Source organism: Kitasatospora sp. NPDC001119, from assembly GCF_053598475.1.
The window spans coordinates 225,182-281,506 of sequence record NZ_JBSFKI010000005.1; the positions used below are offsets into that span (position 1 = coordinate 225,182).

Annotated in this window: 51 protein-coding genes and 3 riboswitches (1 of these 54 running past the window's edge); of the genes, 19 read left to right on the plus strand and 32 right to left on the minus strand. The window is 74.4% G+C overall.

The annotated features are described in order from the left end of the window. The 3 genes from ACWDD9_RS08410 to rsmH all read right to left on the minus strand — a co-directional run. Positions 1-2,098 carry the 5' portion of a penicillin-binding transpeptidase domain-containing protein gene (locus ACWDD9_RS08410; RefSeq protein WP_449811149.1) on the minus strand. It extends 149 nt beyond the left edge of the window, so 2,098 of the gene's 2,247 nt are visible here — the first part of the coding sequence; the start codon lies at positions 2,096-2,098; its stop codon lies beyond the left edge, outside the window. A 64-nt stretch (positions 2,099-2,162) separates the two neighbouring features. Next, the gene (locus ACWDD9_RS08415) at positions 2,163-2,690 is read right to left on the minus strand and encodes an FtsB/FtsL family cell division protein (RefSeq protein WP_380741661.1); all 528 of its coding nucleotides are present in this window, start codon (positions 2,688-2,690) and stop codon (positions 2,163-2,165) included. Between the two features lie 156 nt (positions 2,691-2,846). Continuing rightward, positions 2,847-3,821 (minus strand): 16S rRNA (cytosine(1402)-N(4))-methyltransferase RsmH, encoded by a 975-nt coding sequence (rsmH, locus tag ACWDD9_RS08420; protein ID WP_117487438.1) that lies wholly within the window; start codon positions 3,819-3,821, stop codon positions 2,847-2,849. A 537-nt stretch (positions 3,822-4,358) separates the two neighbouring features. Here rsmH and ACWDD9_RS08425 point away from each other — a divergent pair. From ACWDD9_RS08425 to ACWDD9_RS08440, 4 genes are all read left to right on the plus strand, one after another. Further along, the gene (locus ACWDD9_RS08425) at positions 4,359-4,901 is read left to right on the plus strand and encodes a beta-class carbonic anhydrase (RefSeq protein WP_049651923.1); all 543 of its coding nucleotides are present in this window, start codon (positions 4,359-4,361) and stop codon (positions 4,899-4,901) included. 360 nt (positions 4,902-5,261) lie between these two features. Further along, positions 5,262-6,206 (plus strand): AAA family ATPase, encoded by a 945-nt coding sequence (locus ACWDD9_RS08430; RefSeq protein WP_107086444.1) that lies wholly within the window; start codon positions 5,262-5,264, stop codon positions 6,204-6,206. 1 nt (position 6,207) lies between these two features. After that, positions 6,208-7,527: a DUF58 domain-containing protein gene (locus ACWDD9_RS08435; protein WP_449811150.1), complete on the plus strand. Its 1,320-nt coding sequence runs from the start codon at positions 6,208-6,210 to the stop codon at positions 7,525-7,527. Beyond that, positions 7,524-9,953: a transglutaminase TgpA family protein gene (locus ACWDD9_RS08440; RefSeq protein WP_079271764.1), complete on the plus strand. Its 2,430-nt coding sequence runs from the start codon at positions 7,524-7,526 to the stop codon at positions 9,951-9,953. Before ACWDD9_RS08435 ends, ACWDD9_RS08440 begins: the two co-directional genes overlap by 4 nt. Before the next feature lie 86 nt (positions 9,954-10,039). Here ACWDD9_RS08440 and ACWDD9_RS08445 read toward each other — a convergent pair whose 3' ends face one another. From ACWDD9_RS08445 to ACWDD9_RS08455, 3 genes are all read right to left on the minus strand, one after another. After that, positions 10,040-10,429 (minus strand): DUF3040 domain-containing protein, encoded by a 390-nt coding sequence (locus tag ACWDD9_RS08445; RefSeq protein ID WP_074000911.1) that lies wholly within the window; start codon positions 10,427-10,429, stop codon positions 10,040-10,042. Between the two features lie 491 nt (positions 10,430-10,920). Continuing rightward, positions 10,921-11,673 carry a methyltransferase domain-containing protein gene (locus ACWDD9_RS08450; RefSeq protein ID WP_049651928.1) on the minus strand — a complete coding sequence of 251 codons (753 nt, stop codon included), beginning with the start codon at positions 11,671-11,673 and terminating at the stop codon, positions 10,921-10,923. Positions 11,674-11,702: 29 nt separating this feature from the next. Further along, positions 11,703-12,293 (minus strand): SAV_6107 family HEPN domain-containing protein, encoded by a 591-nt coding sequence (locus ACWDD9_RS08455; RefSeq protein WP_074000909.1) that lies wholly within the window; start codon positions 12,291-12,293, stop codon positions 11,703-11,705. A gap of 616 nt (positions 12,294-12,909) precedes the next feature. Here ACWDD9_RS08455 and ACWDD9_RS08460 point away from each other — a divergent pair. Together ACWDD9_RS08460 and ACWDD9_RS08465 are read left to right on the plus strand one after the other, a co-directional pair. Further along, positions 12,910-13,512, plus strand: a complete 603-nt coding sequence (locus tag ACWDD9_RS08460; RefSeq protein ID WP_380777779.1) for a DUF4126 domain-containing protein — start codon at positions 12,910-12,912, stop codon at positions 13,510-13,512. Between the two features lie 23 nt (positions 13,513-13,535). Continuing rightward, on the plus strand, positions 13,536-15,053 hold the full coding sequence (locus tag ACWDD9_RS08465) for a phytoene desaturase family protein (protein WP_449811151.1): 1,518 nt from the start codon (positions 13,536-13,538) through the stop codon (positions 15,051-15,053). 18 nt (positions 15,054-15,071) lie between these two features. Here the strand turns inward: ACWDD9_RS08465 and ACWDD9_RS08470 are convergent, their stop codons facing one another. Both ACWDD9_RS08470 and metF read right to left on the minus strand, forming a co-directional pair. Next, positions 15,072-15,968 (minus strand): hypothetical protein, encoded by an 897-nt coding sequence (locus tag ACWDD9_RS08470; protein WP_449811152.1) that lies wholly within the window; start codon positions 15,966-15,968, stop codon positions 15,072-15,074. Positions 15,969-16,173: 205 nt separating this feature from the next. After that, positions 16,174-17,088, minus strand: coding sequence for a methylenetetrahydrofolate reductase [NAD(P)H] (metF, locus tag ACWDD9_RS08475; protein ID WP_049651933.1), 915 nt, complete (start codon positions 17,086-17,088; stop codon positions 16,174-16,176). A gap of 197 nt (positions 17,089-17,285) precedes the next feature. Between metF and ACWDD9_RS08480 the strand changes: the two genes are divergently transcribed. Then, positions 17,286-18,464 carry a polyprenyl synthetase family protein gene (locus tag ACWDD9_RS08480; protein ID WP_449811153.1) on the plus strand — a complete coding sequence of 393 codons (1,179 nt, stop codon included), beginning with the start codon at positions 17,286-17,288 and terminating at the stop codon, positions 18,462-18,464. Positions 18,465-18,531: 67 nt separating this feature from the next. Here ACWDD9_RS08480 and thiE read toward each other — a convergent pair whose 3' ends face one another. Genes thiE through ACWDD9_RS08495 form a run of 3 tightly spaced genes read right to left on the minus strand, consistent with a single transcriptional unit; the run spans position 18,532 to position 20,811 of the window. After that, positions 18,532-19,185 carry a thiamine phosphate synthase gene (gene thiE, locus ACWDD9_RS08485; RefSeq protein ID WP_117487444.1) on the minus strand — a complete coding sequence of 218 codons (654 nt, stop codon included), beginning with the start codon at positions 19,183-19,185 and terminating at the stop codon, positions 18,532-18,534. Then, a complete protein-coding gene (locus ACWDD9_RS08490) occupies positions 19,185-19,550 on the minus strand; it encodes an Rv2175c family DNA-binding protein (protein WP_049651935.1) in 366 nt (121 codons plus the stop codon). The genes thiE and ACWDD9_RS08490 overlap by 1 nt, the downstream gene beginning before the upstream one ends. Before the next feature lie 52 nt (positions 19,551-19,602). Beyond that, on the minus strand, positions 19,603-20,811 hold the full coding sequence (locus ACWDD9_RS08495) for an NAD(P)/FAD-dependent oxidoreductase (protein WP_387819653.1): 1,209 nt from the start codon (positions 20,809-20,811) through the stop codon (positions 19,603-19,605). An 83-nt stretch (positions 20,812-20,894) separates the two neighbouring features. Next, positions 20,895-21,007: riboswitch (TPP riboswitch) on the plus strand. 3 nt (positions 21,008-21,010) lie between these two features. Here ACWDD9_RS08495 and thiO point away from each other — a divergent pair. The 4 genes from thiO to pknB all read left to right on the plus strand — a co-directional run bounded on the left by thiO (position 21,011) and on the right by pknB (position 25,137). Beyond that, complete coding sequence (thiO, locus tag ACWDD9_RS08500; RefSeq protein ID WP_259316557.1) at positions 21,011-22,186, plus strand: glycine oxidase ThiO; 1,176 nt, start codon at positions 21,011-21,013, stop codon at positions 22,184-22,186. After that, complete coding sequence (thiS, locus tag ACWDD9_RS08505) at positions 22,183-22,467, plus strand: sulfur carrier protein ThiS (protein ID WP_449811154.1); 285 nt, start codon at positions 22,183-22,185, stop codon at positions 22,465-22,467. The genes thiO and thiS overlap by 4 nt, the downstream gene beginning before the upstream one ends. A gap of 3 nt (positions 22,468-22,470) precedes the next feature. Continuing rightward, on the plus strand, positions 22,471-23,268 hold the full coding sequence (locus ACWDD9_RS08510) for a thiazole synthase (RefSeq protein ID WP_449811155.1): 798 nt from the start codon (positions 22,471-22,473) through the stop codon (positions 23,266-23,268). 84 nt (positions 23,269-23,352) lie between these two features. Then, complete coding sequence (gene pknB / locus ACWDD9_RS08515) at positions 23,353-25,137, plus strand: Stk1 family PASTA domain-containing Ser/Thr kinase (RefSeq protein ID WP_449811178.1); 1,785 nt, start codon at positions 23,353-23,355, stop codon at positions 25,135-25,137. Between the two features lie 13 nt (positions 25,138-25,150). Here pknB and ACWDD9_RS08520 read toward each other — a convergent pair whose 3' ends face one another. Beyond that, positions 25,151-25,780 carry a molybdopterin-dependent oxidoreductase gene (locus tag ACWDD9_RS08520; RefSeq protein WP_375877453.1) on the minus strand — a complete coding sequence of 210 codons (630 nt, stop codon included), beginning with the start codon at positions 25,778-25,780 and terminating at the stop codon, positions 25,151-25,153. Between the two features lie 277 nt (positions 25,781-26,057). Here ACWDD9_RS08520 and bfr point away from each other — a divergent pair, with 277 nt between their 5' ends. Next, positions 26,058-26,537, plus strand: a complete 480-nt coding sequence (gene bfr / locus ACWDD9_RS08525) for a bacterioferritin (RefSeq protein ID WP_449811156.1) — start codon at positions 26,058-26,060, stop codon at positions 26,535-26,537. A 31-nt stretch (positions 26,538-26,568) separates the two neighbouring features. Here the strand turns inward: bfr and ACWDD9_RS08530 are convergent, their stop codons facing one another. Both ACWDD9_RS08530 and ACWDD9_RS08535 read right to left on the minus strand, forming a co-directional pair. Continuing rightward, positions 26,569-26,868 (minus strand): (2Fe-2S)-binding protein, encoded by a 300-nt coding sequence (locus ACWDD9_RS08530; RefSeq protein WP_117487450.1) that lies wholly within the window; start codon positions 26,866-26,868, stop codon positions 26,569-26,571. Positions 26,869-27,028: 160 nt separating this feature from the next. Next, positions 27,029-28,378: a class II 3-deoxy-7-phosphoheptulonate synthase gene (locus ACWDD9_RS08535; RefSeq protein WP_049655382.1), complete on the minus strand. Its 1,350-nt coding sequence runs from the start codon at positions 28,376-28,378 to the stop codon at positions 27,029-27,031. Between the two features lie 302 nt (positions 28,379-28,680). Here ACWDD9_RS08535 and ACWDD9_RS08540 point away from each other — a divergent pair, with 302 nt between their 5' ends. Then, complete coding sequence (locus ACWDD9_RS08540; RefSeq protein WP_049655384.1) at positions 28,681-30,618, plus strand: anthranilate synthase family protein; 1,938 nt, start codon at positions 28,681-28,683, stop codon at positions 30,616-30,618. Positions 30,619-30,704: 86 nt separating this feature from the next. Here ACWDD9_RS08540 and ACWDD9_RS08545 read toward each other — a convergent pair whose 3' ends face one another. The 3 genes from ACWDD9_RS08545 to ACWDD9_RS08555 are packed head-to-tail and all read right to left on the minus strand — an operon-like array spanning position 30,705 to position 33,554. Then, positions 30,705-31,400: a response regulator gene (locus ACWDD9_RS08545; RefSeq protein ID WP_369808377.1), complete on the minus strand. Its 696-nt coding sequence runs from the start codon at positions 31,398-31,400 to the stop codon at positions 30,705-30,707. Next, complete coding sequence (gene macS, locus ACWDD9_RS08550) at positions 31,397-32,638, minus strand: MacS family sensor histidine kinase (RefSeq protein ID WP_387819661.1); 1,242 nt, start codon at positions 32,636-32,638, stop codon at positions 31,397-31,399. Before macS ends, ACWDD9_RS08545 begins: the two co-directional genes overlap by 4 nt. A gap of 58 nt (positions 32,639-32,696) precedes the next feature. Further along, positions 32,697-33,554, minus strand: coding sequence for a lysophospholipid acyltransferase family protein (locus ACWDD9_RS08555; RefSeq protein ID WP_074000901.1), 858 nt, complete (start codon positions 33,552-33,554; stop codon positions 32,697-32,699). Between the two features lie 200 nt (positions 33,555-33,754). Between ACWDD9_RS08555 and ACWDD9_RS08560 the strand changes: the two genes are divergently transcribed. Together ACWDD9_RS08560 and ACWDD9_RS08565 are read left to right on the plus strand one after the other, a co-directional pair. After that, complete coding sequence (locus ACWDD9_RS08560; protein WP_449811157.1) at positions 33,755-34,549, plus strand: alpha/beta hydrolase; 795 nt, start codon at positions 33,755-33,757, stop codon at positions 34,547-34,549. A gap of 10 nt (positions 34,550-34,559) precedes the next feature. Continuing rightward, on the plus strand, positions 34,560-35,318 hold the full coding sequence (locus ACWDD9_RS08565; protein WP_053112481.1) for a hypothetical protein: 759 nt from the start codon (positions 34,560-34,562) through the stop codon (positions 35,316-35,318). 19 nt (positions 35,319-35,337) lie between these two features. On the opposite strand, the gene ACWDD9_RS08570 is transcribed toward ACWDD9_RS08565, so the two are convergent. The 5 genes from ACWDD9_RS08570 to ACWDD9_RS08590 all read right to left on the minus strand — a co-directional run bounded on the left by ACWDD9_RS08570 (position 35,338) and on the right by ACWDD9_RS08590 (position 39,629). Beyond that, a complete protein-coding gene (locus ACWDD9_RS08570; RefSeq protein WP_449811158.1) occupies positions 35,338-36,153 on the minus strand; it encodes an endonuclease/exonuclease/phosphatase family protein in 816 nt (271 codons plus the stop codon). 134 nt (positions 36,154-36,287) lie between these two features. Next, the gene (locus tag ACWDD9_RS08575) at positions 36,288-37,232 is read right to left on the minus strand and encodes an ROK family glucokinase (protein WP_049660648.1); all 945 of its coding nucleotides are present in this window, start codon (positions 37,230-37,232) and stop codon (positions 36,288-36,290) included. A 191-nt stretch (positions 37,233-37,423) separates the two neighbouring features. Then, positions 37,424-37,846 carry a DUF5304 family protein gene (locus ACWDD9_RS08580; protein WP_049660650.1) on the minus strand — a complete coding sequence of 141 codons (423 nt, stop codon included), beginning with the start codon at positions 37,844-37,846 and terminating at the stop codon, positions 37,424-37,426. Positions 37,847-37,996: 150 nt separating this feature from the next. After that, on the minus strand, positions 37,997-39,169 hold the full coding sequence (locus tag ACWDD9_RS08585) for an ArsA family ATPase (protein ID WP_375877460.1): 1,173 nt from the start codon (positions 39,167-39,169) through the stop codon (positions 37,997-37,999). Positions 39,170-39,194: 25 nt separating this feature from the next. Beyond that, on the minus strand, positions 39,195-39,629 hold the full coding sequence (locus ACWDD9_RS08590) for an SRPBCC family protein (protein ID WP_049657553.1): 435 nt from the start codon (positions 39,627-39,629) through the stop codon (positions 39,195-39,197). A 323-nt stretch (positions 39,630-39,952) separates the two neighbouring features. Between ACWDD9_RS08590 and ACWDD9_RS08595 the strand changes: the two genes are divergently transcribed. Continuing rightward, positions 39,953-41,746 (plus strand): AMP-dependent synthetase/ligase, encoded by a 1,794-nt coding sequence (locus ACWDD9_RS08595; protein ID WP_380745207.1) that lies wholly within the window; start codon positions 39,953-39,955, stop codon positions 41,744-41,746. Positions 41,747-41,806: 60 nt separating this feature from the next. Here ACWDD9_RS08595 and ACWDD9_RS08600 read toward each other — a convergent pair whose 3' ends face one another. Continuing rightward, the gene (locus ACWDD9_RS08600; RefSeq protein WP_049657557.1) at positions 41,807-42,943 is read right to left on the minus strand and encodes a glycosyltransferase family 4 protein; all 1,137 of its coding nucleotides are present in this window, start codon (positions 42,941-42,943) and stop codon (positions 41,807-41,809) included. Positions 42,944-43,159: 216 nt separating this feature from the next. Between ACWDD9_RS08600 and ACWDD9_RS08605 the strand changes: the two genes are divergently transcribed. Next, complete coding sequence (locus ACWDD9_RS08605) at positions 43,160-44,530, plus strand: glycosyltransferase 87 family protein (protein ID WP_079271759.1); 1,371 nt, start codon at positions 43,160-43,162, stop codon at positions 44,528-44,530. 18 nt (positions 44,531-44,548) lie between these two features. On the opposite strand, the gene ACWDD9_RS08610 is transcribed toward ACWDD9_RS08605, so the two are convergent. From ACWDD9_RS08610 to ACWDD9_RS08635, 6 genes are all read right to left on the minus strand, one after another. Beyond that, a complete protein-coding gene (locus ACWDD9_RS08610; RefSeq protein WP_449811159.1) occupies positions 44,549-45,691 on the minus strand; it encodes a hypothetical protein in 1,143 nt (380 codons plus the stop codon). Between the two features lie 53 nt (positions 45,692-45,744). Then, on the minus strand, positions 45,745-46,791 hold the full coding sequence (locus ACWDD9_RS08615) for a C40 family peptidase (protein ID WP_049651827.1): 1,047 nt from the start codon (positions 46,789-46,791) through the stop codon (positions 45,745-45,747). Positions 46,792-47,018: 227 nt separating this feature from the next. Then, the gene (locus tag ACWDD9_RS08620) at positions 47,019-48,134 is read right to left on the minus strand and encodes a C40 family peptidase (protein ID WP_049651828.1); all 1,116 of its coding nucleotides are present in this window, start codon (positions 48,132-48,134) and stop codon (positions 47,019-47,021) included. Positions 48,135-48,144: 10 nt separating this feature from the next. Continuing rightward, positions 48,145-48,298: riboswitch (cyclic di-AMP (ydaO/yuaA leader) on the minus strand. A 338-nt stretch (positions 48,299-48,636) separates the two neighbouring features. Then, a complete protein-coding gene (locus ACWDD9_RS08625; RefSeq protein ID WP_049651829.1) occupies positions 48,637-49,674 on the minus strand; it encodes a C40 family peptidase in 1,038 nt (345 codons plus the stop codon). Between the two features lie 200 nt (positions 49,675-49,874). After that, positions 49,875-51,302, minus strand: a complete 1,428-nt coding sequence (locus tag ACWDD9_RS08630) for an NYN domain-containing protein (protein WP_074001186.1) — start codon at positions 51,300-51,302, stop codon at positions 49,875-49,877. Positions 51,303-51,442: 140 nt separating this feature from the next. Continuing rightward, positions 51,443-51,706, minus strand: a complete 264-nt coding sequence (locus ACWDD9_RS08635; protein ID WP_049651830.1) for a hypothetical protein — start codon at positions 51,704-51,706, stop codon at positions 51,443-51,445. A gap of 201 nt (positions 51,707-51,907) precedes the next feature. On the opposite strand from ACWDD9_RS08635, the gene ACWDD9_RS08640 reads away from it, so the two are divergent. Then, positions 51,908-52,690, plus strand: a complete 783-nt coding sequence (locus tag ACWDD9_RS08640) for a rhomboid family intramembrane serine protease (RefSeq protein WP_049651831.1) — start codon at positions 51,908-51,910, stop codon at positions 52,688-52,690. A 41-nt stretch (positions 52,691-52,731) separates the two neighbouring features. Next, positions 52,732-53,013, plus strand: a complete 282-nt coding sequence (locus ACWDD9_RS08645) for an Lrp/AsnC family transcriptional regulator (RefSeq protein ID WP_049651832.1) — start codon at positions 52,732-52,734, stop codon at positions 53,011-53,013. A gap of 3 nt (positions 53,014-53,016) precedes the next feature. Here the strand turns inward: ACWDD9_RS08645 and ACWDD9_RS08650 are convergent, their stop codons facing one another. The 3 genes from ACWDD9_RS08650 to ACWDD9_RS08660 form a co-directional block, all read right to left on the minus strand. Beyond that, on the minus strand, positions 53,017-54,399 hold the full coding sequence (locus tag ACWDD9_RS08650) for an aminotransferase class V-fold PLP-dependent enzyme (RefSeq protein WP_049651833.1): 1,383 nt from the start codon (positions 54,397-54,399) through the stop codon (positions 53,017-53,019). 51 nt (positions 54,400-54,450) lie between these two features. Next, a riboswitch (SAM riboswitch) is annotated at positions 54,451-54,569 on the minus strand. A 108-nt stretch (positions 54,570-54,677) separates the two neighbouring features. Then, positions 54,678-55,754 carry an anthranilate phosphoribosyltransferase gene (trpD, locus tag ACWDD9_RS08655; protein ID WP_107086441.1) on the minus strand — a complete coding sequence of 359 codons (1,077 nt, stop codon included), beginning with the start codon at positions 55,752-55,754 and terminating at the stop codon, positions 54,678-54,680. A 115-nt stretch (positions 55,755-55,869) separates the two neighbouring features. After that, positions 55,870-56,295 carry a response regulator gene (locus ACWDD9_RS08660; RefSeq protein ID WP_049651834.1) on the minus strand — a complete coding sequence of 142 codons (426 nt, stop codon included), beginning with the start codon at positions 56,293-56,295 and terminating at the stop codon, positions 55,870-55,872. Positions 56,296-56,325 lie beyond the last annotated feature (30 nt).

The following is a 56,325-nucleotide window of genomic DNA, read 5'->3' on the forward strand; positions in this document are numbered from 1 at the left end:
AGGAGACGGTGTAGCGGGGGGCGTCGGCGGGGGCGAAGCCGATGAAGGAGGCGGTGTAGCCGTCGTAGCCCTTGCCGTCGGCGGCGCCCCGGTCGGCGGTGCCGGTCTTGCCCGCGACCCGGTAGCCGGGGATGGCGGCCTTGCCGCCGGTGCCCTGCTCGTCGTCGACGACCGACTCCAGCATCGAGGTGAGGGTCTTGGCCGTCTCCGGGCTGACCACCCGGGTCTGCTCCCCCGGCGCGCTCGGGGCGTACTTGCCGTTCGGGTCGGTGACGCCCTGGACGATGCTGGGCGCGACCCGGACCCCGCCGTTGGCGATGGTCGAGTAGACCGAGGTGGCCTGGAGCGCGTTCATCTGCAGCGGGCCCTGGCCGAAGGAGATGTTGTACTTCTCCGAGGCGACCAGGTCCTCCGGCTTCTTGAGCATCCCGGAGGTCTCCCCGGGGAAGCCCAGACCGGTCGGCTGGGCCACCCCGAACTTGCGCATGTAGCCGTCCAGCACCTGGTTGGTCTTCAGCTGGTCGCCGCCGCCGAGGGTCTCGACCGCCTCGATGGTGCCGATGTTGGAGGACTTGGCGAGCACCCCGGCCAGGGTCAGGTGCCAGTCGCCGTGCTCGACGTCGTCCTTGAACTGCTGCCCGGCCCGGACCAGCCGGTTGGGCACGGTCACCTTGGTGTCCCAGTTGGCCGTGCCGGAGTCCAGCACCGCGGCCAGGCTCATCAGCTTGGCGGTGCTGCCCGGTTCGTACGCGTCGACCAGGGCCGGGTTGCCCATCTGGGACTGCTTGGCCAGGCTCAGGTCGTTCGGGTTGAAGCCGGGCGCGGTGGCCATCGCGAGGACCTGGCCGGTCTTCACGTCCTGGACCACCACGTAGCCCTTCTCCGCGCCGGAGTTGGCCACCTGGTCGGTGATCGCCCGCTGGGCGGCCCACTGGATGTCCCGGTTGATGGTCAGCTTCACGTCGTCGCCCGGCACGGCCGGCTCCATCGAGCCCCCGGCGGTGGGCACCAGCCGCCCGCCCGACTGGGCGTAGCTGCTGTGGCCGTCCTTGCCGGCCAGCAGCTTCTGGTACTGCTGCTCCAGGCCGCCGGCGCCCTCGCCCTCGGCGTTGACGAAGCCGACCAGGTTGGCGGCCAGGCCGTCCGCCGGGTAGATCCGCTTCTGGGTCTCCCGGTTGAACACCCCGGCCAGCGGGTTGGCGCACTCGTTGTCCACCCGGGTGCGCCCGCCCTGGTCGGCGGGCTTGCCGAGCAGCTTCTTCTGGGCCTGGCAGGCCCGCGAGCCGGCCTGCTTCTCCAGGCCCGACTTGAGGTCGCTGATCTGCTTCTTGGCGGCCGGGGTCTGCTGGGCCGCGAGCCGCTTGTAGCGGGTCTTGGGGGTGTGCAGGTCGGTGGCGATCTTCTCCTTGGGCACGCCGAGGATCGGCGACAGCAGCGCGGCCGCCTGCTCCGGCGCGTCCGGGATGCCGGTCGCCTCCGGGGTGAACATCGCCGGGTCGGCGGTGATGTCGTACGCGTCCACGGTGGCCGCCAGCGCGACCCCGTCGGAGGACGTTATCGAGCCGCGTTCGGCGGTGATCGGGATGTTCATGTAGCGGTTGGTGTTGGCGTCGGCGGCCAGCGCGTCGGCGTCCACCAGCTGGAGCTGCACCAGGCGGCCCGCGAAGACGGAGAACACCAGCGACAGCACCACGGAGATCACCCGCAGCCGGCGCTTCGGCTCGGCCAGCTTGAGCGCCTTGGGGCGCAGCGGCGGACGGCTCTTCGGGCGCACCGCCGCCTGGCTGCGGGCCGGCGGGCGCCCCTCGGGGCGGCGCTGCTGCGGCGCCCGCGGGGTACGGCCGGCGGAGGCCGACTTGGCGGGCTGGGCCTTGGCCGACTGGCTGCGCGCGGGCTGGCCCTTCGCGGGCTGGCTGCGCGCGGGCTGGCCCTTCGCGGGCTGGCTCCTGGCCGGCTGCCCCTTGGCGGGCTGGGCCTTGGTGGGCTGACCGCGGCCGGCGGCGGACTGCGCGCGCGGCGCGGTGCCCCGGGGCACCGGACGGCGGCCGTTGCCGCTGCCGGAACCGCCGGTCCCGCCCGGCTGACGTGGAGTGCTCATGCGGCCACCTCGCCGCGCTCGCCGGGCGCCTCGCGCCCGTCGCACCTTCTGACGGTCCACTGGCTCATCGGCCCGCGCCTCCGTTCGGCTTCGCGGCCGCGGCGGGCGAGACCGGGTTGAGCTGGATCACCGAGTCGCCGGCGGACGTCGCCGGGGCCGGTGCGGGCGGCGGCGCGGCCGGCGAGGGGGCACCGCCCGGCTGCGGCGCGGCCGGTGACGGCCCGGCGGCGGGCTGGGCCGCGCTCGGCTGGGCGGCACCGGAGGGGGTCCTGGTCGGCCACGGCTCGGCCGTGGAGCGCTTGACCGGCGGGCTGTCCTGCGCCGGACCGGGGGTGCCGACCACCTTGCCGCCGTTCGGGACGTCCAGGAAGGCCATCCCGCCGGCCGGGACCATGCCCAGCTCGGCGGCGCGCCTGGCCAGCGCGTCCGGGGCCGAGCTCTGGTCGATCTCGTGCTGGAGGCTCTGCTGTTCGTCGGTCGCCACGGTGGTCTGCTTCTGCAGTCGGGACAGCTCGAAGGAGCCCTCGTTGAGTGCGGTGTTCAGCGCGAGCAGGCCGAGCAGCCCGGCCGCCAGCAGCACCACGACGAGCACCGCGAACGGTGTGCGCCTCCGTACCGGACGCCTGCCCGGCCGGACCGTGATCCGCGCCCTGCCCTGCCCGGGGAGTCCTCCCCGCCCCGCCCGGACCTCACCGGCCACCGGCCCCACCGCTTTCCTCCGCCCTTCGGACCCCGCCGGGCCGGTTCGTCAGCCCCGCTTGCTTCGGTCCCTGATCCTCTCCGCCACCCGCAGCCGTACGGGCGCGGCGCGCCGGTTCTCCTCGATCTCCTCCTCGGTGGCCAGCTCGGCACCGCGAGTGATCAGTTTGAGCCAGGGCTGGTGCTCCTCCGGGATGAACGGCAGCCCCGGCGGAGCGGTGTTGGTCGCACCGGCGGCCAGGTACTGCTTGACGAGCCGGTCCTCCAGCGACTGGTAGGACATCACCACGATCCGGCCGCCGATCGCGAGGACGTCCAGCGCCCCCGGGATCGCCCGGTCCAGGACCTCCAGCTCGCCGTTGACCTCGATCCGCAGCGCCTGGAACGTCCGCTTCGCCGGGTTCCCGCCGGTCCGACGGGTCGCCGCCGGAATGGCGTTCCGCACCAACTCGACCAGACGCGCGCTGTTGGTGAACGGTTCCTTCTCCCGCTCCCGCAGGATCGCCGAGGCGATCTTCCCGGCGAACCGCTCCTCGCCGTACACCTTGAGGATGCGGGCCAGGTCGCCGTGGCCGTAGGTGTTCAGCACCTCCGCCGCGCTGATCCCCCGGGTCTGGTCCATCCGCATGTCCAGCGGCGCGTCCTGCGCGTACGCGAAGCCGCGCTCCGCCTCGTCCAGCTGCATCGAGGAGACGCCGAGGTCGAACAGGACGCCGTCGACCCGGTCGATGTCCAGGCGCTCCAGCACCTCGGGGATCTCGTCGTAGACGGCGTGCACCAGGGTCGCCCGGTCGCCGAACGGGGCCAGCCGCTCGCCGGACAGCTTCAGCGCCGCCGGGTCGCGGTCCACCGCGACCAGCCGCACCTCCGGGAACTGGGTCAGCAGCGCCTCGCTGTGCCCGCCGAGGCCGAGGGTGGCGTCCACCACGACGGCCCCGGGGCGCGAGATCGCCGGTGCGAGCGCGTCCATGCACCGCTGGAGCATCACCGGAACGTGCTTGGGGCCCGGTTCGTTGGTGGTCATGCGCGGTGGCGCCCTTCCTCGGTGCGGAGCAGCCCGACGTCCGGGAGCTGCGACCATTCTCGCCCACCGTGCCCCGGCACGACGAAGCGGCCCGTGGTCCCCGCCCGCTCGAGGGGAAGGTCGTGACCGCCCGGCGCCGGGGAAGGTGCGCCAGGTGGGCACGGAGCGGGAGGAGGCCACGGGCCGCTTCGACCGGGCCGCACCGGCCGGGGAAGCCCCGTTGACGGGCCCCGGCGGGTGTGCTCCACTGCGCCGCAAACTCTATCGCGCGGCCCCTGCCAGTCAATGGCCCGCTCCGGCGCACCACCCGGGCGGCGGTACGGATCACCGCAGGTCGCGGCCCTCGGGGCGGACCGGCGGCGGTCCGGATCGGGGGCCTTCGGCGGCGGGCGCGCGCCCCCTGGCCGCCCCGCGTGCGGGGTCGGCGGCGGCCGCTCCGGGAGCAGCTCCCGTTGTGGCGATGCACCCGATCACGGCCCGCCGTTCTGTAGCTCCCGGCCCCACCGCGCGGGCCCGATCCGCACTAACGTCGCCCCCATGACAGTGACACCCGACCGGCCCTCGCCGAACGCCGCTGCCGACCCTGCCAGACCCACCGTCATCGACCGCTTCGTCACGGCCAACCGCGCCTACGCGGTGACCTTCCGGGACGGCGGCATGGACGCCCGCCCGGTGCAGAAGATCGCCGTGGTCGCCTGCATGGACGCCCGACTCGACCTGTTCGCCGCGCTCGGCCTCGAACTCGGCGACGCCCACGTCATCCGCAACGCCGGCGGCGTCGTCACCGACGACACCATCCGGTCCCTGACCATCAGCCAGCGCGCCCTCGGCACCCGCTCGATCGCGCTGATCCACCACACCGGCTGCGGCCTGCTCGGGCTGACCGAGGACTTCCGCCGCGAGCTGGAGCTGGAGGTCGGCCAGCGCCCGCAGTGGGCGGTGGAGGCCTTCGTCGACCTGGACGGCGACGTCCGCCAGTCCATGCAGCGCGTCCGCACCTCTCCCTTCCTGCCGCACACCGACGACGTCCGCGGCTTCGTCTTCGACGTCCACACCGGCCTGCTCCGCGAGATCGACTGAGCGACCCGCCCCGACCCTGCCCGGCCGACGGTGTCCGGGCATTCGGGCACCGCCGAATGGTGACTTCTGGCCATCCCGCGGGGGAGAATGCGCCTGCCGGTCGGACCCCGAACCACCTGGGGCGGCCAGGCCGCAGGCCGCCTTCCCGGCCGCCGGCTCCTCGTTCGGAACCGCCCCCGGGACGGCCGCGTCAAGCATGGGGTGGGGTCCGGCCTCGGGACGGGGCGGGCACAGGGTGCCAGGGAGCGTATACGGGTGACGAGCTACAAGGATCAGGCCGGACTCGGCAGTCCCGCGGGGGGCGAACCGCAGCGGGCGGGCGGGTTCCGGCAGACCGGGCTCCCCGAACTCGCCGCGGTCGTGGACCGCGTGCGCGGCAACGTCGAGAGCGTGATCGAGGGCAAGCCGGAGGCCGTCCGGATCGCCCTGACCGTCCTGCTCGCCGAGGGCCACCTGCTGCTGGAGGACGTGCCCGGCGTCGGCAAGACCATGCTGGCCAAGGCGCTCGCCCGCTCGCTCGACTGCACCGTGCGCCGCATCCAGTTCACGCCCGACCTGCTGCCCTCGGACGTCACCGGCACCAACATCTACGACCAGCAGCGGCACGACTTCGAGTTCCGCCCGGGCGCGATCTTCGCCCAGGTCGTGGTCGGCGACGAGATCAACCGCGCCTCGCCGAAGACCCAGTCGGCGCTGCTGGAGTCCATGGAGGAGCGCCAGGTCACCATCGACGGCACCAGCTACGAACTGCCCTCGCCGTTCATGGTCGTGGCCACCCAGAACCCGGTCGAGATGGAGGGCACGTACCCCCTGCCGGAGGCCCAGCGCGACCGCTTCATGGCCCGGATCTCGATCGGCTACCCCAGCCCCGAGGCCGAGCTCGCGATGCTCGACACCCACGCCGGCGCCAGCCCGCTGGAGGACCTCCAGCCGGTCGCGCACGCCTCCGACATCCTCAAGCTGATCGACCTGGTCCGCACCGTGCACATCGCCGACCCGGTCCGCCGCTACGCCGTCGACCTGGTCGGCGCCACCCGCACCAGCCCCGAGCTGCGCCTGGGCGCCTCGCCCCGCGCGACCCTGCACCTGGTCCGGGCCGCCCGCGCCGCCGCCGCGCTGGACGGGCGCGACTACGTCACCCCCGACGACATCCAGCGCCTCGCCGTCCCGGTCCTGGCGCACCGTCTGATGCCGACCGCCGAGACCCAGCTCAGCCGCCGCACCTCCGAGCAGATCGTGGCCGACCTGGTCGCCCGGCTGCCGCTGCCGCGCCCGCAGGGCGGCCCGGCCGTCCGGAGGGGCTGAGGTGGCCCAGTCCGAATCATCGGGACTGCGGGCCGGGTTCCGCGGTCTCACCACCCGGGGGCGGTCCTTCCTCGCTGCCGGGGTCACCGCGGTGGCCTGCTCCTACCTGCTCGACCAGGACGCCCTGCTGCGCGTCGGCGTCCTGCTCGCCGCGCTGCCGCTGGTCGCCGTGGTGGTCGTCGCCAACACCCGCTACCGGGTGGCCAGCGGACGCCGGCTCAGCCCGCGCCGGGCGGTCGCCGGCCAGGAGGCCCGGGTCCACCTGCGGGTCGACAACGTCTCCCGGGTGCCCACCGGGGTGCTGCTGCTGGAGGACAAGGTCCCGTACGTGCTCGGGCCGCGCCCGCGCTTCGTGCTGGACCGGGTCGAGCCGCGCGGCCACCGCGAGGTCTCCTACCGGGTCCGCTCCGACCTGCGCGGCCGCTACCCGCTCGGGCCGCTCCAGCTGCGGCTGTCCGACCCGTTCGGGATGTGCGAGGTGACCCGTGCCTTCACCGCCTCCGACGTCCTCACCGTCGTCCCCCAGGTCCAGGCGCTGCCGTCGGTACGGCTCAGCGGCGAGTGGATCGGCCAGGGCGAGAGCCACAGCCGCACCCTGGCGCTGGCCGGCGACGACGACGTGATCCTGCGCGAGTACCGGCCCGGCGACGACCTGCGCCGGGTGCACTGGCGCTCCACCGCCCGGTACGGCGAGCTGATGGTGCGCCGCGAGGAGCAGCCGCAGCAGGCCCGGGCCACCGTCGTGCTGGACACCCGGGAGATCGCCCACCGGGGCAGCGGCCCCGCCTCCTCCTTCGAGTGGGCGGTCGGCTGCGCCGCCTCGGTCGCCGTGCACCTGCTGGAGCGCGGCTACCAGACCCGGCTGCTCACCGACACCGGGCTGTCGGTGCCCGGGCCGGGCACGGGCGGCAGCCACAGCGGCGCCGACACCTCCGGGCTGGTCCTGGACGCCCTCGCGGTCGCCGACCTGTCCGACGGCGGCACCCTCTCCCGCGCCGAGGACCCGCTGCGCGCCGGCGGCGAGGGCCTGCTGGTCGCCGTCCTCGGCGAGCTGGACGACGCCCAGGCCACCCGGCTGGGCCGGCTGCGCAGCCGCGCCGGCGGGGCGATCGCCTTCCTGCTGGACACCGGCACCTGGGCCGGCCTGCGGATGCTCGCCCCGGACACCGGCGGCGACGACTTCCGGGCCCGGGTCCAGCAGCTGCGCGAAGCCGGCTGGACGGTGATCCCGGTACGGGCCGGGGACTCCGTACCGGACCTGTGGCGGGCCGCCGACGGCAGCCGGACGACCGCCCCCTACCGAGAAGAGGCCGGCGCGTGACCACCCGGGCCAAACTGACCGCGTACTCGGCGCTGGCCACCGCCCTCGCCGCGCTGTGCATGATGCCGCTGCTCACCACCCGCAGCTGGCTCACCCACGCCCTCCTGGTGATCGCCGTGGTCGCCGCGGCCGGCGCGGGCCTGCGCCGCGCCCCGGTGTACCGCTGGACGGTGCCGCTCGGGCAGCTGCTGGTCCTGCTCCTCCTGCTGCTGCTCGGCTTCGCCGGCGAGGGTGGGATGCTGCCCGGCCCGTCCGCGCTGCGGGTCCTGGACCAGGTCTTCACCGCCGGCCTGGACGACATACAGCAGTACGCCATCCCGGCTCCGCCCACCGCCGGACTGCGGCTGATCCTGGTCTCGGCGATCGGGCTGATCGCCGTCGCGGTGGACACCGTCGCGGTGACCTACCGGCGCTCGGCGCTGGCCGGGCTGCCGCTGCTGGCGCTGTACTCGGTCGGCAACGGCCTGGCCGGGGAGCACGGCAGCTGGGTCTGGTTCGCCGTCGCCGCGGCCGGCTACCTGCTGCTGCTGTTCGCCGAGGGCCAGGACCGGGTCTCCCGCTGGGGCCGGGTGTTCTACGGCGGTGCGCGCGGCTCGGTGGAGTCCGGCCGGGTCAGCCCGGGCGGCCGGCAGGTCGGCGTGCTGGCCCTGGCGGTGGCGCTGCTGCTGCCGGTGGTCCTGCCGCACTGGAGCTTCGGGCTGCTGAACTCCGGCTCCGGCGGATCGGGCGGCAAGGGCGTCGGCGGGAGCCTGTCGACCAGTCTCGACCCGCTGGTCAGCCTGGAGGCCGCGATCTCCAAGCCGACCGACGCGGAGCTGCTCAGCTACACCCTGGACACCCCGCTGGCCGACCAGGTCTACCTGCGGACCGGCTCGCTCGACCAGTTCGACGGCGTCAACTGGCGGCTCGGCAGCACCACCGTCCAGGACCTCCCGGCGGCCCTGCCCGCCCCCGAGGGCCTGCGCGATCCCCAGGTGGCCCGGTTCGACGGCGACTTCAAGGTCGACGAGCGGCTGGGGGGGAGCTGGCTGCCGATGCCCTACCCGGCCGCCTCCGTCCAGCTCCCCGACCGGAGCGCCTGGAAGCTCGACCCGCTGACCCGTACCGTCCTGCCGACCAGCGACAAGGCGATCCGCGGCCTGAGCTACCACGTCACCGCCCTGGACGTGCGGCCCACCGCCAACGAGCTGCGCCTCGCGGGCACCGCGCCGTCGGACATCAGGGAGCGCTACACCGCCCTCCCGACCGACCTGCCGCCGGTCGTCGCCGAGCAGGCCAAGGCCGTCACCGCCGGCGCGAAGAACGACTTCGACCGGGCGACGGCGCTGGTCAACTGGTTCACCGGGCCGGGCTTCACGTACGACACCGCCGTCAGCGGCGGCACCGGCAGCAACGCCATCGCCGTCTTCCTGCGCGACCGCCGGGGCTTCTGCGTGCACTTCGCCTCCACCATGGCGGCGATGGCCCGGGAGCTGAAGATCCCGGCCCGGGTGGCCGTCGGCTTCACCCCCGGCGACAGCAAGGGCGGCAACGTCTACTCGGTGACCGGCCGGATGTACCACGCCTGGCCCGAGCTGTACTTCACGGGCTACGGCTGGCTGCGCTTCGAGCCGACCCCGAGCCGCGGCGTCCCGACCCGCTACACCGAGGCGTCCACCGCCCCGACCACCGCGCCGACCCAGCAGGCGACCGCCGCCCCGCAGACCGCCTCGGCCGCCCCGCTGCCGAGTTCCGGCTCGGACTGCACCGCCAAGCAGCGCCAGCTCGGCGAGTGCGGTTCCAAGGACAAGGCCGTCGCCAAGACCGCCGAGGAGTCCTGGCTGCTCTCCGGCCAGGTGCTCGGCACCCTGGCCGCGGTGCTCGCGCTGATCGCCCTGCTGCTCGTCCCGATGGTCTGGCGCGCGGCCGTACGCCGACGCCGCTTGGGCGGCGGCGGGCGGCGCGGGCCCGGCGGGAGCGGAGCGGCGGAGCTGACCGACGCCCAGGTCCTGGCCGCCTGGGACGAGCTGGTCGACTCCGCCTGGGACCTCGGAATTCCCCCGGACGAGTCACGCACCCCGCGCTCGGCGGCCCACCGGATCACCGAGAAGGCCCACCTGGACGCGGATTCGGCGGCGGCCACCGGCCGACTGGCGCTGGCCACCGAGCGGGTGCTCTACGCCCCGCCCGGGCAGCCCGTCACCGAACCGCTGGCCGCCGACGTCCGCACCGTTCGGCGCGGGCTGCGGGCGGCCGCCGGCCGGGCCGGACGGACCAGGGCGCTGCTGCTGCCGCCGTCCTCGGCGCAGCTGTGGTGGCGGATCTCCGACGCGGCGCGGGCGGCCCGGGCGACGGCCGGCGCCGCGGTCGGCCGGGCGGTCGAGGCCGTCTCCGCGCCGGTGCGGCGGGTCCTCACCCGGGGCAAGCGGTCCACCCCGGAGTCCTGACCCGGGGGTTTCCCTTCCGGACACGAAGCCGGGGCGGGCAGTCGATCGACTGCCCGCCCCGGCTTCGTACGTATCGGCCGAGCGGCTCAGAACCCGCCGGTCTGCTCGTCCCGGCGGCGCTGCCAGCGCTGCTCCACCCGGTCCATCATCCCGGCCTTGCGGCGCGGGGCGGCGGCCGGACGGGCTCCGGCGCCCTGGCCCGCGGGACCGCGGCGCCAGCCGGTCACGGCGAACACCGCGCACCCGAGCATCACCAGGAAGCCCACGACGCTGACCCAGATCTGATCCGGTACGACCATGCCGCCCATCAGCAGGCCGATGCCCACCACGAAGCCGGCGACGGCCAGGTAGACCCGCCGACGGGTGTAGGTGCGCAGCCCGGTTCCCTCAAGCGCAGACGCGAATTTGGGATCTTCGGCATACAGCGCTCGCTCCATCTGGTCGAGCAGTCGCTGCTCGTGCTCCGAGAGCGGCACGGAGTCCTCCTACTCGTCGGTCGCGGGTGCGACCGGTCCGCCCACCCCGGTCGGGGAGGCAAGTCCAATCAGCCTTGGGGCACACGGTCGGACGCCCGTGCGGGGGACCCGGCCCGTGTCGTCCATATGCCCCACGCGTCCGGCTGTCATGCTTTCCGGCTTTACCCAGATCATACGGTCCGTGGGCCCGTTACGGGGTGGTCTGCGCCGCGTGGGACGGGCCACTTCGAGCGGGGACGGCCGCATCGGAGTCAACGCGCCACGCCCCGGACAAGTGCCCGATCGGATGGAATCGTCCCGGACCTGGGGAGGTTTGCCGCCGGGCCGCACCGCCCGGCCGCCGCCGGGCCCGGAAACGGGCGGGCCTCCGAGGGGTCACGGCGCGGGAACGGGCGGGCCTCCAGGGCGCGAACCACCGCCGTACGGCGGGCAAAAAAACCGTACGACGGCGGAGGCGCGCGTGAAGGGGCGCGCGGGCCGGGAGGGGCGCCTCAGGCCAGGGTGGCCAGCAGGTGCAGCTGGGTCGCCACCGCGTGGAAGGCGGGCTGCGCGGCGGCGGCCTCCTCCAGCTTCAGCAGCGCGTCCAGCGCGCCCGGCTCGGTGTCCACCAGCACACCGGGGACGAGGTCGGAGAAGACCCGTACACCGTGCACCGACTGCACCCGCAGGCCCGCAGCCTCGGCCAGCCGGCCCAGCTCCTCGCCGGTGAAGCGGCGCGGCATCGGGTCCTGCTCGCCCCAGCGGCCGTCGGCGGCGGACAGCACGGTGCGGGCCTCGGTGAAGTGGCCGGCCAGTGCGCGGGCCAGCACGGCGCCGTTGCGGTTGGCCGCCAGCAGGCTGACCACGCCGCCCTTGCGCAGGGCGCCCGCCAGGCTGCCGAGCGCCTCGGCCGGGTCGTCCACGACCTCCAGCACGCCGTGGCAGAGCACCGCGTCCACGCTGCCGGGGGCGACCAGCTCGGGCAGGGTCTGGGTGTCACCCTGGACGGCCCGCACCAGGTCCGTCACACCGGCCTCGGCGGCCCGGCGCTCCAGGGCGAACAGGGCGTCCGGGCTCGGGTCGACCACGGTGACGCGGTGGCCGAGCTTGGCGACCGGCACCGCGAAGTTCCCGGTGCCGCCGCCGGTGTCGACCACGTCGAGCACCGGCTGGTCCAGCTCGGCCGACCGCTTCTCCAGGGCCGCCCGGACCACCTCCCACACCACGGCGGTACGCAGGGCACTGCGGGGACGCGTCGGGTACAAGGTGGGACTCCTTGGCACGTGCAGTTCGATCAGGTTGCCTCCACCTTAGAGCCTGTCCCAGGGATCCTTGCCGGGCCCACGACGCCGTCCGACGGGAGCCGGGGCGGGGGCGGCGCGGCGTGCAGGCCGAGCAGGCGCTCGACCAGGCGCAGGAAGAGGGCGGAGTTGCGGACCAGGTCGTCGGCGTCGCGGGCCGAGGCGGCGCCCCTGATCCCGGCCTCGGCGGCGGCCCGGCGGCGGGCGCCGGCACCGTAGTAGACCGCCCACTCGGCGAGCTCCGGGGCCACCTCGGGCAGCACCTCCCAGGCGCTGCGGATGGCCTTGCGCCGGCGCGGGCTCTTCTCCGGGCGGCCGCGCACCGCCAGGACGGCCGCCACCGTGCGCAGCGCGGCCAGGTGGGCGGTGGCGTAGCGCTCCAGCGGGTCCTCCAGGGCGCGGGCCCGGGTGAGGGTGCGGTGGGCGTCGGCGAGCAGGTCGAGGGCGGCCGGCGGCGCGGCGACCCGGCGCAGCACGGGGTGGACGTCGGCTCCGGCGGGGCGCCCGGCGGACGGGCCCGGGAGCTGCGGCGGGGCGGCGGAGTGGAGGCGGGCGGTGACGGGCTCAGGACGGCTGACGGTCATGGTCTCCCCCGTTCCGAGGCAGCGCGCGGACCGGGTGGTCCGTGCCCCTCCATCGTGAACGGCACCACTGACAATCCGGCCGGGCCGGCCGCGCCCCGGGCGGCTCCGGAAGGGCGTCCGGAAAAGGCGTAGCGGCGGCGGGCGCGGTCCTCCCCCGGTTCCGCGCCGCCGCCGTGCCGTCGCTCCGCCGCTCCCCCGTGGTCGGCGGTGGCGAGCTCCCCCCTCGCGGCCGGTCTCCCCCCGGCCCGCTCCGCCGCCCCGTGTCGGCGGTGCGGGGACCGTGACCAGCCCCGTGGCGGTCCGTCCGCCGCCTCCCCGGGCCGGTTCGGCCGGGGGACGGACGGATCCGCCGCCCGGGCGGGCCCGGCGCCCGACGCGCCGCCCTCCCGGGTGCCACCACTCTCCCGTCTCCGCAGGTCGGGGGCCATCCGCTGACGTACTCAACCGCGGATCTGAGTATTTGTACTCAGTGCGCCCCGGCCCGTCCCGGTCCGGCCGGCCGCCGGAACCGGCGGGTGCGTCCACGGCGTCCCGGGTGCCGGGTACGGTACGGCGGGGCCGGGCGGTACCGGCCCGCCGGACGACCAGGGGACGCGATGACGAGGAGGGGGACGAGATGACGGTCCTGCCGCTGATCTTCACCAGCGGACTGGCCAGCGGCATCAACGCCTACGCGGTGGTGCTGCTGCTCGGCCTGCTGGGCAGGTTCGCCGACGCGGACTCGGTGCCGCAGGCGCTGGAGCGCACCGACGTGCTGGTCGTGGCCGCGGTGCTGTTCGCGCTGGAGGCGGTGGCCGACAAGATCCCGTACGTGGACAGCGTCTGGGACGTCGTGCACACGGTGATCCGGCCGGTCGCCGGCGCCACCGTCGGCGTGCTGATCGCGGGCAACGACCCCGGCTCGCTGAGCGAGGTCGCGGCCGGCGCGATGGGCGGCACCTCGGCCCTGGTCAGCCACCTGGTGAAGGCCTCGCTGCGGATGGCCGTCAACACCTCCCCCGAGCCGGCCAGCAACATCGTGGTCAGCATGGCCGAGGACCTCTCGGTGGCCGGCCTGATCACCCTGGCGATCTTCCACCCCTGGCTGGCCGCCTCGGTCGCCGCCGTGGTCCTGGCCGCCGGGCTGCTGCTGGTCTGGCTGGCGGTCAGCCGGATCCGCGCCTTCCGGGCCCGCCGCCGCGAACGCCGGGCCGCCCGGGCGGCGGCGGGGAGCGCCTGAGACTGGTCCTAGGATCAGGTGCCATGGCAAAGATCGTCGTCATCGGCGCAGGAATGAGCGGGCTCGCGGCGGCCTCCCGGCTGGCGACCCTCGGCCACCGGGTGACGGTCTGCGAGGCGGGCGGCACCTACGGGGGCATGGTCGGGCGGTACGAGCGCGAGGGCTTCGCCTTCGACACCGGGCCCGGCCTGCTCACCCTCCCGGCGGTCTACCGCGACCTCGCGCTGAAGACCGGCAAGGAGCCCCTGGAGCAGCTGGTCGAGCTGGCCCCGGTCGACCCGGAGAGCCGGCACCTGTTCCCCGACGGCACCGCCGTCACCCTGCCGAACGCCTCCCGCGGCGGCGTCAGCCAGGCGCTGGACGCCGCCTTCGGGGCCGGCTCCGGCGCCCGCTGGAGCGCGGTGATGAACCACGGCCGGACGGTCTGGGAGGCCACCCGCCGCCCGCTGCTGGAGGAGCCGCTGCCGGCCGAGCGCGGCGTCCTGTCCCCGGCCGACCGGGCCCTGGTGGGCACCGACCCGTACCCCGTCCCGCCGCGCACCGGCCTGGCCCGGCTGCGCCGCGCCCAGCCGTGGTCCCTGGAGCACGTGGCCGCGCGCGAGCTCGACGGCCACCCCGGCCTGACCGCCCTGCTGTGCGAGCCCGCGCTGCGGTACGGCTTCACCTCGGCCATGGCACCCGCCGGGGCCACCGTGCTGCCGTACATGGAGCAGTCCTTCGGCGTCTGGTACGTCCGGGGCGGGCTGCGGGCCCTCGCGGACGCGGTGTACCGGCGCTGCGAGCTGCGCAAGGTCGCGTTCCGCTTCGACACCCCGGTCACCCGGGTGGTCGTCGAGGGCGGCCGGGCGACCGGGGTCGAGACGGCGGACGGCCGGATCGACGCGGACCTGGTGGTCTCCGCGATGGACACCGACGCCTTCTACCGCCACGGCCTGGCCGAGTGGCCGGGGCTGCCGCCCGGGGAGTGGGAGCCGGTGGAGGTGCCCGGCCGCTTCAGCGTGCTGCTCGCCCTGCGCGGCCCCCGGCCCGAGGGCACCCCGCACCGCACGGTCGTCCACGCGGCCGACCCCGCCGCCGAGGCGAACGCCCTGACGCTCTCGGCGCCGCCCTGCGAGCGCCCCACCGTCCAGGTGCTGCGCCCGGACGACCCGGCGCTGCGGCCCGACGACGACCACGAGAGCGTGGTGCTGACCGCGACCGTCCCGGCCCAGGACGAGGTCGACTGGACCGTCCCCGGATTCGCCGACCGCTACGCCGACCGGCTGCTCGCCCACGTGGACGCGGCCGGCCTGGGCCTGCGCGAGCGGATCCTGTGGCGGGTCGTGCGCACCCCGGAGGACACCCGCCGGGAGACCGGCGCGCTGTTCGGCGCGGTCGCCCGCCCGGCCCTGGCCGGCTCCGCGGGCTCCTGGCTGAAGGCCGCCAACGAGTCCCCCGTCCCCGGCCTCTACCTGATCGGCGGCAACGCCCACCCCGGCGGCGGCCTCGCCCGCGTCGGCATGTCGGCCTGCATCACCGCCGGCCTGATCGGCCCGGCGTAACGGCCCGGTCAGGGCGGGTCAGCCCTGCTGGTGCCAGGTGTTCTGCTGCTGGTAGCCGTGGTTCTGGTCGTACATCGGCTGCTGCGGGATGCCCTGGGTGTGCGGGTCGGGCTGGGGCTGCCACTGCTGGGGCTGCTCCTGGGCGGTCTGGTCCCAGGCCTGCTGGTGCTGCGGCTGCTGCTGGTAGCCCGCGTACGGGTCCTGCTGCTGGTGCTGCTGCTGGTAGCCGCCGTACGGGTCGGGCTGCTGCTGGGGGTAGCCGCCGTAGGTCTGCTGCTGGTCGTAGGCGTAGGCGGGCTGCTGCTGGGTCTGCCACTGCTGCTGGTCGTAGCCGGCCTGGTAGGCGGGGGCGTACGGGTCCTGGGGCTGCTGCTGGACCTGCGGCTGCTGCTGCTCGTAGTACCCGGGGGCGTAGACGCCGTCCTGGGCGAGCTCCTGCATCTCGAAGGCGGCGGTCTGCTCGACCTCCGGCACCTCGTCGGGCACCGGGGAGGGCAGCGGGGTGGGCAGCGGCGCGGGGGCCGGGGTCTCCTCGACGGGGCTGACCTCGCCGACCCGCCTGCGGGCGACCGCGGCGGCCGCCACCGCGGCGGCGCCGCCGGTGAGGGCGCCGAGCAGCGGCACCTTGGCGAGCGGGCCGGGCAGGCTGCCATCGGGCTTCCGCAGGGACCAGCCGGTCTGGTGGCCGCGCTTGACCGAGAGGGTGACGAAAGCCTGTCCGACCGCGAACAGCGCGGCGCCGGCCCCGATCACCACGACCGAGCCGAGGACCATCCCGGCGGCCACGCCCAGGAAGCCGGCCAGGGCCAGGACCCGCCAGTGCAGCGGTGCCCGGTTCTGCAGCAGCACCTCCGCGACCAGCCAGAGCGCCACCACCGCCAACGCGACGTACAGCAGCAGGTATCCGATGCCCATCCGCCCCGCTACCTCCAGTCGCGTACCCGCGCGTGTGCGCCGCGCGTGTGCGGCGACTGTACCGGTTCAACGGCCGGGGTACCGCATCGCGTTCCCGCCGCCCGGGCACCGGCCGCACACGACCGAGCCCGCCACCGTCGGTACGGTGACGGGCTCGTGAACACCCGGCGTCGGCGCGGCGGGAGCAGGCCCCCGCAGCGCCCGCTCAGCGCTGGTGCAGCCCCAGGTTCTGGTAGATCTCCAGCGTCGCCGTCGAGTGGTTCAGCGTGATGAAGTGCAGACCCGGCGCGCCCTCGGCGAGCAGGCGCTCGGCCATCGCGGTGGCGTGCTCCATGCCGATGGCCCGCAGCGCCGCCGGGTCGTCGATGGCCGCCCGCAGGCGGGCCTCCAGGTCGACGGGGAAGGCCGAGCCGCTGAGCTGCGGGAAGCGCTCCAGCTGCTTGGCGTTGGTGACCGGCATGATCTCCGGGATGATCGGCGTCTCGCAGCCGGCGGCCGCCACCCGGTCGCGCAGCCGCAGGTAGTCGTCCACCTCGAAGAACATCTGGGTGATCGCGTAGTCGGCCCCGGAGCGGATCTTCGCCACGAAGTGCCTGATGTCCTCGTCCCAGTCGGTCGAGCGCGGGTGCATGTTCGGGGAGGCCGCGACGCCGACGCAGAAGTCGCCGATCCCCTTGATCAGCTCCACCAGCTCGTACGCGTAGGTGACGCCCTCGGGGTGCTTGACCCACTCGCCCATCGGGTCGCCGGGCGGGTCGCCCCGGACCGCGAGGACGTTGCGCACGCCCTGGTCGGCGTACTGGCCGATGATGTTGCGCAGCTCCGCGATCGAGTGGTCCACCGCGGTGAGGTGGGCGACCGGGGTCAGGGTGGTCTCGGTGGCGATCCGGCCGACCATGTTGACGGTGCGCTCGCGCGAGGAGCCGCCGGCGCCGTACGTCATGCAGACGAAGTTGGGGTCGAGCGGTTCGAGCCGGCGGATGGCGTCCCAGAGCTTCTGCTCGCCGGCCTCGGTGCGGGGCGGCATGAATTCGAAGGAGAAGGAGCGCTTGCCGGCCGCCAGGAGTTCGCGCACCGTCAGTGCGCGATCCGTTCTCGTGGAAGCGATTCCGAGTGCCATGCTGGCAGGCTATCCGGCGTTCGAAGGGGCCGGACAACCGTATTCCATCTATTGAGACAACTGATGGAAGACGTTCCGTTTCGCCCCGGAACGGCTCCGCCGCCCCTCCCCCGCACCCCGGGCCGAGCCGCTCGCACAGCCGTTCCCGGCCGCACCGCTACGCTTGCTGCACCCCAGAGAACCAGCGGAGCCCCATCGTGACCTCGTCCAGCACCCGGCCGGCCAGCCCCGGTTCGGCCCTCAGTGCGGCCACCAGTGCGGCCGGCAACGCGGCCGGCAGTGCGGCCAACCCCATGGACGTGGAGGACGTCCGCACCCGTGTCAACGCGGCGCTCGCCGCGTTCATGGACGGCCAGTCCGTGCTCCTCGACAAGATCTCGCCCCAGCTGGCCCCCGCCGCCGACGCGCTGCGCGACTTCCTGCTGGACGGCGGCAAGCGGCTGCGCCCGGGCTTCTGCTACTGGGGCTGGCGCGGCGCCGGCGGCCCGGCCGCGGGCGCGACCGGCGAGGCGATCGCCAACGCGGCCGCCGCCCTGGAGCTGCTCCAGGCCAGCGCCCTCGTCCACGACGACCTGATGGACCGCAGCGACACCCGCCGCGGCCTGCCCTCGGTCCACCGCCGCTTCGAGGCGCTGCACCGCGACAGCGGCTGGCGCGGCGACCGCGAGCAGTACGGCGCCTCGGCCGCGGTGCTGCTCGGCGACCTGCTGCTGATCTGGTGCGACGAGCTGTTCCTGCGCTCCGGCCTGGAGCCCGCCGCCGTGCTGGCCGCCAAGCCGGTGTTCGACCTGATGCGCACCGAGGTCATGCTCGGCCAGTACCTGGACGTGCTGGAGCCGGTGGCCGGCGACTCGACGGACGAGGGCGCGCTGGAGCGGGCGCAGACCGTCCTGCACTACAAGTCCGCGAAGTACACCATCGAGCGGCCGCTCCAGGTGGGCGCGCTGCTGGCCGGCGCCGGGCCGGAGCTGGTCGAGGCGTACGGGGCGTTCGGGCTGCCGCTGGGCGAGGCCTTCCAGCTGCGCGACGACCTGCTCGGCGTCTTCGGGGACCCGGCGGTCACCGGCAAGCCGGCCGGGGACGACCTGCGCGAGGGCAAGCGCACCCTGCTGGTCGCGCACGCGATGCGGGGCCTGCCGGCCGCCGACGCCCGGCACCTGGACGAGCGGCTGGGCGCGCCGGACCTGGCGGCCCCGGAGGTCGCCGAGCTGCGCGGGCTGGTCGCCCGCAGCGGGGCGCCGGAGCTGGTGGAGCGCCGGATCGAGGAGCTGATGCGGCAGTCGCTGGCCGCGCTGGCGGCGGCGCCGCTCGCCGACGAGCGGGCCCGTACGGTGCTGCTGGCACTGGCCGAGGCCGCCACCGTCCGCAAGTACTGAACGTACTGACGGGCGGCGACGGCCTCGGGCCGGTCCTGCGGGGTCCCACCGAGACCCGGGACGCCGCTCAGAGCGCGGCGCGCACCCGGCGGGACAGCTCGGCGGCGGCCGCCCGGGGGTCCGCCGCGGCCGTGATGGCCCGCACCACGACGACCCGGCGGGCACCGGCGGCGAGCACCTCGTCCAGGTTGCCGAGGTCGATCCCGCCGATCGCGAACCACGGCCGGTCGGTGTCCCGCTTCGCCGCGTACGAGACCAGGCCGAGGCCCGGGGCCGGGCGGCCCGGCTTGGTCGGGGTCGGCCAGACCGGGCCGGTGCAGAAGTAGTCCACCCCGGGCTCGGCGATCGCCGCGTCCACCTCGGACTCGGCGTGGCAGGAGCGGCCGATCAGCACGTCCTCGCCGAGGATCGCCCGGGCGGCCGGCACCGGCAGGTCGTCCTGGCCGAGGTGCAGCACGTCCGGCCGGGCCGCGTGGGCGACGTCGGCGCGGTCGTTGACGGCCAGCAGCTTGCCGTGCCGGCGGCAGGCGTCGGCGAAGACCTCCAGGGCCTCCAGCTCCTGCCTGGCCTCCAGGCCCTTGTCGCGCAGCTGGACGATGTCCACCCCGCCCGCCAGCGCCGCGTCCAGGAACTCGGCGAGGTCGCCCTGCTCCCGGCGGGCGTCGGTGCACAGGTACAGCCGGGCGTCGGCGAGCCCGGCGCGCGGCGTGTCCGCCGCCATCAGATCAGCATCGCCTGGGCGCGGCGCTTCACCTCGGTGCCGCGGTTCTCCCGCAGCGCCTGGATCGGGCTGCCGGGCAGCGACGGGTCCTCGGTGAAGAGCCACTCCAGGATCTCCGCGTCGTTGTACCCGCAGTCCCGCAGGACGGTCAGGGTGCCGGACAGGTGCTTGACCAGGCCCGGGCCGTCGATGAACGCGGCCGGGACCTGCAGCGACTTGTTGGGGCCGCGCCGGACGGCGATCAGGCCGCCGTTCTTGACCAGGTCACGCACCTCGGTGACCCGGACCCCCCACTGCTCCGAGATGTCGGGCAGGTACATCCAGTCGGTGACCAGGGATTCAATCTTGCTTTCGATCTCACTCACGCCACCAGACTGCCACCTCCGCGGCCCACCGCGCACCAGACCTGCCCCGCGCCTACCCCGCGACGGCCGCCTTCAGCGGTACCGCGGGGTCGGCCGCCCGGGCCGGGTCCAGCGCGGTGCCGCGCTCGATCAGCCGCCGCCCCTGGGCCAGGTCGCGCGGCCGGTCGACGGTCAGCAGCGCGCTCGGCACGCCGTCGCGCAGCCAGAGCACCGACCAGTCGGCGCCCCGCGGGTCGCCGCGCCGGACCAGCTCGTCGCCCTCGGCGTGCCGGCCGGCGTACTGGACCATCCGCCCGAACTGCTCGGACCAGAAGTACGGCACCGGGTCGTAGGCCGGCGCGTCCGCGCCCAGGACGGCGGCGGCCACCGCCTCGCCGGACCGCAGCGCGTGGTCCCAGTGCTGGACGGCCAGCCGGGCGCCGGCCCGGGCCGAGGGGTAGCTGACGCAGTCGCCGGCCGCGAAGACGCCGGGCACCGAGGTGCGCAGCCGCCCGTCCACGACGACGGCGCCGGTCGCGTCCAGCTCGACCCCGGAGCCGGCCAGCCAGCCGGTCGCGGGGCGGGCCCCGATGCCGACCACCACCTCGTCGGCGGGCAGGTGCGAGCCGTCCGCCAGCAGCACCGCGCCGGGCTCGACGGCGGCCACGCCGACCCCGCAGCGCAGCTCGACCCCGGCCTCGGCGTACCAGGCGGCCATCGCCGAGCCGAGCTCCGTCGGCAGCGCGCCGGGCAGCGGCGCCGGGCCGGCCTCGACCACCGTCACCTCGCAGCCCGCCGCGCGGGCCGCGGTGGACACCTCGGCGCCGATCCAGCCCGCGCCGACCAGCACCAGCCGCAGCCCGGGGCGCAGCAGCGCGCGCAGCGCCAGGGCGTCGTCCAGGGTGTGCAGCAGGTGCGCCCGCTCGGCGCCGGGCAGGGCGCGCGGCACGGCACCGGTGGCGATCACCAGCGAGCCGTACGGGAGGTCGCCGCCGTCGGTGTGCAGCACGCCGGGGGTGAGGCCGGTGGCGCGGCGGCCGGTGAGCAGCTCGATGCCGAGCTGCCCGTAGTCGATGTCCAGGGCGGTGGAGTCGGCCTTGCCGAGCAGCACGTCCTTGGAGAGCGGCGGCCGGTCGTACGGCGCGTGCGGCTCCTCGCCGACCAGCGTGATCCGCCCCTGCCGGCCGCCCTGCCGCAGCTTGAGGGCGCACTGCGCCCCGGCCAGCCCGGCTCCGACGACGACCACCCGATCCGTTCCGCTCAGCTCTGCCACGCCCGCCACTGTACTCAGCGCGACGCGGCGGCCTCCGGGCCGTCCGCCCCGCGTACGGGCCTTCGGCCGGGCCGATCCCCGGCGTTAAGGTGGGAGGACCACACGGGAGCCCGGCGGACCGGGCTGAGAGGCGGGCTGACACGGCCTGCGACCGTCCGAACCTGATCCGGGTCATACCGGCGAAGGGAGAAGAGCAGCCTTGTCACGCTTGCCATCAGGCACCCATGCCGACGTGCTGGTGATCGGCGGGGGCGTCATCGGCCTCGCCGTCGCCTGGCGCACCGCGCGGCGCGGGGCGCGGAACGTGATCGTGGTCGACCCCGCCCACGGCGGCGGGGCCGCCGGGGTCGCGGCCGGGATGCTCGCCCCGGTCACCGAGCTCCAGTACGGCGAGGAGCCGCTGCTGCGCCTCGGGATGGCCTCGAACGAGCGGTACGAGGCCTTCGCCGCCGAGCTCTCCGAGGCGAGCGGCGGCCTGGACACCGGCTACCGCCGCTGCGGCACGATCGCCGTCGCGCTGGACTCCGACGACCGCGAGGAACTGCGCGAGCTGTACGCCTTCCACCAGCGGCTGGGCCTGGACTCGACCTGGCTGACCGGCCGGGAGGCCCGCAGGCTGGAGCCGATGCTGGCCCCCGCCGTCCGCGGCGCCCTGCACGCCGCGGACGACCACCAGGTGGACCCCCGGCGCCTGCTCACCGCCCTGGTCGCCGCCTGCGGGCGCGCGGGCGTCCTGCTGCACCGCGCCGAGGCCGTCGAGCTGCTGGTCGAGGACGGCCGCGCGACCGGCGCCCGGCTGAGCACCGACGAGACGGTGACCGCCGACCAGGTCGTGCTCGCCGCCGGCCCGCACAGCCACCGGCTGCCCGGTCTGCCCGAGGGGGTGCTGCCCGCGATCCGCCCGGTGAAGGGGCAGGTGCTGCGGCTGCACGTGCCGGAGGCCTACCGGCCGTTCCTCTCCCGCAACGTCCGCGCCGTGGTCCGCGGCCGGCACCTGTACCTGGTCCCCCGGGAGAACGGCGAGCTGGTCGTCGGCGCGACCACCGAGGAGCAGGGCTACGACACCACCGTCACCGCCGGCGGGGTGTACGAACTCCTGCGGGACGCCCACGAGTTGGTCCCGGGGATCACCGAACTCCCGCTGCGCGAGACCTCCGCCGGGCTGCGCCCCGGCTCGCCGGACAACGCCCCGCTGCTGGGCCCGACCCCGCTGCCCGGGCTGGTCGCCTCCACCGGCCACTACCGCAACGGCGTGCTGCTCACCCCGGTGACCGCCGACCTGGTCTCCGAGTACCTGGTCACCGGTGAAGTCCCCGAGCTCGCAAGGCCGTTCACCCCCACCCGGTTCTCCTCCGAATCCCCCGTCGCGAAGGCCTCCGCATGACCGAGATCGCCCTGACCGAGAACGCCCCGCACGAGCACGCCGTGCACGAGGACGCCCTGACCCCGGCCGCCCCGGCCGAGATCGCCCTGACCGTCAACGGCGAGCCCCGCCGGGTGCCCGCCACGACCACCCTCGCCGAGCTGGTGGCCTCCGTCAGCGCCGCCAACACCGGTGTCGCCGCCGCGCTCAACGAGGCCGTGGTGCCGCGCGGTTCGTGGCCCGGGACGGCACTGGGCAGCGGCGACCGGATCGAGATCCTCACCGCCGTCCAGGGAGGCTGAACCATGGCCGACGATCTGCTGGCCATCGCCGGGACGGCCTTCTCCTCCCGGCTGATCATGGGCACCGGCGGCGCCCCCAGCCTGGAGGTCCTGGAGCGCGCCCTGCTCGCCTCCGGCACCGAGCTGACCACCGTCGCGATGCGCCGGGTCGACGCCACCACCCAGGGCTCCGTCCTGGACGTGCTGACCCGCAACGGCATCCGGGTGCTGCCCAACACGGCCGGCTGCTTCACCGCCGGCGAGGCCGTGCTGACCGCCCGGCTGGCCCGCGAGGCGCTCGGCACCGACTGGGTCAAGCTGGAGGTGATCGCCGACGAGCGCACCCTGCTGCCCGACCCGATCGAGCTGCTGGACGCCGCCGAGACGCTGGTCGACGACGGCTTCACCGTCCTGCCGTACACCAACGACGACCCGGTGCTGGCCCGCAAGCTGGAGGACGTCGGCTGTGCGGCCATCATGCCGCTGGGCTCGCCGATCGGTTCGGGCCTGGGCATCCGCAACCCGCACAACTTCCAGCTGATCGTGGAGGGCGCGGGCGTCCCGGTGATCCTGGACGCGGGCGCCGGCACCGCCTCCGACGTGGCGCTGGCGATGGAGCTGGGCTGCGCCGCGGTGATGCTCGCCTCCGCGGTGACCAGGGCTCAGGACCCGGTGCTGATGGCCGAGGCGATGCGGCACGCCGCCGAGGCGGGCCGGCTCGCCCACCGGGCCGGCCGGATCCCGCGCCGCTTCCACGCCGAGGCCTCCTCCGCGATGGCCGGCCGGGCCGACCTGGACACCCGCGAGCACCCGGCGTTCTGAACCGTCGCGCATGTCACAAGCCGGTCCCGGAGGCGGTGTCCGCCGGGACCGGGCGGTCCCGCACCCTAGACTCTCCGAGTGGACATGGCACTGCACGACCCCCTGATCGGCGCCCTGCTCGACAACCGGTACCGGGTCGAGCAGCGGATCGCGACCGGCGGGATGTCCACCGTCTACCGGGGCACCGACACCCGGCTGGACCGGGTGGTCGCGCTCAAGGTGATGCACCCCTCGCTGGCCGGTGACGAGGGCTTCACCGCCCGCTTCATCCGCGAGGCCAAGGCGGTCGCCAGGCTCACCCACCCCAACGTGGTCAACGTCTTCGACCAGGGCGCGGACGGCGGCCACGTCTTCCTCGCCATGGAGTACGTGCCCGGCCGCACCCTGCGCGACCTGCTGCGCGACCGCGGCGCGCTGTCCGTCCGGGCCGCGCTGGACGTGCTGGAGCCGGTGCTCGCCGCGCTCGGCGCCGCCCACCGGGCCGGGCTGGTCCACCGCGACGTCAAGCCCGAGAACGTGCTGATCACCGAGGGCGGCCTGGTCAAGGTCGCCGACTTCGGCCTGGTCCGGGTGCTCGGCAGCGCCGACGGCGCGCCCACCTCGACCACCACCGCGACCGGCGGCACGGTCATGGGCACCGTCTCCTACCTGGCCCCCGAGCAGATCCTCCCGGACGCCCCCACCGACCAGCGGGTGGACGTCTACGCGTCCGGCATCCTGCTGTACGAGATGCTCACCGGCCGCCGCCCGCACACCGGCGACAACCCCGTCCAGGTCATGTACAAGCACCTGCACGAGGACGTCCCGGCCCCCTCGCTGGTCGCCCCCGCCGTCGGCCCCGAGCTGGACGCGATAGTGGCCGCCGCCTGCGCCCGGTCCGCCGGCGCCCGCCCGTACGACGCGGTCGAGCTGCTCGCCGCCCTCCAGCGGGTGCGCCGCACCCTCGCCCCGGCCGCGCTGGACGCCGAGCCGCCGGCCTCCACCCGCCCCAGCCCGCGCTACCCGACCAGCGAGCCGACCTCGGTGATCCAGCCGCTGCCGCGGCCCGCCGAGGCCCCGCCGACGGAGCGCACCAGCGTGCTGGACATGCCGCCGGAGCTGATGGACGAGCTGCTCGCCGAGCCGCGCCCGTACGACGAGCCGGCCCCGGTGCACCGGCGCCGGCCCCGGCCGGGCCCGCTGCGCCGCCTCCCCCGCCGGACGCTGGTCTGGACGGCCGCGCTGGCCGCGCTGGTGCTGGCGATCGGCGGTGTCACCTACGGGATCTCCGAGGGGCTGTACGGCTCGGTGCCGGGCGTGCTCGGCAAGGACCGGGCCGAGGCGCAGCGGGTCCTGGACAAGGAGGGCCTGCACGGCAGGTTCGTCGAGGTGTTCAGCGAGTCCGTCCCGTCCGGGCAGGTGATCGCCACCGACCCCGGTGTGGGCGCGCGCACCCGCAAGAGCGACAGCGTCACCGTCACCCTCTCCAAGGGCCCCAAGCGGATCGCGGTGCCGGACCTCACCGGGAAGAGCGCCGCCGACGCCGCCGCGGCCCTGACCGGCGCCCAGCTGACCAGGGGCGGCGTGACCGAGACCTACGACGACACGGTGCCCGAGGGCTCGGTGATCAGCAGCTCGCCGGCGGCCGGGCAGCTGCTGCAGGAGAACAGCGCGGTGTCGCTGGTGGTCAGCAAGGGCATGGTGCCGGTCCCGAACGTCACCGGGATGGGCAAGGACGAGGCGCAGAAGGCGCTCCAGGCCGCGGGCTTCACCATGCAGACCAGCGGCTGGGACGTGTTCGGCGCGGTCACCTCCTCCGGCCAGAGCCCGGCGGCGGGCGAGCGGCGCCCGCAGCGCAGCGTGGTGACCGTCAAGTTCTCGCTGTTCTAGGCCCCGGGCGGGCTCAGCGCAGCGGCCCGTCGCCGGGCTCCTCCTGGTAGGAGTAGCGCTGCTCGCCCCAGGGGTCGGCGAGGTTGTGGTAGCCGCGCTCCTCCCAGAAGCCGCGCCGGTCGGCCCGCATGTACTCGACCGCGCGCACCCACTTGGGGCCCTTCCAGGCGTACAGCCGCGGCACCACCAGCCGGACCGGGAAGCCGTGTTCGGCGGTGAGCGCCTCGCCGTTGCGGTGGGTGGCGAGCAGCGTGCGCGGGTCGGCGAAGTCGGCGAGGCGCAGGTTGGCGCTGTAGCCGTACTCGGCCCAGACCATGACGTGGGTGACGCCCGGCGCCGGGGGCACCAGGTCGAGCACGGCGGCGGCCGACACGCCCGTCCACTCGTTGCCGAGCACCGAGAACTTGGTCACGCAGTGCAGGTCCCCGACGACGGTGCTGCGCGGCAGGGCGCCGAAGGCCTCGAAGTCCCAGCTGTGCTTCTCCGCCGAGGCGGTGGCGCCGAACACCTGGAGGTCCCAGGTCAACGGCTTGAAGCGGGGCACCGGCCCGTAGTGCAGGGCGGGCCAGCCGCGCTGCGCGCGCTGTCCCGGGGGGAGCCTCGGGTCAGACGGCGGAAGCGGTTCGTGTTTCGACTGACCCATGGATCCATGGTGACAGACGGCGGACGAGCCTCGGCGCGCGCCCCTTTGCGCGGATCCGCGCCCCTGCCCGTACGGCCCAGCGGTCGGCCGCCCACCAGCACGTTTCACCATGAATCGGATATTCCGACACATGTCCTAGTGAGTGTGAACTTACTGGAATTTCCTCCCAAAGCGGTGCCAGGATGCGCAGCGCAGGACTCAGTACCGGACCCACCGCAGGACTTCACGCAGGACTCAGCGCAGGACACACGGCAGCACGAGTGCAGGAGGCATCACCATGCAGGGCGATCCCGAGGTCGTCGAGTTCCTCAACGAGCAGCTCACCGCCGAGCTGACCGCGATCAACCAGTACTTCCTGCACGCCAAGATGCAGGAGAACTTCGGCTGGACGAAGCTCGCCAAGTACACCCGGCACGAGTCCTTCGACGAGATGAAGCACGCCGAGACGCTCACCGACCGGATCCTGTTCCTGGAGGGGCTGCCCAACTACCAGCGGCTGTTCCACGTCCGGATCGGCCAGACGGTCAAGGAGATGTTCGAGGCGGACCGCCAGATCGAGGTCGAGGCGATCGACCGGCTCAAGCGCGGGATCGTGGTGATGCGGGCCAAGAACGACGTCACCTCGGCGAACATCTTCGAGGACATCCTGGCCGACGAGGAGCACCACATCGACTACCTCGACACCCAGCTGGAGCTGCTGGAGAAGCTCGGCGAGGCGCTCTACCTCGCCACGGTGATCGAGCAGCCGGAGTCCTGAGGCCGCGGCCCGCTCTGGCCACCCGGCCCGGTCAGGCCGCCCGGTTCGCTCGGGTCACCCGCAGCGGGACCACCGGGGCGGCCTCCGGGGCCGGAGCGGACGGCGCCGCCGGGTCCTCCGGGTCCGCGAGGCCGAGCTTCGCGGCCAGCCGGGCGGTCGGGCAGGGGCGGGCGCCGTGCTCGCCGAGCAGCGCCTGGATGCGCCGCACGCAGGACCCGCAGTCGGTGCCGGCCCGGCAGCCCTTCGCTATCTGGCGCGGGGTGTTGGCACCGCCGTCGATCGCCTTCTTCACCTGGTCCTCGGTGACCGCATGGCACATGCACACGTACATCGCGGTCTCTCCCGGGAGTGAAGCGGAGTGGATCTTGACTAAGGTCAGCCTTAGTTCACTGAGGCTTACCTTACCCGGCGAAACGGGTACGAAAAAGCCCCTCCGGGCTCGGGGACACCGAATCCGGAGGGGCCTTCGTCACATCGGACGGGCACCGGGCCTACTGGCCGCGGTACATCTCCGCCACCAGGAACGCCAGGTCCAGCGACTGGCTGCGGTTGAGCCGCGGGTCGCAGGCCGTCTCGTAGCGCTGGTGCAGGTCGTCCACCAGGACCTCGTCGCCGCCGCCGACGCACTCGGTGACGTCGTCGCCGGTCAGCTCCACGTGGATGCCGCCCGGGTGGGTGCCGAGCGCGCGGTGCACCTCGAAGAAGCCCTTGACCTCGTCCAGGACGTCGTCGAAGCGGCGGGTCTTGTGCCCGCTGGAGGCCTCGAAGGTGTTGCCGTGCATCGGGTCGCAGATCCACACCGGCCGGGCGCCGGAGGCGGTGACCTTCTCCACCAGGGTGGGCAGGTGCTCGCGGATCTTGCCCGCGCCCATCCGGGTGATGAAGGTCAGGCGGCCGGGCTCGCGCTCCGGGTCCAGCTTCTCGATCAGGGCGAGCGCGTCGTCGACCGAGGTGGTCGGGCCGAGCTTGACGCCGATCGGGTTGCGGATCTTCGAGGCGAACTCGATGTGCGCGTGGTCCAGCTGCCGGGTGCGCTCGCCGATCCACACCATGTGGCCGGAGACGTCGTACAGCTCGCCGGTGCGCGAGTCCACGCGGGTCAGCGCGGTCTCGTAGTCCAGGACCAGCGCCTCGTGCGAGGAGAAGAACTCGACCGCCTTGAACTCCTCCGGCACCACGCCGCAGGCGCTCATGAACGCCAGGGCGTTGTCGATCTCCCGGGCGAGCTGCTCGTAGCGCTGGCCGGCCGGCGAGTTGCGGACGAAGTCCTGGTTCCAGGCGTGCACCTGGCGCAGGTCCGCGTAGCCACCGGTGGTGAAGGCGCGCACCAGGTTGAGCGTCGCGGCGGACGCGTTGTACATCCGCTTCAGGCGCTCGGGGTTCGGGATGCGGGACTCGGGGGTGAACTCGAAGCCGTTCACCGAGTCGCCCCGGTAGACCGGCAGGGTCACGCCGTCGCGGGTCTCGGTCGACTTGGAGCGCGGCTTGGAGTACTGGCCGGCGATGCGGCCGACCTTCACCACCGGCACCGAGGCCGCGTACGTCAGTACGGCGGCCATCTGGAGCAGCGTCTTCAGCTTGTTGCGGATGTGCTCCGCCGAAACGCCGTCGAAGGCCTCGGCACAGTCACCGCCCTGGAGGAGGAAGGCCTCCCCGCGCGCCACGGCTCCGAGCCGGGCGCGCAGCTGGTCGCACTCGCCGGCGAAGACGAGCGGCGGATAGGACGCGAGCTCGGCAAGGGTCTTGCGCAGAGCCTCTTGGTCCGGCCATTCAGGCTGCTGCGCCGCGGGCAGGGACTGCCAGGAGTGGGCAGCCCTCGATGTCTCAGTCGTAGCGGTCACACCGCCAAGGCTACGGGGTGGCAGGAGTGACTCGTGCCTATTGCCCGAGGAATGAGACACATCTCGGACAAAGACGTGATGCCCCTCACCCGCCCCGACGCATCCGCTAGTCTCGAACCATGCACGCGCCCCACAGCCACTCCTGGTGGTGGGCCTCCCCCCAGGGTGGCCCACAACTGGCGCGTTCCTAGACGAACACGACGGCCGCCCCTCGGGGCGGCCGTCGGCGTCTGAGCAGACGGCCCTCCGGGAGCGGACCTTGCACCGCCTCTCACCAGTCCACCCGGAAGGAAGCCGTTCCCGTGACCACCGCTGTCGACCTGCTCGCCCGTCTCACCGGCCCCGATGCCCCCGCGTTCGCCCTGCTGCACCGTCGCACGCCCCGGCTCAGCCCGGACACCGTCGAGGTGCTGCTGGGCACCGTCGACAGCTACGAGCACCTCGCCGACCTGCCCGTACGCAGCGGCCCACCGGCCGGCGGCGGCCCGGTGCACGACCTGCTCGCGCTCGTCCCGTACCGCCAGATCCGCGAGCGCGGCTTCGAGGCGCACGACGACGACACCCCGCTCCAGGCCCTCTCGGTGACCGAGCAGCACGCCCTGCCGTTGGCCGAATTCACCTACGCCCTACCGAAGTTGCCGGTCTCACTTGCCGGTGGCGGGTTCGATGTGGACGACGACGCGTACGCCGCGATCGTCCGCCGGGTGATCCAGGACGAGATCGGGAACGGCGAGGGCGCCAACTTCGTCATCCGGCGCGACTTCCACGCGACGATGGAGGACTTCTCCCCCGAGCTCGCGCTGACGCTCTTCCGGCGGCTGCTGGAGCAGGAGCGCGGCGCGTACTGGACCTTCCTGGTGCACACCGGCGACCGGGTCCTGGTCGGCGCCTCCCCCGAGGTGCACGTCCGGCAGAGCGGCGGCACCGTCGTGATGAACCCGATCTCCGGCACCTACCGCTACCCGGCCGGCGGCTCCGACCTCGACTCGCTGCTCCAGTTCCTGCACGACCCCAAGGAGTTGGAGGAGCTCACCATGGTCGTGGACGAGGAGCTCAAGATGATGTGCACGGTCGGCGACCTCGGCGGCCAGGTGCTCGGGCCCCGGCTCAAGGAGATGGCCCACCTCGCCCACACCGAGTACGAGCTGCGCGGGCGCACCTCGCTGGACGTCCGCGACGTGCTCCGCGAGACGATGTTCGCGGCCACCGTCACCGGCAGCCCGGTCGAGAACGCCACCCGGGTGATCAAGCGCTACGAGCCCACCGGACGCGGCTACTACTCCGGCGCGCTCGCCCTGATCGGCCGCGCCGCCAGCGGCGGGCAGCTGCTGGACTCGCCGATCTGCATCCGCACCGCCGACATCGACCCGGCCACCGGCCGACTGGTCGTCCGGGTCGGCGCCACCCTGGTGCGCCACTCCGTCCCGGAGTCCGAGGTCGCCGAGACCCACGCCAAGGCCGCCGGGGTGCTCACCGCGATCGGCGCCCGGCCCGCGCCCACCCGGCTGCCCCACCCGACCGGGCCCCGGCTCGCCGACGACCACCGGGTGCAGGCCGCCCTGGACTCCCGCCGGGCCGACCTCGCGCCGTTCTGGCTGCGGATGCAGCAGCCGGCCGAGATCACCGAGGCCGAGCCGACCCTGGTCGTGGACGGCGAGGACACCTTCACCTCGATGCTCTCCCACCTGCTCGGCTCGCTCGGCCACCGGGTGGCGGTGGCCCGCTACGACGAGCCGGGGCTGCGCGAGCGGGTCGCGGCGCACCGGGGCGCGCTGGTGCTCGGCCCCGGCCCGGGCGACCCGGCGCTCGCCGACGACCCCAAGATGGTGCTGCTGCGGCCGATCGTCGCGGACGCGCTGGCCGCCGTCCGCTCCGGCGCCCGCACCTCGCCGCTGCTCGCGGTCTGCCTGAGCCACCAGCTGCTGGCCGCCGAACTCGGGCTCCCGCTGGGCCGCAAGGCCGTCCCGTACCAGGGGGCGCAGGAGCGCATCGACCTGTTCGGCGCCAAGCGCACGGTCGGCTTCTACAACACCTTCACCGCGCGCTGCTCGGAGGCCGACGCGGCGCGGCTCCTCGGCGAGGGCGTCGAGGTCTCCCGGGACGCCGCCACCGGCGACGTGCACGCGCTGCGCGGGCACGGCTTCGCGGGGCTCCAGTTCCACCCGGAGTCGGTGCTCACCCGTGACGGGGTCGGCATCGTGGCGGGCCTGCTGCGCGAGGCGACGGCCGCGCTGCGCTGAGCCGGCGGCGCGGCCCCGGGCGGATGTGCCCCGCCCGGGGCCGCGCCGTCCGACGGGGCGGCGCCGTGGAGCAGGCCGGGCGGCGCTCAGATCTCGTCGTCCAGGCCCTGCTCGATGGCGTACCGGACCAGCTCCACCCGGTTGTGCAGCTGCAGCTTCCCGAGCGTGTTCTGCACGTGGTTCTGCACCGTCCGGTGCGACAGCACCAGCCGGTCGGCTATCTGCCGGTACGACAGTCCCTTGGCCACCAGCCGGAGCACCTCCGTCTCCCGGGCGGTCAGCTGCGGGGCGGCCGGCGCCGAGGCCGGGGCCGGCTCGGCGGCCAGCCGGCGGAACTCACCGAGCACCAGGCCGGCCAGGCCCGGGGTGAACACCGCGTCGCCGACGGCCGTGCGGCGCACCGCGTCCAGCAGCTCCTCCCGCCCGGCCGACTTCACCAGGTAGCCGGTCGCGCCGGACTTCACCGCCTCCAGCACGTCCTGGTGCTCGCCGCTCGCCGACAGCACCAGCACCCGGACCGCCGGGTCGTGCGCGACCACCTGGCGGCACACCTCCGCGCCGGACAGGCTGGGCAGGTTGAGGTCCAGCACGACCACCTGCGGCGTGCAGGCACGGGCCCGGCGCACGGCCTCCTCGCCGTCGCCCGCGGTGGCCACCACGTCCAGTCCGGCCTCGGCGAGGTCGCGCGAGACGGCGTCCCGCCACATCGGGTGGTCGTCCACCACCATCACCCGCACCGGCCGGTCGGCGGTCGGCTGGTCGGTCATCGGCTGGTCGGTCATGGAGTGGCCTTCCTCGGGACGCGCAGTTCGACCTCGACGCCCTCCCCGGGCGCCGAGTACAGCTCGGCCGTGCCGCCGAGGTCCAGCAGCCGGCCGCGGATGGACTGGGAGACGCCGAGCCGCCCGGCCTGCTCCGCCTCGCCGAGCCGGCCGGGGGCGAAGCCGGGGCCGTCGTCGCGGATGCTGACCGTGACGGCCTCCGGCTCGTCCTCGACCAGGATCCAGGCCCGGGCCCGCTCCCCGGCGTGCTTGCGCACGTTGTCGACGGCGGCGCCGACCGCCGCCGCGAGCTCGCCCGCCGCCGCACCGGGCAGCGGCACCGGGGTGCCGGGGGCGGAGAGCGTGATCCGCTCGTCCGCGTACGGGCGCAGCAGCGCGGTGAGGTCGCGCGGGGCGTCCGGGTCCGGCGGCTCGGCGGCGTCGGACCGCGGCGCGCGCTGCTCCGGCAGCGGACCGCCCGTCATCAGGGCCCGCAGCGCGCGCTCCTGTTCACCGGCCAGCCGGCCGAGCTCGGCGAAGTCCGTACCGGAGCCCGTCCCGCCGCCCGGCTCCGTACCGCTCAGCTCCGCGCCGCGCCGCTGGACCAGGGCGAGCACCTGGAGCACGCCGTCGTGGATGTCCCGGGAGAGCCGCTCGCGCTCCCGGGTGGCCGCCTCGACCTGGAGCGCCCGGGTGAGGGTGGCCTCGCTGGCCCGGGCCAGCTCGATCACGTAGCCGATCGCGCAGCCGGCCACCATCAGCAGCACGATGTTGTGGATGTTGTCGCCGGTCGGCCCGCCGTGGCCGAGGATGTTGGCGACGCCGATCACCGAGCCCGAGGCCGCCGCCGGGCGCCAGCCGCCCTTCGCGGCGAAGCCCAGCACCGTGCCGGCCGCCCAGATGGTCGGCAGGGTGGGCGCGCCGTGGCTGATCCGGGCCGGGGAGTCGGTCATGCCGCTCATCACGATGCCGGTGACGGCGAGGGCGAGGTCGGTGCCCAGGACGAACCGGGTGCAGCGCTGCGGGTTGGCGAAGGCCCGGGTGCTGGCCAGGGTCCACAGGGTCAGCGCGCCGAGGAAGATCCAGCCGGCCACCGGGTGCAGGAAGTGCAGGTACGAGTTGAAGTACCGCAGCAGCGCGTAGCACAGGGCCAGCACCCGGAAGTAGGAGATCGCCTTCCAGAGCGGGAGTTCGACGGACATGCCGCCGGCCGCCACCGTGCCGCCGACCGCGCCGGCTCTGCCGCCGTCGTCCGTCATCCGCCCCGCCCCTCCCCGGGCCGTTCCGGGCGGCCGCTCGGAGCGGCCGCCCGGACGCCTACTCCGGCTTCTCCGGCTTCTCCGCGGTGCCCGCCCCGGCGGACTTCTCGGCCTCGGCCGCCTTCTCCGCCTCGGCGGCCCGCTCGGCCTTCTCCGCCTTCTCGGCCTCGGCCGCCTCCGCCTTCTCCGCCTTGGCGGCGGCCCGGCGCTCGGCGTCGGCCTTCTTCTTGTCCTCGGCGATCTGCCGCTTGGCGGCGGTCGCGTAGATGTCCACGTACTCCTGGCCGGAGAGCCGCATGATCTCGTACATCACCTCGTCCGTCACCGAACGGAGGATGAAGCGGTCGTTCTCCATGCCGTGGTAGCGGGAGAAGTCCAGCGGGCGGCCGATCCGGATGCCGGGGCGGATGCCGAAGTTGGGGACCACCTGGCCGGGCGGCTGCACCTTCTCGGTGTCGATCATGGCGACCGGGATCACCGGGGCGCCGGTGGCCAGCGCGACGCGGGCCAGGCCGCCGACCTTGCCGCGGTACAGCTTGCCGTCGGGCGAACGGGTGCCCTCGGGGTAGACGCCGAACAGCTCGCCCTCCTCCAGCACCGCGATGGCGCTGCGGATCGCGGCCTCGCCGGCGCCGCGCACGCCCGAGCGGTCCACCGGCAGCTGGCCGACGCCCTTGAAGAACGCGGCGGTCAGCCGGCCCTTGAGGCCCGGGGTGTTGAAGTACTCGGCCTTCGCGATGAAGGTGACCCGGCGCTTGATCAGCGCGGGGAAGAAGAACGAGTCCGAGAAGGACAGGTGGTTGCTCGCGATGATCGCCGCACCCTCGGTGGGGATGTTCTCCTCGCCCTCGATCCAGGGCCGGAAGAAGATCCGAAGCAGTGGCGCGACGATCATCTTCATCAGTCGGTAGAACAACCCGGGCCTCCTGTTATGCGGACCGGTCGATCCTAATGCCCCGCGGCCGCCCGCTGTGCCCGGCCCCGCCGAAGCGGCCGTACCCGGCCTGCTCGTAGGGGGTGTACGACCCGGCGCGGAGCGTGGGACGATGCGAATTCGCAGCACCTCCCCTCCAGCGTCCCCTCCCCCAGCGCCACCCGCCCGCGAAGGAGTCCGCCATGCCGTTGCTGCCCGGTGCCGAGCCGTACCGCCACCGCGGCGGACCGGTGGGGGTGCTGCTCTGCCACGGCTTCACCGGCTCGCCGCAGTCGCTGCGGCCGTGGGCCGACGAGCTGGCGGCGGCCGGTCACACCGTGTCGCTGCCGCTGCTGCCCGGGCACGGCACCCGCTGGCAGGACATGCAGCTCACCCGCTGGGAGGACTGGTACGCCGAGGTCGAGCGGGAGCTGCTGGCGCTCGCCGAGGAGTGCGAGCAGGTCTTCGTCTGCGCGCTGTCGATGGGCGGCGCGCTGGCGCTGCGGCTCGCGGCGCTGCACGGGCCGACGGTCTCCGGCCTGGTGCTGGTCAACCCGTCGGTGCGCTCGGACACCCCCGCGAGCGCGCTGCTGCCGGTGCTGCGCCACCTCGTCCCCAGCCTGCCCGGGGTCGCCAATGACATCGCCCGGGCCGACGTGACCGAGGTCGGCTACGACCGCACCCCGCTGCACGCCGCCTGGTCGCTGAGCCTGCTGTGGCGGGAGGTCCAGCGGCTGCTGCCGGAGGTGACCCAGCCGGTGCTGCTCTTCCACAGCCCGCAGGACCACGTCGTCTCGCCGGCCAACTCGGAACTGGTGCTGGCCCGGATATCCTCGACGGACGTGACGGAGCGGCTGTGCCAGCGCAGCTTCCACGTCGCGACGCTGGACCACGACGCGGCGGAAATATTCGCGGCCGGCCAGGACTTCATCCGACGGCTGGCTCCCGCGCACGCGGCGGGCGTCACCCGGGTCGAATCCGACGATCACCATGGCTGAAGGGCCGGAAGTGCACGAGAGCAGCACGGCGGGCGGCGGGGACGAGACTCCCCGCGAGGACGGCGCGACCAAGGACGGCGGGACGAACGCCGCCGCCCCGGGCGGTGCGCCGACGGACCGTACCGGCCCGGACGGCACCCCGACGCCCCCGCCCGTCCAGGACGTCGCCGGGGGCTCCGCCGGGAACACCGCCGAGGGCGCCCCGGGGGAGGCCGCCGAACGCCGCCCGCGCCGCGCGCCCGAGCGCAGCCAGGCCGAGCAGGACGCGATCTTCGCCGCCCTGGTGGCCCAGTTCGACGACCCGGTCGACCTCAACAACCCGAACTGGCCCGAGGTCGAGAACCTCCGGGCGCAGAACGAGCTCAAGGGCGGCCACAAGGAGGGCGGCCCCGGCGGTCGCGGCGACCAGGACGACCTCTCCGACCTCGCCCCCCAGCCCCGCCCCCGCTCCGGCCGGCCGGTGATGCCGGCGGGCGGCGCGGGCCCGCGCGACTTCGAGCTGGCCGAGGAGACCGACGAGGGCCACTTCGTCCCGCCGGAGCCCCCGCCGCTGCCGCCCGCCGACGTGACCGCCAAGTTCGCCTGGCTGGCGGTGCTCGGCGGCCCGGCGCTGCTGCTGGTCGACGCGGTGGTCTGGCGGGAGATCTCCGGCTGGCCCGCCTGGGTGGGGATCACCGCCTTCCTCGGCGGCTTCGTCACCCTGGTCGCGCGGATGAAGGACCGTGACGAGGACGAGCCGGAGGACCCGGACCACGGCGCCGTGGTCTAGCCGTCCGTCCGGCCGCCCGTCACGCTGTCCGGTCGGCCGGTCGGCCGGCCGGCAGTTCGAGGACGGCGAGCACCGGCAGGTGGTCGGTCGCGGCCCGCAGGTCGGCCTCGGTGACACCGGGCAGCCCGTGCGGCACCCCGCAGCCGAGGACGGTGATCCCGGGCGTGGCGAAGACGGCGTCGATCCGCTGGTAGGGGCGCTCCGGTACGGAGGTGAACTCGCCTCCCCAGGGCGCGGTCGGGTACCCGTCCTGGAGCCGGGAGGCCAGCAGCCGCCAGCCCGACCCGTCCGGGTGCTCGTTGAAGTCCCCTGCCACGATGCCTAGTTCGGCGATCCCGAGCTGGTCGAGCAGCAGCTCGAACTGCCCGTACCGCTCCTCCTGGTCCAGGCTGAGGTGGCAGCTGGTGACGGTGAACGGCGCCGTGCCGGGCAGCCGCAGCAGCGCACTGGCGAAGCCCCGGGCGTGCAGGCCGCGGGTCTTGGGCAGCAGCCGGTCGTGCACCCCCAGCAGTTCCACCGCGCCGGGCCGGCCGAGCAGCAGCGGGCCCGCGGCGGTGCGGCCGCCGCCGGCCAGGACGGCCGTCCCGGTGCTCCGGGCCAGCCAGGCGGCCTGGCCCTCGGGCCGCCAGTAGCGCGGGGACTCCTGAATGCAGACCAGATCAGGCTCGCAGGCCCGGATCACCCGGGCCAGCGCCCGCCGGTCGTCGCGCAGCGAGCGGATGTTGTAGCTGAGCAGGCGCAGCCGGCCCGGGCCGGGCGGCGGCAGCGGCTCGGCCCGTACGGCGGTCGCGGCAGGCCCGGGCTCGGCCTCGGCGGTCGTGGTCGCGGCGCTCATGGTCCTCCCCTGGGCGGTCACCGGAACGCTCCGACCGTACGCGGCCGGGCCGGGACGTGCGACGGCGGCGGTGCGTCCGGGAGCGGTCGGGGCCCGGTCGCACCGCCGCCGGCGGGCTCGAAGGGGTACGGCGGTTACGGGACGCGGGCGAGGTCCGCCGCGCCGACGATGCCGGCGGCGGAGCCCATCGAGGCCAGTACGACCTCGGCGCGCGGCCGGTGCACCCCGCCGGTCAGGTAGTGCTCGAAGGCCTTGGCGACCGGGTCGAGCAGCAGTCGGCCGGAGTCGGAGACGCCGCCGCCGAGCACGAAGACGGCCGGGTCGAACAGCGCGGCGAGGTCGGCCATGCCGCGGCCCAGCCAGTCGGACAGCTCGGCGTAGCACTCCAGGGCGAGCGGGTCGCCCTCCTCGGCGGCCTGGGTGATGTGGATGCCGCGGATGGTCTCGGCCACGCCGTCGTTGAGCTCCAGCATCCGGTGGCCGCGCTGCGGGTCGGCGGCGGCCTTCTCCCGGCCGTAGCGGCGCAGCGCGCGCCCGGAGCCGTACTGCTCCCAGCAGCCCTTGCCGCCGCAGCCGCAGGCCAGGCCGTCGGGGACCATGTTGAGGTGGCCGATCTCGCCGGCCACGCCGAAGCGGCCGCGGTGCAGCCGGCCGTCCAGGACGATGCCGCCGCCGATGCCGGTGCCGACGGTGATCAGCACCATGTCCTGGTGGTCGGCGGCCGCGCCGAAGCGGAACTCGGCCCAGGCCGCGCAGTTGGCGTCGTTCTCGACGACGGTGGACAGGCCGGTGAGCTCCTCGACCCGCCCGCGCAGCGGCTCGTTCTCCCAGTCGATGTTGGGGGCGAAGATCACCGTGGAGCGGTTGCTGTCGACGAAGCCGGGGGCGCCGACGCCCACCGCGGTGACGTCGGGGTGCTCCTCCTTGAGCTCGCGCACGGCCTGCGCGATGGCGTCGACCGCCCACTGCGGGTCGGCCGGGGTGGGCACCCTGGTCCGGGCCAGGATCGCGCCCGCCTCGTCGACCACGCCTGCCGCGATCTTGGTCCCGCCGACATCGACGCCGATGGTCAGAGCCATGTGTCCCTCAGCTATTCACTCGTTCCGCTGGACGGAACGCTACCGCCCAACCCGGCCCCCGTACACAGCCTCGCATACATTATCCGAAGACAACTCTGGGCCGACGCGGCCGGGATGCTTCAAAAGTCGTATCTAATCTCCTTCTTCGTGACGTACGAGAGCAGCGCGATCACCCTCCGGAAGTCACGGTTTCACTGCTTGGCGGACGGCCCGTCAGCCTCGTCAAAGCCGGAGCCACGGCCGCCGTCGCCGTCGCCGTCGAGGTCGATCTTCTCCGTCGGCGCGCCCTGCCCGGCGGTCCAGCGGCTCTCGTGCCCGGCCACGGCGGCGCGGTAGGCGGCCAGCAGCTCACTGCCCGCGGCGGCCAGCCCGGTGCCGGCGGCGGCGAGGTGGGAGTAGACCTCCGGCTGCTGGGTGCGCAGCTTGTCGGCCAGCCCGGAGAGGGTGATCAGGGTGGTGGCGCTCGCCTCCTGGGCCTTGTCGCCGAGCGCACCGGCGAACCGGCGCACCTCGTCCACCAGCGGGCCCAGCTCCGGGCCGAACGGGTGCCCCTGGCCGCCCTGCTCGCCGTCCGGCCGGCCGCCGGGCTCGGTGCGGTCGTCGGTGCTGGTCATCGCGGGCGCCTCCTCAGCCGTGGCCGCACCCCGCGGCCCTCCGGCCCGACGCTACCCGACCGGCCGGGCCGCCCGGAAAGCCGCCGAACCCGGCCCAGGGCCCGCCGGAGCCCCGACCGAATCCGGCCGGTCCCTCCGCCGAACCCCCCGTCAGCCCCGGGGCCAGAGCGCCGGGTCCGGCGCGAACCGCACCGAGAGCACGCCGTCGTGCAGCCCCGCCCCGGCCACCGTGCAGCGGCGCAGCGCGGACGGCAGGGTGAGCACCCGGCGGTGGGTGCCGACCCCGACGACCAGGTCGTCGCCCCGGCGGACCAGGTCCAGCTCGGAGCGGTCGGCGCCGGGCAGGTCGAGGTGCCAGACCAGCAGGCCCTCCTCGGCGAGCCGGTCCTCGACCGGCCAGGGCTCGGGGGCGAGCCGCCCGGGCCCGTCCCCGTCGCCGTAGAGCCGGTCGGCGACGGCCTCCAGGGTGGCGTCGTCCAGGCCGGCGACCAGCACCGGGGCGTCGGTCTCGGCGGCGAGCCCGGTCAGCTCCTCCTGCCGGCGGCGGGCCAGGGCGGCCAGCCACGGGTCGGGCGAGGAGGCGGCGGCCGCGGGCAGCGCGCCGTGCACCACCACGGCGTCCGGCCGGTGCCCGTGCAGGGCGAGCCCGGCCCGGATCCGGCGCAGCTCCGTGTACGGGTGGCCGTCCGCCCGGACGACCAGCCGGACGCTGGTGCCGGGGTCGGTGAGCGCGGCGCGGGACTCGGCCAGTGCCGCGGCGGCCTTGGTGCGCCCCTCGTACAGCCAGTCGGCGGGCATCGGGACGCCGGCCAGCCCGGCCAGCAGCGGGCGCAGCGCCCGGGCGGCCTGCCGCTGCTCGGGGACGAGCCGGTCCAGGTAGCGGGCGAGCTGTTCGGGCAGGGCGAGGGCGGCGATCAGCTCGGCGGGCGGCGGGGCGAGCACGACCAGGACGTCCTGGTCGGCGGCGGGCAGGGCGCGCAGCAGGGCGAGCCGGGCGATACCGGGGAGGGCGGTGAGCTCCTCGGGGTCGAGCTGTTCGGCGCCGAGCAGGTCGAGGGCGGGCTTGAGCCGGCCGGTGAGCGCGCCGACGGCGTAGCGGAAGGCGGCCTGCTCGTCGATCCGGGAGACGGTCAGGCCCGGTGCGTGGTGGAGCGGTTCGGGCTCCAGCCGGGTGCCGAGGGCGGAGTCCAGGGCACGGTGCGGGTCGTCGGCGGCCAGCAGCCAGGTGCGGTGGCCGCGCCGGGCGGCGTGCAGGGCGGTGGCGGCGGCCACCGTGGGTGCGCCAGCGTCGCCGCTGACCAGGATGGTGCGTGTCGCCGTCATGCCGTCCGGCCCCCGTTCGGTCGTGTCAGCCTTCGACGCGCTTCTTCAGACCGGCCAGGGCGCGGTCGATGATGACCTTCTCGGCCTTGCGCTTGATCATGCCGAGCATCGGGATCTTGACGTCCACGGCGAGCTGGTAGGTCACCTCGGTGCGGCCGCCGGCGAGCGGGGCGAGGGTGTAGGAGCCGTCCAGCGAGCGGAGCATCTGGCTGCGGACGAGGGTCCAGGAGACCTCGCGGTCGCCGTCCCAGGTGTAGGCGAGGACGTGCTCGTCGCGGATGGCGCCGGCGTCGAGCAGCAGCCGGACCTCGGCGGCGCGGCCGTCCTCGCCGGTGCCGAGGACCTCGATCTCCTTGACCTCGCCGGTCCAGGCCGGGTAGGCGGCGAAGTCGGCGATCACCGCCATGACCGTGGCCGGGGTCGCGTCGATGGTGATGCTCGACCTGGTGTGCTCCGCCATGGAATGGCCCTCCGCCTCGTCCATCTGCCTGCCGGTCCGGCCGGGGCGCGCTCGGCCCGGTCCGCCCGGAGCAGGCTATCGCGCCCGGTGGGCGGCGCGGCGGCGCGGGGCGGCCGAGGTGCGGGCGGGCGCCGGGCGGGCGGGCATGTTACCGGCCGGTCGCCCTGCGCTGTCGTAGGGTGCCATTCGAACGACCCGGTCACGGCCAGGTCGGACCCGGCCGGGTGTGACACTTCGAACACCGGAGCCGACCCCCCTGGTCGAAGCTGCCTACCGGGCAGTAACGTCCTGCCGTCCCGCAGCGTCGCGAACGAGGAGCAGTCTTGCTCGACTTCAGCCTTCCGGCCCTCTACCAGGTACCGAGCGGCGGCAACCTCGCCGACCCGGTGCACCGGAACGCCGAGGAGCACCCGGACGTCGCCGTGCTCAGCCGCAAGGTGGACGGCCACTGGCAGGAGTTGACGTCGGTCCAGTTCCTGGCCGAGGTGCACGCCGCCGCGAAGGGCCTGATCGCCGCGGGCATCGAGCCCGGCGACCGGGTGGCCGTCATGTCCCGCACCCGCTACGAGTGGACGCTGCTGGACTTCGCGATCTGGACGGCCGGCGCGATCGTCGTGCCGGTGTACGAGACCTCCTCCGCCGAGCAGGTCGAGTGGATCCTCGGCGACTCCGGCGCGGTCGCCGTGATCACCGAGACCGACCAGCACGTCGGGGTGGTCGCCGAGGTCCGCGACCGGCTGCCCGGGCTGGAGCACACCTGGCAGATCGACGGCGGGGCGATCGCCGCGCTGGCCGCCGCCGGGCAGGACGTCCCGGACGCGACCGTCCACGAGCGCCGCCGGACCGCCGGCCCCGACGACATCGCCACCATCGTCTACACCTCGGGCACCACCGGCCGCCCGAAGGGCTGCCAGCTGACCCACGGCAACTTCCTGGCCGAGTGCGGCAACGTGGTCGAGCGCCTGGCCCCGCTGTTCCACACCGGCGAGAGCTCCGTGCTGCTCTTCCTGCCGCTGGCCCACGTGTTCGCCCGGATCGTCGAGATCGCCCCGATCATGGCGCCGATCAAGCTCGGCCACGTCTCCGACGTCCGGAACGTCACCGCCGAGCTGGCCTCCTTCAAGCCGACCCTGATCCTGGGCGTGCCCAGAGTGTTCGAGAAGGTCTACAACACCGCCCGCGCCAAGGCCCAGGCCGACGGCAAGGGCAAGATCTTCGACAAGGCCGCCGACACCGCGATCGCCTACAGCCGGGCGCTGGACGCGGGCGGCGCGGGCCTGGTCCTGCGGCTCAAGCACGCCGTCTTCGACAAGCTGGTCTACAGCAAGCTGCGCGCCGCGCTCGGCGGCCGGGCCACCCACGCCATCTCCGGCGGCGCCCCGCTCGGCGAGCGCCTGGGCCACTTCTACCGCGGCATCGGCTTCACCGTCCTGGAGGGCTACGGCCTGACGGAGACCTGCGCCGCCACCGCCTTCAACGAGTGCGCCAAGCCGAAGATCGGCACGGTCGGCCAGCCGACGCCCGGCTGCTCCGTCCGGATCGCCGAGGACGGCGAGGTCCTCCTCAAGGGCCCGCACATCTCCACCGGCTACTGGAACAACCCGCAGGCCACCGCGGACGCCTTCAAGGACGGCTGGTTCGCCACCGGGGACCTCGGCTCGCTGGACTCCGAGGGCTACCTGACGATCACCGGCCGCAAGAAGGAGATCATCGTCACGGCCGGCGGCAAGAACGTCGCCCCGGCCGTGATCGAGGACCGGATCCGGGCCCACGCCCTGGTCGGCGAGGTCATGGTGGTCGGCGACCGCAAGCCCTTCATCGCCTGCCTGATCACCGTCGACCCGGACTTCTTCCCGAAGTGGAAGGAGCTCAACGGCAAGCCCGCCGACGCCACCGTCGCCGACCTCGCCGCCGACCCGGACCTGCTGGCCGCCCTCCAGAGCGCGGTGGACGACGGCAACGCGGCCGTCTCGCACGCCGAGGCGGTCAAGAAGTTCCGCCTGCTGGACACCGAGTTCTCCGAGGAGAGCGGCCACCTGACGCCCTCGCTCAAGCTCAAGCGCAACGTCGTGCTGAAGGACTACGCCGCCGAGATCGAGGCCCTGTACCGGAAGTAGGGCCGCACCGGTACGTCGAAGGGCCCCGGGGACTCCCCGGGGCCCTTCGGCGTACCCGCGTCAGCCGGCCAGCAGCGAGGTCAGCCGCCCGGCCAGCAGGTCCCAGCGCCAGGAGCGCTCCACCCAGCGCCGCCCGGCCTCGCCCATCCGCCGCCGCAGCTCCTCGTCGCGCAGCAGCCGTACGATCCGCTCGGCCGCCGCCGGGGCCGAGCCGCCGGGCACCACGTACCCGGTCTCGCCCTCCAGCACCGCGTCCGGCGCGCCGCCGGAGTCCCCCGCGACCACCGGCAGGCCGGTCGCCGAGGCCTCCAGGTAGACGATGCCCAGGCCCTCGACGTCCAGCCCCCCGCGCCGGGTGCGGCACGGCATCGCGAAGACGTCCCCGGCCCCGTAGTGGGCGGGCAGCTCCTCCCACGGCACCGAGCCGGTGAACCGCACCGAGTCCCGTACGCCCGTGGCGTCCGCGAGCTTCTCCAGGTCCGCCCGGTACGGGCCGCCGCCGACGATCAGCAGCACCGCGTCCGGCACGTCGGCGAGGATCTGCGGCATCGCCTCGATCAGGGTGTCCTGGCCCTTGCGGGGCACCAGGCGGGAGACGCAGACCACCACCGGCCGGTCCGCCAGCCCGAGCCGGCGGCGCACCTCGGCGCCCCCGGAGCCCGGGTGGAAGGTCGTCTCGTCCACGCCCGGCGGCAGCTGGACCATCCGGGCCGCGGCCTGCGGCCCGACCGCGGCGGCGATCCGGGAGCGGGTGTACTCGCCCAGGTAGGTCAGCACGTCGGTGCCCGCGCCGATCCGGCGCAGCAGCTGCCGGGAGACCGGCAGCTGGGCCCAGGCGGCCTCGTGCCCGTGGGTCATGCCGAGCAGCCGCCCGGCGCCGGCCCGGCGCAGCGCGGGCGCCATCAGCCCGAGCGGGGCGGCGGCGCCGAACCAGACCGAGTCGCACTTCTCCGCGCGCAGGATCTCGGCGGCCCGCCGGGTGACCCGCGGTGTGGGAACCATCACCTTCGTCCGGTCCCGGATCACCGGGAACGGCTGCTCGGCGTCGAACCGGGCCACCTCGGTGCCGTCCCGCCAGGTCGAGGCGTAGACCACGACACTGCCTGCGGGCTGACGCACGGCCATGTTGTGCACGAAGGCCTGGATGCCACCGGGGCGGGGCGGGAAGTCGTTGGTGACGATCAAGGTTCTGTGCATCAGGCCACGGCTCGCTCGGTCGGGGGGTGCGCGGTGTACCGCTGGGTGATCCGTACGATAGGTCAACACCATGACCCACCGGGAACGGAACCGCGCACGGCAACCGTTTGACCCCCGGGTCAGTCCTAGTACCTAGGCCGTCGTCCAGCACGCGGCCCGGGCGTCCGTCGGTACGACGCCTCCGGTGGGGACGTCCGAGACGAACGAGGGAGCGCAGTGGAATTGGCCCCGGCCACCGAGCCCGGTTCTTCGCGCGGCCGCCTCGGCCGCCCGCTCGGGGCGCTCGCCGCGCTCGGCGCGACCTGGGTCGCCACTCGCGCCCTGCTGGTACTGCTGGCGACGGGTGTGCTGAAGGCGCCCGGCGGCGACGTCACGGCGGACGTCTGGATGATCTACCACGCCTGGTACGGCGTGCTCCAGACCGGCACCTTCCCGTTCGACGACGTGACCTGGCAGTACCCGCCGGGCGCCGCCCTGGTGATCCTGCTGCCGGGCCTGCTGCCCTGGTCGTACCTGGTCTCGTTCTGGGTGATCTGCGGGATCGCCGACGCCGCCGCGGCCGCGCTGCTGGTGCGCACCGGCCTGCGCCGGGGCCGGGCGCTGACCGGCGCCTGGATGTGGGTGGTGGGCGTCCCGCTGCTCGGCCCGATGATCTACAACCGCTTCGACGTCATCGTCACCGCGGTCGCCCTGGCCGGCCTGCTGGCGCTGATCCGCCGCCCGGCGGTCGGCGGGCTGCTGCTGGGCCTGGGCGGCATCGTCAAGATCTGGCCGCTGATCGGCCTGATCGGCACCCCGTCGGGCCGCCGCACCCGCCGCTCCTGGACGCTGGCGGCGGCCACCGCCGTCTCGATCGGCTTCCTGCTGACGGCCGGGATGAACGGCGCCTTCGAGTTCCTGGCGTTCCAGAAGGACCGCGGCATCGAGGTGGAGTCGCTCGGCGCGCTGCCGCTGCACTTCGCCCGGATCGCCGACGCCTGGGACGGCAAGGTCACCATGAACTACGGCTCCCCCGAGATGCTCGGGCCGTGGGTCGACGTGATCAGCAAGGTCATGCTGGCCGGCACCCTGCTGGGCTTCGCCTGGCTGCTGCTGTGGCGCTACACCTCCAAGCGCCGCAGCGCGGCCACCATGTACGACGCCGCGCTGTGCGCGCTGCTGATCTTCGTGGTGACCAGCCGGGTGATCAGCCCGCAGTACCTGGTCTGGCTGGTCGGCGTCGCGGCGGTCTGCCTGACCGTGCGCAACAGCAGCCAGCGGCCGGTGGCGGTGCTGATCCTGCTCGCCTGCCCGCTGACCCTGGTCGAGTTCCCGACCATGTTCACCCAGGTCCTGGCCAGCGAGCCGGCGGCGGTCGCCGTCCTGGCCGCGCGCAACCTGCTGCTGCTGGCCGCCGCCGTGCTCTCCTGCGTGCGGCTCTGGCGCTCCACCCGCGGCGAGGCGCCGCTGCCGCCGACCGTGGTGCTGGACCGCGAGCCCGCCGCGCTGCCGTCCGCCGGCTACCCGGTGCGCCCGGGCATCGCCTACGAGCAGGACCTGCTGGACGGCATCGACCACCCGGGCACCCCGGCCGAACAGCGCCGCTGACCTGCCCTCCCCGACCGGTCAGCCCTTCAGCGCCGCCACCTGCTCCAGCCAGAGCCGGGTGAACTCCGCCAGGCCGACGCCCAGTTCGCGGCGCATCAGCCGGTCGGTGCGGCGCTCCCGGTCCTCGCCCTGCCCGTCGGCCGCGCCGATCGCCCGGTAGAAGGCGACCAGCCGCTGCGGCCCGTGGGTGCGGCCGATCAGCTCGCAGGCCAGCCAGGACTGCTCGTAGGCCTGGGCGATGCCGGTGGCCCCGGCGGCGAAGTCCCGGTCGGCGGGCAGCGCGGCGGGCAGCTTCCCGGCGGCCACGTCCCGGGCCAGCTCGGGCGCGATCTGCTGCGGGCCGCGGCCCGAGTCCCGGTACGCCGTCCAGTCGGCGACGCCCTCGGAGAGCCACAGCGGGGTCCAGGCCCGGGTGTCGTCCCTGGTCGCGACGTGGGTGGCCTCGTGGGTGACCACCACCTGGCGGCCGAAGCCGCTGAGCCGCCCGTACGCCTCCGGGTTGACCAGCACCCGGTCCGCCGGGGTGTGCCAGGGCGCGCCGGGGGCGGCCACGGTGACCGCCGCCATGCCCGTCCAGCCGGCCGGGTCGCCCTCCAGCAGCCGGGCGAACTGCTCCTCGGTGGCCGGCCGCTCCAGCAGCAGCCGCTCCGGCCAGGCACCGCCCCAGACCTCGGTGACGGCTGGCACCGCCCGGTCCCCCACCGCGACCAGCTCGGCCTGGTCGGGTCCCGCGGCCGGCCCGACCACCAGGCAGTGGGCGCCCGGCGAGGACCGGAGCGGCCCGAAGTCCCACGGCGCGGGCGGCCCGGACGCGCTCTCCTCGCGCTCGACCCGCCAGCCGTCCCCGGCCCGTACCAGCCCGATCCGGCGCGGGTACACCACCGGGTGCTCGTCGTACCCGGCGATCCGCACCGCCAGGTCGGCGGCGGCGGTCACCCGCTCCCCGCCGGCGGCGCCGAGCACCAGGTTGCGGTACCCGGCCTCGGCCACCGGCAGCCCGGCCCAGGGCGGGGCCGAGCGCGCCCGCTCCGCCAGTGCGGCGGCCACCTCGGCGCGCCGGTCCGCCGGCCGCGCCGCGGGCGCCGGCGGGGCGGCCGGCGGCAGCGACAGCTGGGCCAGCCCTCCGGCCGCGAGCAGCAGCGCGCCCCGCCGGGACAGCACGCGGCGGGGGCGACGTATGGCGGCGGGTCCGGCGGGGCCGGACGGCGGGGCGTTCAGAGCCGGACCACCCCGGAGACGGGCATGGCGGTGACGCTCTCGTAGCGGACCCTGGCGCCCGGGCGGGGGGCGTGCACGATCACGCCGCCGCCGGCGTACATGCCGACGTGGTGCATGTCCCGGTAGAAGATCACCAGGTCTCCCGGTCGCGCTTCGGACAGGCTGATCCGCTGCCCGGCGTACGCCTGGGCCTGCGAGGTGCGCGGCAGGGTCACTCCGGCCTGCCGCCAGCTGTAGTACATCAGACCGGAGCAGTCGAACGCGTGCGGGCCGGTGGCCCCGTAGACGTACGGGGAGCCGATCATCCGCACCGCGGCGGCCAGCGCGGCCGCCCCGCGCTCGGAGGCGGGCGGGGCGGTGCCGAGGTCCAGCCGGTCGGTGCCCCGGGTGGCGCGCTGCTCGGCGTCCCGGGCGTCCTGGACCGCCAGCCGGGCCCGCTCGACGGCGCCCAGGCCGTTCAGCAGCTTCTGCGCCCCGGCCAGCCGCTGCTGGACCTGCTGTTTGCTGTCGGCGAGCGAACGCCGGGTCCGGTCCAGCTCGGCGAGCTTGTCGGCCGCCTCGGTGCGGCGCTGGTCGAGCCGGCGTTGGCGGGTGATCAGCTCGTGCAGGGTCTCCTGCTGGCGCACGGCGGCCTGGCCCTGGGTGCGGGCGCGGGCCAGGTAGCCCTCCGGGTCGGGCGAGAGGATGAGCTGGGCGGTCTGGGTCATCCCGCCGCCGCGGTACTCGGCCCCGGCCACCATCGCCAGGTCGCCGCGCAGCCCGTTGAGCTGGTCCTGGGCGAGGGCGATCTCGCCCTGGAGGATCGTGGTCTCGCCCTGGAGCCGCCGCTGGGCCTCCTGCGCGGCGTTGAACCTCTCGGACGCCTGCTCGGCCTCGTCGTACAGCTGCTCGACCTGCGTCTTGACGTCCTGACGGTCGCCCGGGTCGGGGCTGGCGGGGGCCGCCTGGGCGCTGCCTCCGGTGGCCGCGCCCAACGCGGTGGCGGCGGCCGCGGTCAGCACCAGCGCCCGGGTGAGCAGTTGGGAACGGCGGTGCACGGGCATGGCGGCAGCGGCTCCAATCCTGCGGCGCGGCCCCCGCCGCCGCACCGGGACGGGCGGCCGTCGAGCGGGAGTCCGGTGGCAGACGTTAGCGAGTCCGGGCAAGCGAGTCCAAACCCCTCCCAACCCGAATATTCACTCCCCAATCGGACATCAGATCGAGCCGCCGGAAAAGCCGCAGGCCCGGCCTCCCCTGGGGGAGACCGGGCCTGGAGACGTCCGAGCGGGGATCAGACCCGCACGATGCCGGTCAGCGGCATGTTGGTGACCGCCTCGTAGCGCACCGACGCGCCCGGCTTGGGGGCGTGCAGCACCTGGCCGTTGCCGGCGTAGATGCCGACGTGGTGGGCGTCGGTGTAGAAGATCAGCAGGTCGCCGGGCTGGGCCTTGGAGAGGTCCGTCCCGAGCCGGGTGCCGGCCGAGGCCTGCGCCTGCGAGGTGCGCGGCAGCGACACGCCGGCCTGGTTGTACGCCCAGACCATCAGACCGGAGCAGTCGAAGGAGCCCGGGCCGGTGGCGCCCCAGACGTACGGGCTGCCGATCTTGGAGGCGGCGGCGGACAGCGCGGCGGCACCGCGCGAGCTGCCGGGGGCCACGTTCACCGGAGCGGTGGTCGTGGGGGCCGAGAGGCTGCCGCGGCTGTTGTCGCGGGAGGCGCGGTCGGCCTGCTGCTGCTGGGCCTGGGCGGCGTCGGCCTTGGCCTTGGCCTCGGCGGCGGCCTTCTCCTCGGCCTGGCGCAGCGCCTGGCGGTCCTGCTCGGTCAGCGTGTTGAGCAGGTCCTGGGCCGCCTTCAGCTTGCCCTGGACCTCGTCCTTGGAGGCCTTCAGCTGCTGGGTGGTCGACTCCAGCTCGGCGAGCTTGCCCTGGGCCTCGTTGCGGTCCTGGTCGAGCTTGCGCTGCTGCTCCTGGAGCTCCTTCAGCTGACCCTTCTGGGTGCTGCCGGCCTGGTTCAGCGCGTCGGCCTGGCTGAGGAAGCTGTCCGGGCTGGAGGAGAACATCAGCTGGACGGTGGGGGATATCCCCCCGTTGCGGTACTGCTCGCCGGCGATCTCGGCGAGGCCGCCCTGGAGCTCGGTGACCTGGGCCTGCTGACGGGCCACCTGGTCCTGCAGGCCGGAGACCTGCTTCTCCAGGTCCTGCTGCTTGGCCTGGGCGGCGTTGTAGTTCTCGGTCGCGACCTCGGCCTGCTCGTTGAGCTGGTCGACCTGCCCCTTGACCTGTTCCTTGGTCGGCTGCGGGTCCGCGTGGGCACCCTGCGCGGAGAGGACGACGGCTGCGGCGGCGACGCCGGTCAGGATCGAGACCCGGGCGCGGCCGGCGGGCTTGGGACGACGATGGGACGCCACGAAGGCGGACTCCTTCTTCCTACGGCCGCCTACCGGGTGAGCTGACGGGTTCGGGCCGGAAGCATGCCCTACGACGCCTCACGGCCGTTCCACCGGCCGACCTGGCGCCGATTCACCCCGGAGGAACGTGGTTCCCCGGCTCCGCTCCGCAGCGCCCCCTACCACTGGGCTCCCCTGTCGGACAGTCGCTTCGACCTGTCCCGCTGCCTTGCGAACTCGACGGTAACCACCGCCGCCACCCTGGCTGGGCGATCGACAGTGCGGTGGTTCGGAGCATGACCCTAGTAACTGAACCGTGATCGGTTCAAATCCTTGTCAGAAAAAAGACAGAAGATTACCCAAGTTCCTTTGTGAAAATGACCGATGGTGACCATTGACGCACACAAGGCTGATCGGTTCTCACCATGTGGTCGTCGAAGGGCCGGAAACCCGAAACGCCACCCCGAACGGGGGTGGCGCTTTTCACAGGCCCCCGCGGGAGCCCCCCGGGCGTGTCGGTCCGTCAGACCCGGCGGATGGTGTTGATCGACATCGCGTCGGCCTTCATCACCTTCACCACGTCACCGGTGTGCGGCGCGTGGACCACCATGCCGTTGCCGATGTACATCCCGACGTGGTGCATGTCGGGGCCGTAGATCACCAGGTCGCCCGGCTGGGCCTGGTCCAGCGAGGGGATCCGGGTGCCGTAGTGGCCCTGCTCCTGCGAGGTGCGCGGCAGCGAGACGCCCGCCTGCCCGTACGCCCAGACCATCAGGCCCGAGCAGTCGAAGGTGGTCGACCCGGTGGCGCCCCACACGTACGGCGAGCCCTGCTTGCTCATCGCCTTGGCCAGCGCCGTGGCCGCGTAGCCGCTGGCCGGCGGCAGGCTGCCGAGGTCGACCCGGTCGCTGCCGCGCGAGGCGCGGTCGTCCTGCGCCTGCTGGGCCCGCAGCGCCGCGCGGTCGGCGGAGCTCAGCGAGTTCAGCAGGTCCTGGGCGGCCTTCAGCTTGGTGTTGACGTCCGACTTGGCCTGGTTCAGGTCCTTGGTGGTGGTGTCCAGCGAGGCGAGGACGGCGGCCGCCTCGGTCTTCTCCTGGTCCAGCCGGCGCTGCTGGTCCAGCAGCCCCTTGAGCGCCTCGGCCTGACTGGTGCTGGCCTGCTGGACGGTGGAGGCCTTGTCCAGGTAGCCGGACGGGTCCGAGGAGAGCATCAGCTGGACGGACGGGTCGATGCCGCCGCTGCGGTACTGCTCGCCCGCCACCTCGGCGAGGCCGCCCTGGAGCTGGGTCATCTGCTCCTGGCCGCGGGCCACCTGGTCCTGCAGCTGGTCGGCCTGCTTCCGCAGCTGGTCGGCCCGCTCCTTGGCGCCGTTGTACTTCTCGGCCGCCTGCTCCTGCTCCTCCTGGAGCTGGTCGATCTGCGCCTTGACGTCCGTCTTGTTCGGCTGCGGCGCGGCGTGCGCGGCCACCTGGGCGGAGAGGGCGACCGCGGTCGCAGCGGCCGCGGTGAGCACGGAGATCCGTGCGCGGCTCGGCTGCTTGGGACGGCGGTGGGAGGCCAAGGGACCGGCTCCTTCTTCCAACGGGCTCACCTGATGGGATGAGATTCCGGAAAATAGGTTTGACGCCAGACCCTAGTGAAGATCTATCCGTTTTGCCACTCCCCCGAAGGCGTGAACTCCGGTCCCCACACTGACTTCACCGGACTCGCACAATGCTCCGAAACAGGACCTGACCAGGCATCATGCGAACCTCCCCGGGTTCAGGGCCGGGCCAGCCGGTTCAGCAGCAGCACCGACGCCACGGGGCGCGCGCCCGCCTTCCGCACGCCCTCCGCGACCTCCCGGTCGGTGGACACCACCACCACCGGACGGCCCTGCGGCTCGGCCCGCACCAGACGGCGGATCAGCTCATCGGCCGTCTCCCCGGTCCGACTGAACCGCACCCGGACCCCGCGCGGTGGCGCCATGATCACCGGGACGTCCAGGTCCTGCCCGTCGAACACGCAGGTGACCTCCGCCTGGGTCCGCTGGGCCAGCATCGCCAGCCCGCCCAGCAGCCGGATCCGCTGCTGCTCCAGCGGCAGCGTCGGATAGCCGGTCTTGGTCACGTTGTAGCCGTCCACCACCAGGTGCACCTGGGGGATCGCCAGCAGCTGGTCCAGCAGCGCCGGATCGTCCTCGGCCAGCCCGCGCCGGGCCACGTCGTGCGGCGAGGCCGCCCCCGGCACCACCGCCTCCACCAGGTCCGCCGGGCGGATCTGGGCGACCGGCAGCGCCAGCTCCCGCTGGAGCCCCTGGGCCGACTGCAGCACGGTGTCCAGCAGCAGCCGCAGCCGCATGTCCTCCACGCTGCGCCCCTCACGGGCCGAACGGCGGCCCTGCTCGGCCGCGTTCTCCAGCTCCAGGACCCGGTGCCGGAGCCGGCGCGCCTCGCTCTCGGCCGCGCCGCGCTCGGCCGCGGCCTGCGCCTTCAGCGCGTCCAGCTCGCCGGCCACCCGGCGGGTCTCGGCCTGCGCCCGGCGGGTGTCGCTCTCCAGCGACCGCACCCTCTTGCGCAGCGACTCGGCCTCCCTGCGGACGCCGTCGGACTCGGCCCGCTGCCGGTCCGCGTCCGCCCGCGCGGAGGCCCGCACCTCGGCCAGCTCGGCCTGCAGCTTCTCCACCAGCCGGACCGCCTCCGCGGCCGCGTCCTCGGCACCGGCCCGCTCGGCCTCCTCGCCGGCCTCGGCCACCAGTCGGCTCCAGCCCGTCGAACGCACCAGGTAGGCGGCGGCCGCGACGTCCATCGGATCGGCCGCGCTCGGGACGGTGCCCGACTCCAGCGCCTTCACCAGGTCCGGCTGCCCGAGACGCAGCCGCTCCGCTATCCGCACCCGGAAGGCCGGCTCCGCCTCCAGCGCCGCCGCCAGCGCGGTGGCCGCGTACTTGGCCCGCCGCGCCGGGGTGAACTTGACGTACTGACGCAGGCTCTGCGGGAGCTCGGCCGGCGGCACCCCGCCGAGCGCGTCCGAGGCCAGGCCGACCACCCGACGGCGCACGCCCTCGGGCAGCGGCCGGTCGAGCTTCTCGACGGCGCGCTCCGCCGCGGACCCGGAGGCGCCGTCCGCCGTCCCGGCAGCCTCGGCCGGGGCCTCGGCCGCAGCGGGCTGAAGCCCCTGGGCTGCGCCGGGCTCCTTCGCTGCGTCCACCACGTCCTCGGCTCCGATCCTGGTCCAGCGGGGCACGGCCGCGGCCGCCCCCGTCGGCACGCTCCGTGCGTCCTGTTCTGTATTGTCCCGTGCGGCGCGGGTGGGTGCGCCGCGCACCCACCCCGCCGCCGCGGCGGGGATCAGCCCTGGTCGGCGGGGGCCTGCGTCTCCTCGGCGCCCGGACGGGCCACCAGCTCGACCTGGTCCACCGCGTTGCACCAGCGGCAGCGCACCGACTCGACGGTCTCGCTCAGCACCTCGGTCTCCTCGACCTTGGACTCGCCGGCCAGGTCGAAGTGCAGGAACTCGGTCACCCGCGCGGTGCGGGTCACGTCGAAGCGGGTGAGGTTGCCGCACAGGGTGCAGCGCCAGCGCGTCTCGGCGGTCAGAGCGGGGACGGTCATCGGGGGTCCTCTCGGGTGGTCCCTGGGTGGGGCAGGCGCTCCCCCCGGAGCCCCGGCGTCGGCGGCGGGAGGCGGGAATGCCCGCCCCAAGCCTATTGCCTGGGGCAACCGTCGCGACCACCGGTTGCCTGAACACCCGGGCTAGTCCACCTGCCGTAAACCGCCGTGTCACCTGCGGCGCCCGGAGGGATGCTTGGCCGCATGGCGCTCGCGGTCCCCGACCACACCGCCGCCCGGGGCGGCCGCCCGGCGGCGACCGCCCCCGTGGTCAGCTACGCCCTGATCGCCCTCAACACCCTGGTCTTCCTGCTCGGCCCGGCCGCGGGGCTCAACCCGCTGTACGGCACGGGCCAGGCCCGGGTCTGCGCGGAGCAGCGGTACGAGCAGCGCTGGGGCGCCGTCCCGGCCGAGGTGCTGGCCGGACGGCCGCTGACCGCCGAACAGCTCGCCGAGGCCCCCGACCCGGTCCCCGGCTGCCCGGCCGCCCCGACCCCGGGCAAGCGCCCGGCGCTGTCCGTCCTCACCGGGCTCTTCCTGCACGCCGGCTGGCTGCACCTGCTCGGGAACCTGCTCTTCCTCCAGGTCTTCGGCCCCACCGTCGAACGCCGGCTGGGCCGGGCCCGGTACGCCGTCTTCTACCTGGCCGCCGGCAGCCTGACCACGTACGGCTTCGCGCTCGCCGAGGCGCACTCGCCGAACTCCACCCGGGTGCTCATCGGGGCCTCCGGGGCGATCGCCGCCGCCCTCGGCGCCTACCTGCGCCTCCACCCCCGGGCCCGGGTGACCACCCTCGTCCCGCTGCTGTTCTTCCTGCCGCTGCGCTTCCCGGCCTGGCTGGTGCTCGGCCTCTGGTTCGTCCTGCAGTGGTGGTCGGTGCACGCGGCCGGCCCCGGGGTGGCGTACCTGGTCCACGTGATCGGCTTCTCGGCCGGGTTCCTCTACGCCTGCACCGTGGTCCGCCACCCCCCGCGACGACCGGGCTGACGCCCGATACGCTGGCGGCACCCCACAAAGGAGCCCGAACTGTGATCACCGCCATCGTCCTGATCAAGACCAGTGTCGACCGCATCCCGGAGATCGCCGAATCCATCGCCGCCATCGACGGCGTGAGCGAGGTCTACTCGGTGACGGGGGGCTACAACCTGGTGGCGATGGTGCGGGTGCGCCGGCACGACGACCTGGCCGAGGTCATCCCGGGCCGGCTCAACAAGGTCCCGGGCGTGGCCCACACCGAGACCCAGATCGCCTTCCGCACCTACTCCCAGCACGACCTGGAGGCCGCCTTCGCCCTCGGCCTGGACGAGTAGCGGTCAGCCCTCGGCGCGCCGGCCCCGCTCGACCTGCACGGTGGCGACGCAGCGCCCGCCCTCGTTGCGGTAGTTCCACGCCGCGCCCTCCGTGACCAGCTCCCGGACGGCGGTCAGGAAGCGGTCGACGTGCTCGTCCGGCGTCCCGGCGCCGAAGCTCACCCGGATCGCGTTCAGGCTGCGCTCGCCCGGCAGCGACGGCTCGGGCGCACCACACTCGGACGGTGCCTCGTCCTCGTCGCCCAGCAGCGTGCGCACCAGCGGGTGGGCGCAGAACAGGCCGTCGCGCACCCCGATGCCGTACTCGGCGGACAGCGCGGCGGAGAAGTGCGAGCTGTTCCAGTCCCGGACGACGAAGGACAGCACGCCCACCCGGGCGGAGCCCTCGCCGAACAGGTTCAGCACCTTGACCTGCGGGATCTCGGCCAGCCCGGCCGTCAGCCGGGCGATCAGCTGCTGCTCGCGGGCCTCCAGCCCGTCGAAGCCGGCCTCGGTCAGCGCCCGGCAGGCCGAGGCGATCGCGTAGGCGCCGATGACGTTCGGCGAGCCGGCCTCGTGCCGGGCCGGGCCGGTGTGCCACTGCACGGCCACCGAGCCGTCGGCCTCCCGGGCCACCGTCCGGGTCGCCCCGCCGCCGGCCAGGTACGGCTCGGCCGCGTCCAGCCAGTCCGCCCGGCCGGCCAGCACCCCGGCGCCGAACGGCGCGTAGATCTTGTGGCCGGAGAAGGCGATCCAGTCGACGTCCAGCTCGCGCACCGAGACCCGGTGGTGCGGCGCCAGCTGGGCGGCGTCCAGCACCACCCGGGCGCCGTGCCGGTGCGCGGTCGCGGTCAGCTCGGCGACCGGCCACAGCTCACCGGTCACGTTGGAGGCGCCGGTGACGCAGAGCAGCTTGGGGCCCTCGGGCGCCTCGGCGAGCGCGGCGTCCAGCGCGGCCACCGCCTCGGCCCGCGAGCGCGGCGCCCGCAGGTAGGTGACGTCCAGTCCGGCGTGCGCCCAGGGCAGCAGCGAGGCGTGGTGCTCGGTCTCGAAGGCGAACACCCGGGTGCCGGCCGGGACGGCGGAGGCCAGCAGGTTGAGCGAGTCGGTGGTGGCCCTGGTGAAGACCACCTGGTCTCCCTCGCGCAGGTCGAGGAACTCGCCGACGGTGCGGCGGCTCTGCTCGAACAGGTCGGTGGACAGCTGGGAGAGGTACCCGGCCCCGCGGTGGACGCTGCCGTAGTACGGCGCGTAGGCGGCGACGTCGTCCCACACCCGCTGGAGCGCCGGCGAGCTCGCCGCGTAGTCGAGCGCCGCGTAGCCGACCTTCTCACCGCTGGCGAGCGGGACCTGGACGTCGGCGCCGAGGACGGCGAGCGGGGTGCGGATTTCGGTGGCCAGAGACATGGGGATGCACTCCTTCTGGGGCAAGGGACCCCGGGAGTGCTAGTCGTCGGGCGTCCGCGCTTGTCGCACGGACGGCTTGCCGTGACGACCCGGTCCTCACCCAGGGCACCCCGCCACGGACGGAGGGTTGCCGGACAGCCAGCTGGGGCTTCGCGCTGTCACTCATGACCTGGCGAAGACTCTAGGCCGGGTCCACCGGGTGGTCAAACGGGCATCCAGCATCCGGACAGCACGGGAGCCCGCACCGGCGTACCGGCACGGGCTCCCCAACTACCGCCTCAGGCCCGGCTGGTGGCCTCCGACCAGCGCCGCAGCAGGTCCTGCGCGGCACCGGAGTCGATCGCCTTCGCGGCCCGCTCCATGCCGGCCGCCAGCTGCTCGGTGAGCGGCGCGTCGCCCAGCTCCAGCGCGACCAGCGCCGCCGCCGTGTTCAGCAGGACGGCGTCCCGCACCGGCCCGTGCTCGCCGGCCAGCAGCCGCCGCGCGACCTCGGCGTTGTACGAGGCGTCCGCCCCGCGCAGCGCCTCGATGCCGACCAGCTCGATGCCCACGTCCCGCGGGTCGAAGGTGGACTCGGTGACGACCCCGTCGCGCACCAGCCAGACCTGCGAGGTCGTGGTGATGGTCAGCTCGTCCAGCCCGTCGTCGCCGCGGAAGACCAGCGCGGTGGCGCCCCGCCGGGCCAGCACCCCGGCGATCAGCCCGGACAGCCGGGTGTCGAAGCAGCCGATGGCGTGCGCGGTGACCTTGGCCGGGTTGGTCAGCGGACCGAGGATGTTGAAGGCGGTCGGCACCCCGAGGTCGCGCCGCGCGGTGGCGGCGTGCCGCATCGAGGGGTGGAACTTCGCCGCGAAGCAGAAGGTCAGCCCGACCTCCTCGGCCACCTCGGCGACCCGCCGGGGGGAGAGGTCCAGCGCCACCCCGAGCTTCTCCAGCACGTCCGAGGAGCCGCTGGTCGAGGAGGCCGACCGGTTGCCGTGCTTGACCACCTTGGCGCCGGCGGCCGCCGCGACGATCGCCGACATGGTGGAGATGTTGACGGTCTTCGCCCGGTCCCCGCCGGTGCCGACGATGTCCACCGCCGGGCCGGGGATCTCCAGCGGCTCGGCGTGCGCGTACATCGCGTCGACCAGGCCGGCGATCTCCTCGACCGACTCGCCCTTGGCCCGCAGCGCGATCATGAACCCGGCCACCTGGACGGGGGACGCCTCGCCGCTCATGATCCGGTCCATCGCCCACGCGGTGGACGAGCGGTCGAGGTCCTCCCCCTGCAACAGTGCCGCCAGGAGGTCCGGCCAGGTGCGGACCACCTGCGCGGGGTCGCTACCGCCGTTCGCAGGGTTCACGTTCACCATGGCTGACTCCAGCTGTTGTCGGTTCCCCGCTCCGGGGACGTCCGTACGGATGGAGCCAGCCTATCGAGCGGAGCGCCCGCTTCTACCCCTGTCTTTCCTACTCCTGGCGCGGATTTCAGCGGACGGCCGGAGTCCGCTTCGCCAGCCGGTCCCGCAGCAGGGTGGCGACCGCCCCGGCCAGCGCCACCGGCTCCACCGGACGGGAGATCGCGGCGTCGGCCCGGCTCCAGGCGGCCAGCCAGGAGTCCTGCGGCCGGCCGATCAGCACCAGGACCGGCGGGCAGCCGTAGATCTCGTCCTTGAGCTGGCGCCCGAGGCCCAGCCCGCCGGCCGGAACGGCCTCGCCGTCCAGCACGCAGAGGTCCACTCCCCCCTTCTCCAGTGCCTTGAGCACCGCGGGGGTGGTCGCGCACTCCAGGTAGGACAGTTCCGGAAGGTCCTCGGCAGGGCGGCGGCCGAGCGCCGTCAGCACCTGCTCGCGGGTGTTGCGGTCGTCGCTGTAGACGAGGACGGTGAGCGTCTCATCGGTCGTGTACGCCATGGGCCCTGCTCCCTCAAGTGTGATCCGGAC

Coding starts and splice junctions, on each gene's coding strand:
- ACWDD9_RS08520 (WP_375877453.1), bottom strand. CDS start 25,780: ATGGGTCAGTCGAAACACGAACCGCTTCCGCCGTCTGACCCGAGGCTC.
- ACWDD9_RS08455 (WP_074000909.1), bottom strand. CDS start 12,293: ATGACCGTCAGCCGTCCTGAGCCCGTCACCGCCCGCCTCCACTCCGCC.
- ACWDD9_RS08615 (WP_049651827.1), bottom strand. CDS start 46,791: ATGCCCGTGCACCGCCGTTCCCAACTGCTCACCCGGGCGCTGGTGCTG.
- trpD (WP_107086441.1), bottom strand. CDS start 55,754: ATGGTGAACGTGAACCCTGCGAACGGCGGTAGCGACCCCGCGCAGGTG.
- ACWDD9_RS08470 (WP_449811152.1), bottom strand. CDS start 15,968: ATGGGCATCGGATACCTGCTGCTGTACGTCGCGTTGGCGGTGGTGGCG.
- ACWDD9_RS08585 (WP_375877460.1), bottom strand. CDS start 39,169: ATGACGGCGACACGCACCATCCTGGTCAGCGGCGACGCTGGCGCACCC.
- ACWDD9_RS08510 (WP_449811155.1), top strand. CDS start 22,471: ATGGCCGACGATCTGCTGGCCATCGCCGGGACGGCCTTCTCCTCCCGG.
- rsmH (WP_117487438.1), bottom strand. CDS start 3,821: ATGACCACCAACGAACCGGGCCCCAAGCACGTTCCGGTGATGCTCCAG.
- ACWDD9_RS08640 (WP_049651831.1), top strand. CDS start 51,908: ATGGCGCTCGCGGTCCCCGACCACACCGCCGCCCGGGGCGGCCGCCCG.
- ACWDD9_RS08650 (WP_049651833.1), bottom strand. CDS start 54,399: ATGTCTCTGGCCACCGAAATCCGCACCCCGCTCGCCGTCCTCGGCGCC.
- ACWDD9_RS08560 (WP_449811157.1), top strand. CDS start 33,755: ATGCCGTTGCTGCCCGGTGCCGAGCCGTACCGCCACCGCGGCGGACCG.
- ACWDD9_RS08635 (WP_049651830.1), bottom strand. CDS start 51,706: ATGACCGTCCCCGCTCTGACCGCCGAGACGCGCTGGCGCTGCACCCTG.
- ACWDD9_RS08460 (WP_380777779.1), top strand. CDS start 12,910: ATGACGGTCCTGCCGCTGATCTTCACCAGCGGACTGGCCAGCGGCATC.
- thiS (WP_449811154.1), top strand. CDS start 22,183: ATGACCGAGATCGCCCTGACCGAGAACGCCCCGCACGAGCACGCCGTG.
- ACWDD9_RS08465 (WP_449811151.1), top strand. CDS start 13,536: ATGGCAAAGATCGTCGTCATCGGCGCAGGAATGAGCGGGCTCGCGGCG.
- thiE (WP_117487444.1), bottom strand. CDS start 19,185: ATGGCGGCGGACACGCCGCGCGCCGGGCTCGCCGACGCCCGGCTGTAC.
- ACWDD9_RS08570 (WP_449811158.1), bottom strand. CDS start 36,153: ATGAGCGCCGCGACCACGACCGCCGAGGCCGAGCCCGGGCCTGCCGCG.
- ACWDD9_RS08575 (WP_049660648.1), bottom strand. CDS start 37,232: ATGGCTCTGACCATCGGCGTCGATGTCGGCGGGACCAAGATCGCGGCA.
- ACWDD9_RS08545 (WP_369808377.1), bottom strand. CDS start 31,400: ATGACCGACCAGCCGATGACCGACCAGCCGACCGCCGACCGGCCGGTG.
- ACWDD9_RS08660 (WP_049651834.1), bottom strand. CDS start 56,295: ATGGCGTACACGACCGATGAGACGCTCACCGTCCTCGTCTACAGCGAC.
- macS (WP_387819661.1), bottom strand. CDS start 32,638: ATGACGGACGACGGCGGCAGAGCCGGCGCGGTCGGCGGCACGGTGGCG.
- ACWDD9_RS08600 (WP_049657557.1), bottom strand. CDS start 42,943: ATGCACAGAACCTTGATCGTCACCAACGACTTCCCGCCCCGCCCCGGT.
- ACWDD9_RS08590 (WP_049657553.1), bottom strand. CDS start 39,629: ATGGCGGAGCACACCAGGTCGAGCATCACCATCGACGCGACCCCGGCC.
- ACWDD9_RS08530 (WP_117487450.1), bottom strand. CDS start 26,868: ATGTACGTGTGCATGTGCCATGCGGTCACCGAGGACCAGGTGAAGAAG.
- metF (WP_049651933.1), bottom strand. CDS start 17,088: ATGGCACTCGGAATCGCTTCCACGAGAACGGATCGCGCACTGACGGTG.
- ACWDD9_RS08580 (WP_049660650.1), bottom strand. CDS start 37,846: ATGACCAGCACCGACGACCGCACCGAGCCCGGCGGCCGGCCGGACGGC.
- bfr (WP_449811156.1), top strand. CDS start 26,058: ATGCAGGGCGATCCCGAGGTCGTCGAGTTCCTCAACGAGCAGCTCACC.
- ACWDD9_RS08425 (WP_049651923.1), top strand. CDS start 4,359: ATGACAGTGACACCCGACCGGCCCTCGCCGAACGCCGCTGCCGACCCT.
- pknB (WP_449811178.1), top strand. CDS start 23,353: ATGGCACTGCACGACCCCCTGATCGGCGCCCTGCTCGACAACCGGTAC.